This window comes from Citrobacter sp. wls619, assembly GCF_005281345.1.
Taxonomy (GTDB): Bacteria; Pseudomonadota; Gammaproteobacteria; order Enterobacterales; family Enterobacteriaceae; genus Citrobacter.
Genome location: NZ_SZXJ01000035.1, coordinates 173015 through 230685 on the forward strand (window position 1 = coordinate 173015; position 57671 = coordinate 230685).

Genomic DNA, 57671 nt, shown 5'->3' on the forward strand with positions numbered 1-57671 from the left:
ATCAGCATGGAATTCCGCTGGTTATCGATAACGCCTATGGTGTCCCCTTCCCCGGCATCATCTTTAGCGAAGCGCGTCCGCTGTGGAACCCAAACATTGTACTGTGCATGAGCCTTTCCAAGCTGGGGCTGCCGGGCTCTCGCTGCGGCATCATTATTGCTAATGAAAAAATCATCACCGCCATCACCAATATGAACGGCATTATCAGCCTTGCGCCTGGCGGAATGGGTCCGGCAATGATGTGCGAAATGATTAAGCGCAACGACCTTCTGCGCCTGTCCGAAACGATAATCAAACCGTTTTATTATCAGCGTGTTCAGCAGACGATTGCGATTATTCGCCGCTATTTATCTGAAGATCGCTGCCTGATTCATAAACCAGAAGGGGCGATTTTCCTGTGGTTATGGTTCAAGGATTTACCGATTTCCACCGAGCTGTTATATCAGCGCCTGAAAGCGCGCGGTGTCCTGATGGTGCCTGGCGACTATTTCTTCCCAGGGCTGGATAAACCCTGGCCGCATACCCATCAGTGCATGCGGATGAACTATGTGCCGGAGCCGGAGAAAATCGAAGCTGGCGTGAAGATTCTGGCTGAAGAGATAGAACGCGCCTGGCTGGAAGGCTGACGAGAACCCCGACCTCTGTGCAGGTCGGGACTCGCTTTACAGCGGTTGTGACCGCAGACGCTGCCGCTGAATACTCACAGCATCAATACACTGCAACGCGCTGGTCGGGCAGGCTTCTACACACGCCGGTCCCGTCTCGCGATGCCAGCACAAATCGCATTTTATCGCCTGCACCCGCGACGAACGGGCAACGACATTCATTGCCCCAAACGGGCAGGCCAGCATACAGCTTTTGCAGCCAATACAACGAGTCTGTTCAACGAAGATATGCCCATGTTCACGACGAATGGCGTGAGTTGGACACACATTCGCACAGGGAGCGTCTTCGCATTGATGACAAGCGACCGCCGTCGTAAAGGCGTCGTCTTTGATCACCCGAATTCGCGGGACAAACGCAGAAGAAGAGACCGACGCACAATCCTGGTTTTCCTGATGCGCGACGACACAGGCAACTTCGCAGGTACGACACCCAATACACTTCGCCGCATCCGCCATAATAAACGCGTTCATTGCCCCCTCCCTTTGCATGAAAACAACAGATTGCCAGAGAGACTGCCCCCGTCGCTTTGATCGGACAGGGGAAACGGTTAAATAGTGTCAGGTGTCTGAATGACGCCTGGCATGCGCCTAATCGCGAACGGTAAAGCCCAGCTCATTTGAAATCGCCTGCGCGGTTTCCCGCAGCGGTTTGAGTAGATTCTTTTCCCCTACCTGCTTAAGCCGCGAGGTCGAGAGTGAAATTGACACCGCGTACGGTACCCGGCCATGAATATCAAACACCGGCACGGCAATACAGGATACCCCCAGCTCGTTCTCTTCCCGATCCATCGCCATACTGCTTTCGCGGATCTGCGCCAGTTCATCGTACATCGCTGGTAGACCGGTAATGGTATTGCGGGTCAGCGGCTGAATCAGATCCTGATGGCTCTCCCAGTAGGACTCCACGTAATCCGCATGCCCAAACGCCATATATATTTTGCCCATCGCGGAGCAATACAGCGGCATATGCTGACCGATATAGGCGCGGGTACGCAGCATGCCCGTTGTCGGCTCCAGCTTATAAATCAAAATAGCGTGGTCGTCTTCACGACTGGAGAAATTGATCGTTTCGCCGGTGGCAATATTCAACGCTTCGAGGTGCGGTGCGGCAACATGGATAATATTCAGTGACGACAGCGCCTTCTGGCCCACGGCGATAAATTTAGTGGTCAACCGATAACTGCCCGCAGCGGGTGCGGGCGTGACGTATCCGCATGACTGAAGCCCTTGCAGGAGTCGATGCACGGTACTTTTGTTCAACCCGGCCAGTTCAGACAAATGGGCCAGCGGACACCCATTCGGATAGTTGCTCAGGATCTCAATCAACATCAAACCACGGAACAGGCTCTGACTTCCGGCAGGCCTCTCTTTATCTTGCGTCATTTCACTCTCTTTTGTGCCCATCGCTTCCGCTCCCCTTTTCGTCGCGCTCTGATGGTAGCGCAAAGTGTGTTTCAGTTCACGATCTGAACCGAAAAAACACAACCATTTGATTTTGATGATTTTAAAAAATAGACCACCCCGTTGATCTGTCAAAATTTGATCGCTATATTTGAAATCAGATTTCGCATAGTGAAATTTAGAGATAAAAAAGCGATCAAACTTAAACAAGGAAACAGGAATGAAAGTCACTTTTGAGCAGTTGAAAGATGCGTTCAATCGGGTACTGCTGGCACGCGGTATCGCCGTTGAAACCGCCGATGCCTGTGCCGAAATGTTTGCGCGCACCACCGAGTCCGGCGTTTATTCGCACGGCGTGAATCGCTTCCCCCGTTTCATTCAGCAACTGGATAACGGCGACATCATTCCTGACGCTAAACCGCAGCGCATTACCAGCCTGGGGGCGATTGAACAATGGGATGCCCAGCGTTCGATCGGCAACCTGACGGCAAAAAAGATGATGGACAGAGCCATTGAGCTGGCTTCCGATCACGGTATTGGCCTGGTCGCGCTGCGTAACGCCAACCACTGGATGCGCGGCGGCAGCTATGGCTGGCAGGCGGCAGAGAAAGGGTACATTGGTATCTGCTGGACCAACTCGATTGCCGTCATGCCGCCATGGGGTTCGAAAGAGTGCCGCATTGGTACCAACCCGCTGATTGTCGCGATCCCCTCCACGCCAATCACCATGGTTGATATGTCGATGTCGATGTTCTCCTACGGCATGCTGGAAGTGAATCGCCTGGCTGGTCGAGAACTGCCGGTAGATGGTGGCTTTGATGATGAAGGCAATCTCACCAAAGAGCCGGGCGTTATCGAAAAAAACCGCCGCATTTTGCCAATGGGTTACTGGAAAGGTTCAGGTCTGTCGATTGTGCTGGATATGATTGCCACCCTGCTTTCTGATGGCTCATCCGTGGCGGAAGTCACCCAGGATAACAGCGATGAATATGGCGTTTCACAGATTTTTATCGCCATTGAAGTGGATAAGCTGATCGATGGTGCCACCCGCGATGCCAAGCTACAGCGGATTATGGATTTCATCACCACCGCCGAACGCGCTGATGAAAACACGCCTGTTCGCCTGCCGGGCCACGAGTTTACAAAGCTACTGGCAGAAAATCGCCAAAACGGCATCACCATTGATGACAGCGTCTGGGCAAAAATTCAGGCGCTGTAAGGAGCAACACTATGATCTTTGGACATATTGCTCAACCTAATCCGTGTCGTTTGCCCGCAGCGATTGAAAGGGCGCTCGACTTTCTGCGCACCACGGATTTCCGCAAACTGGAGCCGGGCGTGGTGGAGATCGACGGTAAAAATATCTTCGCGCAGATTATCGATTTAACTACCCGTGACCCAGCCGAAAATCGCCCGGAAGTGCATCGCCGCTATCTTGATATTCAGTTTTTAGCCTGGGGTGAAGAAAAAATCGGTATCGCTATTGATACCGGAAATAATGAAATCAGCGAAGCGTTATTAGAACAGCGCGATATTATTTTTTATCACGCCAGTGAACATGAATCTTTTATTGAAATGACTCCGGGAAGTTACGCCATATTTTTCCCGCAGGATGTTCATCGTCCGGGATGTCATAAAACTGTCGCCACACCGATCCGCAAAATAGTCGTGAAGGTTGCTATTTCAGTTTTATAAAAGGAGCACAAAAAATGAAAGCTAATACAACCGGTTATATTATCGGTGCGTACCCCTGTGCACCCTCATTTCACCAAAAGAGTGAAGAGGAAGAGAAGGAATTCTGGCGGCAGCTCTCCGATACCCCGGATATTCGCGGACTGGAACAGCCCTGCCTTGAACATCTGCATCCGTTGGGCGACGAATGGTTATTGCGCCATACGCCGGGCGACTGGCAAATCGTGGTCACGGCCATTATGGAAACCATGCGCCGCCGCGGTACTGAGGGTGGTTTCGGACTGGCCTCCAGCGACGAAGTGCAGCGTCAGGCCTGTGTGGCGTATTACCGCCATCTGCAGCAGAAAATCAACCATATCAATGCAACTAATGGCGGAAAAGTAATCGCGCTGGAGCTACATGCTGCCCCACTGGCAGGCAACCCGAACGTCGCTCAGGCCACCGACGCGTTCGCCCGTTCACTGAAAGAAATTACCCACTGGGACTGGTCCTGCGATCTGGTGCTGGAGCATTGCGATGCCATGACGGGCCCCGCGCCACGCAAAGGCTTTTTGCCGTTAGACAACGTGCTGGATGCAATAGCCGGATATGACATCAGCGTGTGCATTAACTGGGCGCGCTCGGCCATTGAAGGGCGGAACCTCACCCTACCGCTGGCCCACACGCAGCAGGCCAAACGGGCTGGAAAACTGGGCGCACTGATGTTTTCCGGCACCACAATCACGGGAGAGTATGGCGAGTGGCAGGACTTACACGCGCCGTTTGCTCCTTTCTGCCCGCAAAGCTTGATGACCACCGACCATGCCCGCGAATTATTCGCCTGCGCAGGAACCGAGCCATTGCAATTTGCCGGTATTAAATTACTGGAAATAAATGCCAATGCAGATGTGGATCATCGCGTAGCAATATTGCGCGACGGTATCGCTGCATTAAACAAAACAAAATTATAAAAATAACATACTACTCTACGAGAATATTAATATGAACATGACCTCTCGCCCTACACTCAAAGATATACCCCGTCAGCGCTGGCTGCGAATTATCCCACCCATTCTCATCGCCTGTATTATTTCTTATATGGACCGCGTCAATATCGCATTTGCGATGCCGGGCGGCATGGACGCCGAATTAGGTATTTCCGCCACCATGGCGGGACTGGCTGGCGGTATTTTCTTTATCGGTTATCTGTTTTTACAGGTTCCCGGCGGAAAAATTGCCGTACACGGTAGCGGCAAGAAATTTATCGGCTGGTCGTTGGTTGCCTGGGCGGTTATTTCCGTTTTGACGGGATTGATCACTAATCAGTATCAACTGCTGGTTTTGCGCTTTTTACTCGGCGTTGCCGAAGGCGGCATGCTGCCGGTTGTGTTGACGATGATCAGCAACTGGTTCCCCGACGCCGAGCGCGGTCGCGCCAATGCGATTGTGATTATGTTTGTGCCGATTGCCGGGATCATTACCGCCCCGCTCTCGGGTTGGATCATCACCGTGCTCGACTGGCGCTGGCTGTTCATTATTGAAGGTTTACTCTCCATTGTGGTCCTGGTGCTGTGGGCCTATACCGTTTACGACCGACCGCAGGAAGCACGCTGGATCTCTGACGCCGAGAAAAATTACCTCGTTGAAACGCTGGCCGCCGAGCAAAAAGCCATTGCCGGAACCGAAGTCAAAAATGCCTCTCTGGGCGCGGTGCTGTCCGATAAAACCATGTGGCAGTTGATCGCACTGAACTTCTTCTACCAGACCGGGATTTACGGTTACACCCTGTGGCTACCGACCATCCTCAAAGAGTTGACGCACAGCAGCATGGGACAGGTCGGTATGCTCGCCATTCTGCCGTACGTCGGCGCAATTGCCGGGATGTTCCTGTTCTCTTCTCTCTCTGACCGCACCGGTAAACGCAAGCTGTTCGTCTGCCTGCCGCTGATTGGCTTTGCCCTGTGCATGTTCCTCTCCGTGGCGCTCAAAAATAACGTCTGGCTGGCTTATGCCGCGCTGGTCGGCTGCGGCTTCTTCCTGCAATCGGCTGCAGGCGTGTTCTGGACCATTCCGGCGCGGTTGTTCAGCGCGGAAATGGCCGGTGGCGCACGTGGGGTTATCAACGCCCTCGGTAACCTTGGAGGCTTCTGCGGCCCTTACGCGGTCGGCGTACTCATCACCCTGTACAGCAAAGATGCGGGCGTTTACTGCCTGGCAATCTCACTGGCGCTGGCCGCGCTGATGGCACTGCTGCTGCCAGCAAAATGCGATGCCGGTTCTGCGCCGCTAAAGACGCTGAACCCACATAAACGTACAGCTTAAAACAATGCCCGGTGGCGCTTCGCTTACCGGGCAACCGTCGTAGGCCGGATAAGCGCAGCGCCATCTGGCAAAAATGAGATAACAAAATGAGTGAGAAAGCGACCTTCTGGCTGGGTATTGATTGCGGCGGTACATATCTGAAAGCAGGTTTGTATGATGCCAAAGGTCATGAGCAGGGAATTAACCGGCAATCGCTGCAGACAATATCGCCGTTACCCGGTTACGCCGAACGCGATATGCACCAACTGTGGCAACAGTGCGTCGCGACCATTGCCGGTCTGTTAAAACGCACTGGCGTCTGCGGCGATCAAATTAAAGGCGTCGGTATTTCCGCTCAGGGCAAAGGCCTGTTCCTTCTTGATAAGCAGGATAAACCGCTGGGCAATGCCATTCTCTCTTCCGATCGACGCGCAATGGACATCGTTCAGCGCTGGCAGCAGGATGGGATCCCTGAGCAGCTCTACCCGGTCACCCGCCAGACATTGTGGACCGGGCATCCGGCATCGCTCCTGCGTTGGGTAAAGGAGAACACCCCTCAGCGCTACGCGCAAATTGGCAGCGTCATGATGGGCCATGACTACCTGCGCTGGTGCTTAACCGGCGTCAAAGGCTGCGAAGAGAGCAATATCTCCGAGTCGAACCTCTACAACATGACCACGGGTCAGTACGACCCGCGACTGACCCAGTGGTTGGGCATCAGTGAAATCGACACTGCCCTGCCCCCCATCGTTGGCTCAGCAGAAATATGCGGGGAAATCACCGCTCAGACAGCCGCCATCACCGGTCTGGCGGCGGGTACGCCCGTCGTCGGCGGTCTGTTTGATGTGGTTTCCACCGCACTCTGTGCCGGTATTGAAGATGAACACACCCTCAACGCGGTAATGGGAACCTGGGCCGTCACCAGCGGGATCGCTCACGGCCTGCGTGACCACGAGGCCCATCCCTATGTTTATGGCCGCTACGTGAATGACGGGCAGTACATCGTTCACGAAGCCAGTCCGACCTCCTCCGGCAATCTGGAATGGTTTACCGCCCAATGGGGTGAACTCTCTTTTGATGAGATCAATCAGGCCGTCGCCAGCTTGCCGAAAGCCGGTAGCGCGCTGTTCTTTCTGCCCTTTTTGTACGGCAGCAACGCCGGGCTGGAGATGACCAGCGGCTTTTATGGCATGCAGGCTATACACACTCGCGCCCACTTATTACAGGCCATTTACGAAGGCGTGGTTTTCAGCCACATGACCCACCTCAACCACATGCGCGAACGTTTTACGCAGGCGCATACCCTGCGCGTCACCGGAGGTCCGGCGCACTCCGACATCTGGATGCAAATGCTGGCCGACGTCAGCGGCTTACGTATCGAGCTGCCGCAGATTGAAGAGACCGGCTGCTTTGGCGCAGCGCTTGCCGCCCGCGTAGGCACCGGCGTTTATCACAATTTCAGCGACGCCCAGCGCAGCTTACAGCACCCGGTACGCACGCTGCTGCCGGACGCCGCGGCGCATGCGAGCTACCAACGTAAATACCGCCAATACCAGAATTTAATTACCGCACTACAGGGCTATCACGCCCGCATTAAGGAGTACGAATGATGAGTCGACCATTACTGCAACTGGCGCTCGACCACACCAACCTGCAGGCGGCCCAGCGCGATGTCGCACTGCTACAAGAGAGTGTTGATATCGTTGAGGCGGGGACGATTCTCTGCTTAACCGAAGGCCTGGCTGCCGTGAAAGCGCTGCGGGCCCAGTGCCCAAATAAAATTATCGTCGCCGACTGGAAAGTGGCCGATGCGGGCGAAACCCTCGCACAGCAAGCGTTTGACGCTGGCGCTAACTGGATGACCATCATCTGCGCCGCGCCGCTGGCGACGGTAGAGAAAGGTCATGGCGTCGCGCAGTCCTGCGGCGGTGAAATTCAGATGGAACTGTTCGGCAACTGGACGCTGGATGATGCCCGTGACTGGTATCGCGTTGGGGTTCGTCAGGCGATTTACCATCGCGGGCGCGATGCCCAGGCCAGCGGGCAACAGTGGGGAGAAGCGGATCTGACGCGAATGACGGCGCTTTCCGATATTGGTCTGGAACTGTCGATTACCGGCGGGATTACGCCCGCCGACCTGCCGCTGTTTCGCGATATCAACGTCAAAGCCTTTATCGCCGGACGCGCGCTGGCTGGGGCGAAAAACCCAACGCAGGTTGCCGCTGAATTCCATGCGCAAATCGATGCCATCTGGGGAGCACAGTATGCGTAATCATCCGTTAGGTATCTATGAAAAAGCGCTGGCGAAAGACCTCTCCTGGCCGGAGCGTCTGGTGCTGGCGAAAAGCTGCGGTTTTGATTTCGTCGAAATGTCAGTGGATGAAACCGATGAACGCCTGTCGCGTCTCGACTGGAGTCCCGCTCAGCGCGCATCGCTGGTGAGCGCGATGCTGGAAACCGGTGTGGCAATCCCCTCAATGTGCCTGTCCGCCCACCGCCGTTTTCCGTTTGGCAGCCGCGATGAATCTGCACGCGTCCGGGCGCGCGACATCATGACCAAAGCCATTCGTCTGGCGCGCGATCTCGGTATTCGCACCATTCAGCTGGCAGGTTACGACGTCTATTACGAGGAACATGACGAAGGTACGCAGCAGCGCTTTGCCGAAGGGTTGGCATGGGCAGTCGAGCAAGCCGCCGCCGCGCAGGTCATGCTGGCGGTAGAAATCATGGATACCGCATTTATGAACTCGATCAGCAAGTGGAAAAAGTGGGATGAAATGCTGTCATCGCCGTGGTTCACCGTCTATCCGGACGTAGGCAACCTCAGCGCCTGGGGTAATGACGTCACTGCCGAATTGACGCTGGGCATTGACCGAATCGCCGCTATCCACCTGAAAGACACGCTGCCAGTAACCGAAACCCATCCGGGCCAGTTTCGCGATGTGCCCTTTGGCGAAGGGTGTGTGGACTTTGTTGGTATCTTCAAAACGCTGCATGAGCTGAACTATCGCGGGTCGTTTCTGATTGAAATGTGGACTGAAAAAGCGAAAGAGCCGGTACTGGAAATTATCCAGGCACGGCGCTGGATAGAAGCACGTATGCAGGAAGGAGGATTTCCATGTTAGAACAACTGAAGGCCGAGGTGCTGGCAGCCAATCTGGCGCTTCCGGCTCATGGTTTAGTTACCTTTACCTGGGGTAACGTCAGCGCGGTAGATGAAACGCGTAAATTGATGGTGATTAAGCCATCCGGCGTAGAATATGACGTGATGACCGCCGACGATATGGTGGTGGTGGATATCGCCAGCGGCGACGTGGTTGAAGGCAGTAAAAAACCCTCATCTGACACGCCAACCCATCTGGCGCTATACCGCCGCTACCCTGAGATCGGTGGGATCGTCCATACCCACTCACGCCACGCAACAATCTGGTCGCAGGCGGGTCTTGATCTCCCAGCATGGGGCACCACGCATGCCGATTATTTCTATGGCTCTATTCCATGTACCCGTCTGATGACCGTTGAGGAGATCAACGGTGAATATGAATATCAAACCGGTGAGGTGATCATTCAAACCTTTGAGCAACGCTCTCTTAATCCGCTGCAGGTTCCGGCGGTATTAGTACATTCGCACGGTCCGTTCGCCTGGGGTAAAGATGCCGCAGACGCCGTACATAACGCCGTGGTGCTCGAAGAGTGCGCCTACATGGGGCTGTTCTCGCGCCAGTTAGCCCCGCAGTTGCCGGATATGCAGCCTGAGTTGCTGGATAAACATTATCTGCGCAAACATGGCGTGAATGCGTATTACGGGCAGTAACGGGTCAGGCGCTATTAATATGCTCTTTGCAATAGCGCCGTTTCCACGCCGCGGGCGTCAGGCTGGTATGCTTGCGAAAGATTTTGCGAAAATAACCCACCTCATTAAATCCACATTTCATCGCCACTTCGGTAAGCGATAGCGAATCACTGATCAACAGTTTTTCTGCCGCCCTCACCCGCTGGCGATGCAACGCTTCGGTGAGTGTCAGCCGGAAAGCGCTACGGAATACACGCCCCAGATAGTCCGCATTGCAATGCAGCTCTTTCGCCAGCGTTGAGGCACTAATCGGCAGGTGGAATTGAGTGTGAATTATCTGCTGCGCTTTCCACGCCAGCGCATTACCTGGACTGTCTGGTGGTTGCTCGCTGGCAGCCGCGGATATTTGCTGCAAAATCAGCAGCAGGATCAGTTCCAGCGCTATGCTGCGATGAATATTTTCCTGCTCGCGTAAGAACTGACGAAACAACGAGATAATATATTGTGGCTCGCTCACCCGGGTATGTTGAGGGATAGCAAGTAACGGTTCAGTTATTGATGCGTCGCTTTCTGCCGTCACCTCAAAATGCAGCCAGTAAAATTTCAAATCAGCCGGAAATTGCCCAACGCCAATATGCGAGCGCTGCGGCCACAGCAGCAAACTTTCTCCGGCATTCACGCAAAAAACGGTCTGGCCTTCGCGAATCGTTAATGTCCCTTTTTCGACAAAGATAATTTCCCAGGATTGCAATCGTCGCGCAGGATGACTGCCCACACCCCGGGAAATAAATAATCCGCCATTTTGTACTTTAATCGGAAGAGACATGGATAATTCGAGCATATATATTCAAATTCCCGCTTTAAGCATTCTTTAAATCGGTCTTTATTATTGATTATTCACGATAAACCCAGGTTTCACCGGATCGAAATCACATTTTCTAAATGAAGTCGGAATTGTTATCTTTTTATACTTTTCTCTTCCCTTGTTGCTCCAAACATTTCGTGCAGAATAAATAACGTACTTTGCAAATTACCCACAAATAACCCGCAGTGTAGCGGGAATTTTTCTGAACATTCTCTCCGGGAGTTATTTATGACTTCGGCTCCGATTACAACAAGCGATTTAGCGCAACGTGCGCAAGACGAAAAACTCTCTCTGCGTGAAAAAATAGGCTATGGGTTAGGCGATGCGGGTGGAACGGTCATTACCTGTCTGATCATGAACTTCCTGACATTTTTCTACACCGACGTGTTCGGTTTAACGCCCGCACTGGTTGGTACATTGTTTATTGCCCTGCGCGTATTTGACGCCATTTCCGACCCGATAATGGGCGTGCTGGCCGACCGTACCCAAAGCCGCTGGGGGCGCTTTCGTCCGTGGCAACTGTGGGTCGCAGTTCCCATTGGCATCATTGGCGTGCTGACCTTTACCGTCCCGGACACCAGCATGAGCGTAAAAATCGCCTGGGCGTTCGGCACCTATCTGCTGCTTTCCGTCGGCTACACCGCCATCAACGTACCGTACTGTGCGCTGATCAACACCATGACAACCCGTCACAGTGAGGTCATCGGCTGCCAGTCCTGGCGCTTTGTGCTGTGCGGTGTGGCAGGATTCCTTGTCTCCGTCGGTCTGCCGTGGATGGTCGACGCTCTCGGTCAGGGCAATGCCGCGCAGGGTTATCAGTTCGGCGTAGGCATACTGTGCGCTATCGCGGTGGTGATGTTCCTGTGCTGTTTCTTCTGGGTGCGCGAGCGTGTGCCGCTGGCGATGATGGGGAAATTTACCCTGCGTGAGCATATCGGCGGGCTGCGCAAAAATGACCAGCTGTTGCTGATGCTGGTGATGTCATTCCTGCTGATCAACGTTTTAAATATTCGCGGCGGCGGGTACATGTACTTCATTACCTACGTGCTGGAAGGCAGCACCGCTTACACGTCACTGTTTTTCACCATGGTCACCTTCGCGTCCATCATTGGCTCGGTGATTGTCAGTCCGCTAACCCGTCGCATCGATACCGTCAAACTCTATTACTACACCAACCTGGTACTGGCAGCCCTGGCAGTGATGATGTGGTTCCTGCCAACCGGCCCGGCTTATCAGACATTGTGGCTGGCGGTGATCCTCGGTAACGGCATTATTCTGGGCTTCACGCTGCCGTTGCACTTCTCGCTGATGGCCTTTGCCGACGATTACGGCGAGTGGAAAACCGGTGTGCGTTCATCCGGCATGAACTTCGCCTTCAACCTGTTTTTCATCAAGCTGGCCTGGGCTTCCAGCGCGGGAATCATCAGCCTGTTGTTTATTTTTGTCGCCTATCAGCCAGGCGCTGGCAACCAAACTGCCAGTTCATTGCAAGGTATTACTGCCATGGAGACGCTGCTGCCTGCACTGTTCCACCTGCTGCTGGCACTCTCTATTCGCATCTGCAAACTCAATAACCCGATGATGTCGCGCATTGCCACCGATCTGCGTCAGCGTCATGTACAGCCTTAAGGAGCACGAAATGAACGTACTGGAAGTCGACCTGCATAAGCTCACGGTCAGCGATCCGTTCCTCGGACAATATCAGCAGCTGGTGCGTGATGTGGTGATCCCCTACCAGTGGGATGCACTCAATGACCGCATTGCCGAAGCCGATCCCAGCCATGCGATAGAAAACTTCCGTATTGCGGCCGGGCAACAAGAGGGCGAATTTTACGGCATGGTTTTCCAGGATAGCGACGTCGCGAAATGGCTGGAGGCCGTCGCCTGGTCCCTGTGCCAAAAACCCGATGCGGAGCTCGAGAAAACCGCTGATGAGGTCATTGAACTGGTGGCTGCGGCACAGTGTGAAGATGGCTATCTCAATACTTACTTTACGGTAAAAGCCCCGGATGAACGCTGGACCAACCTCGCCGAATGCCATGAACTGTACTGCGCCGGTCATTTAATTGAAGCGGGCGTCGCCTTCTTCCAGGCCACGGGAAAACGTCGCCTGTTAGACGTCGTTTGCCGCCTGGCAGATCATATCGACAGCGTGTTTGGGCCAGGTGAAAACCAGCTTCACGGCTACCCGGGACATCCGGAAATTGAACTGGCGCTCATGCGATTGTACGACGTGACCCAGCAACCACGCTATATGACGTTGGTAAACTACTTTGTTGAGCAGCGCGGCACACAGCCTCATTTCTACGACGAAGAGTACGAAAAACGCGGAAAAACCTCTTACTGGCACACCTACGGCCCGGCGTGGATGGTGAAGGATAAACCCTACAGCCAGGCTCATCAGCCCATTTCAGAACAGCAAACGGCTATCGGTCACGCGGTGCGCTTTGTTTATCTGATGACCGGCGTTGCCCATCTGGCGCGTTTAAGCCAGGACGAGGGCAAGCGTCAGGATTGTCTGCGTCTGTGGAACAATATGGCCCAGCGCCAGCTGTATATTACCGGCGGAATCGGCTCTCAGAGCAGCGGTGAAGCGTTTAGCAGCGATTACGATCTGCCTAACGACTCCGTGTATGCGGAAAGCTGCGCCTCAATCGGACTGATGATGTTCGCCCGCCGGATGCTGGAAATGGAGGCCGACAGCCAGTATGCCGATGTGATGGAGCGCGCATTGTACAACACCGTACTCGGTGGCATGGCGCTGGACGGCAAGCACTTCTTCTACGTCAACCCGCTGGAAGTGCATCCTAAATCGTTAAAATTCAATCATATTTATGATCACGTTAAACCCGTTCGTCAGCGCTGGTTTGGCTGCGCCTGTTGTCCACCGAATATTGCCCGCGTCTTAACTTCAATTGGTCATTACCTCTACACACCACGTCAGGACGCGCTGTATATCAATATGTACGTGGGCAATAGCATGGAGGTTCCCGTTGAGAACGGGACGCTCAAACTGCACATCAGCGGCGATTATCCATGGCATGAGCAGGTAAAAATCACCATCGACTCAGCCGAGCCGGTGTATCACACTCTGGCGTTACGCCTGCCAGACTGGTGTTCCGCGCCACAGGTCACGCTGAATGGCCTGCCGGTTGAACAGGATATTCACAAAGGGTATCTGCACATCAGTCGCACCTGGCAGGATGGCGATACGCTCAGTCTGACCTTGCCAATGCCGGTGCGTCGGGTGTACGGGAACCCACTTGTTCGTCATGTTGCGGGCAAAGTGGCCGTTCAACGTGGACCGCTGGTGTATTGCCTGGAGCAGGCCGACAACGGCGAAGAGTTGCATAACCTGTGGCTACCGAAAGAGAGTGAATTCAGGGTATTTGAGGGTAAGGGATTGTTCAGTCATAAAATGCTGATTCAAGCTGAAGGCGTGAAACACAGCACGAACGATGCGACGCAACAGCCCTTGTGGCACTACGATGTCTCACCTGCTTCCCGTCAGGCGCATACGCTGACGTTCATTCCGTGGTTTAGCTGGGCAAACCGTGGTGAAGGCGAAATGCGTATCTGGGTAAACGAACAGTAGCTGAAAGCGTGCCGGATGCCGATGCTTCGCGTCTTATCCGGCCTGCCACAGCGAAAAAATTGCCCTCCTCCCTGAGGACAAACGGGTGAGAATCAGAAGCGCCAGCTCACCCCTGACAGGAAAGTGAAGCTGTCGTCGCGATCGACCATTGGGCTATTCTTAATATCATCCGGTAGCACGCTATAGTTGGCGCTGGCGAGCAGCGTCAGGTTGCTGGTCAACGCGTATTTAGCGGACAGGCCAACATACGGTGTCCAGCTGTCCCCTGGGGAGTAGCTTGATAACCCGCTGCGGCGGGATTCATTGCCGGAGATGCCGTAATAATATTCGTTAAAGTTTTCGTCATAGTAGAGCACGCCAATCGCAGGCGTCAGCGTCAGCTTGCCCATTGGCATTTGACGGAACAGCGACAACTCCCCGACCCAACCATTGCTGTTGTCCAGAACATCTGCCGCCGCGGAGACTTTCACGCTGCCCCATTTCTCATGGTGATACCACGCGGCGCCCGCCATGGCGGTCGCATCGCGCTTATCCAGCTTTTTCATCGCATGATCGTCGTTATCACCTGGATCAAACTCAAGCGGCATGTATGAGGCAGTAAGGCTAAATTCATTACTTTCGTTTTTTGAAAGAATATAACCTAACGTTGTTTGCCTAAAATAAAATGATTCACTTTCATAACTGACAAGCGGTACTGCGTGAACATTATCATTATATCCACGATAAGGAGATTCATTATATACAGCGCCACCGCCAATAGAAAATTCTGCGGCTGTCGCACTTGCCATAAAAGAAAAGGCAAATAGCGCCACAATATTGCGTTTAATTAACATGCCAACATTCCATTTTAAAATAAGCTACAAAGCGCGTGCATAATAATGCTTACAATTTCATCGGTGCAACATCCATATTTATATAGTAATATATAAAAAATTATATATATCGGGCTTGGCGATGAATAAATTACAACTCAAACACCGGGAACTGAAGATTATTTCGGTCATTGCTGCCAGTGAAAACATCAGCCACGCTGCCACAGTTCTCGGCATTGCACAGGCCAACGTCAGCAAATATCTGGCTGATTTTGAATCAAAAGTAGGGCTAAAGGTGTTTGACCGCACCACCCGGCAGCTGACCCTCACGCCGTTTGGTACTGCGCTGCTCCCTTACATCAATGACATGCTAGACCGAAACGATCAGTTGAATAATTTCATTGCTGATTATAAGCACGAAAAACGCGGCCGGGTAACGGTATATGCCCCAACGGGGATTATCGCGTACTTATCACAACATGTTATTGCTAAAATCCATGATATTGGTGGCATTAGTCTTTCGCTAAAAACATGTAATCTGGAACGGAAAGCATTTTATGAAGGCGTCGAATTTCCTGATGATTGTGATGTTTTAATTACCTATGCGCATCCCAAAGACGAATCATTGGTCGCCAGTTTTATTACTAAATATGCAGTAACGGCCTTTGCCAGCCCGGAATATATTAGCACTCATCCGATAAGTGGCCCTGAAGATCTTGAACAGCACTCTTGTATTCTGATTGATTCCATGATGATCGACGATGCCAATATTTGGCGATTTACCTCCACCGGTGGCAAAGAGATGCACGACTACCGCGTGACGGGAAATTACGTCTGCGACAACACACAGTCTGCACTGGCGCTGGCTCGAAACCATCTGGGCATTGTTTTTGCACCGAATACGAGCGTGCAAAAGGATGTTCAGGCCGGGCTGCTGGTCCCATGTTTTTCTGAACAACATGAATGGTGGCTGGATTTGGTGGCGATTTTCCGCAAGCGTGAATACCAGCCCTGGCGGGTGCAGTATATTCTCGACGCAATGTTAACCGAAATACGTCTGCAGCTTACTCAGGCGCTACGACAGCCTGAGTAGGCAAAATAGCCGGCTTCTAGTGGTCGAGATACAGGTAGTGCACCCAGCTGGTCATCCTCAGCAAGACCTTGCGCATGACCGACACATGTTCGAAGTGGTCAGAGTAAACGGCGACCTGGGCGTAAATCCCATCAGGTAACGCGCTCACATCCGCATTTTCATTCAATTCGATTGTGGCAATCACCCCTTCTGAACCAGGCGTAGAATTCAACGATTGCAGCGCCCCATTCGACTGATACGTCCCTCCCGGAACGGCCGGACTGATAGCGGCCAGTTTTCCGCTAAACACTTTACCCGGCAGTGCATTAAACACCACTTCGGCTTCATCGCCGGGTTCCAGTCGCAGCAGCGAATTTTGGCGGAACTGGGCGATAATTTGCCGTTTTTGATCCGGAATAAACACCATTACCGGGCGCATCGGCAGCGCAGCGGCATAGGTTCCGGGGCGCATCAGCACCTGCGTAACGTAACCATCGCTGGGCGCACGAACCACGGTCTGATCCAGGTTAAACTCCGCTTCGGCCAACTGTGCTTTCAGGCTGGCAATTTGCGAATGCTCACCCTGCACCAGGCTGTCTAACTGACTCTGGATTTGCTGTTGTTCGGCAACGGAGGATTTTACCGCGGCTTCCTGCGCCAGATAGTTTTGTCGCGCCGCATCAATATCACGTTCAGAGAAAGGATTCACCTTCGCCTGACTCCCCTGCGCATAGCGTTGGTAATCTTTCGCCAGCTTGTCACGTGTGGCTTTTGCCCGCTGCGTGTTGGCTTGCATTTCATCCAACTGCGCAGCAAGAGCCTGCTCTTTATGCTGGGCCGTGACAATGTCGGCTTTCAGGCGGTCAACCCGCGCCTGATAACGTCCCGGATTCAGTTTAAACAGAACTTCGCCTTTTTTGATCAGCGTGTTCTTCTTATCCGTGACTTCCGTTACCACTCCCGTCACTTGCGGCACGACGGGAATAGAAATTACCGCCTTTTGTGCTTTAAATGTATACGGGTGGTTATAATTCATCAGTAATATAAGACCGCACACAATAAATATACCGCCCAATGCGGCGGTGGGTACTGTCCATTTATTTACAGGGATTTTAAAAATTTTAAATATTGACCATGCGCACGCGACATAGGTCAGAACAATCAGTAAATCCATCGATATTACTCCGCCGGAGAGGTCTTCGCCTCACCCAGTTTCTTTTCCAGATCGGCAACCCTTGCCTGAAGCTGGATCAGGGAAGAATCCGCGCTCTGCATGCCCCACCCGCGTTCCGGACGATAAAGCGTTGCCCAGATCCATAAAAAGGGCCAAATAACATGTAAGGTAAACAAACTAACCCAGCCCGCGACGTGTATTGCGTCAGCATGTGGATGGTTACGTTTCTTTGCAATTAGATAGGGAATATCATGCAGAATAATAATCCCATAAAAAATGACCAGGAATACAAAAATAAGCACTCCTAATGCAAAATAATCAAGGAACATATTTGCCTCAGGGATTTAAATTAAAAATTCGGCTGCTGTTTGATTTAAACAATAGCGTTGATAATAGTAGTGGAATGACCAGATTGGATGCAATGGTGTTATTTATATAACGATATATGGGTTTCTATATATACCCGTCGTCTTTCGAGCGGCAGGACATAACTTGATGCCCGGTACGCTAAACGCGCCCGGGCAGTAAGTGACGGGATATTAGAACAGTCCTAGCGGTTTATCCGAGTAGCTCACCAACAGGCATTTGGTTTGCTGATAATGCTCGAGCATCATTTTGTGTGTCTCGCGCCCGATGCCCGACTGCTTATAGCCGCCGAACGCGGCGTGGGCCGGGTAAGCGTGGTAACAGTTGGTCCAGACACGGCCTGCCTGAATACCGCGGCCCATCTTGTATGCCAGATTACCGTTGCGACTCCAGACACCGGCGCCAAGCCCATATTGCGTGTCATTGGCGATTTCCAGCGCCTCATCCATGGTTTTAAAGGTGGTGACCGCCAGTACCGGGCCAAAGATCTCCTCCTGGAAAACACGCATGTTGTTCTTACCGAACAGAATGGTCGGTTCGAGGTAGTAGCCTTCTTTTAGCTCCCCCTCCAGCTGCTTACGCCGCCCACCGGTCAGCACATCCGCCCCTTCTTTCTTACCAATATCGATGTAATTCAGAATGGTTTCCAGTTGACCATGGGAAACCTGCGCCCCCATTTGTGTGATGCTGTCCAGCGGGTTGCCGCTGCGGATACTCTCTACGCGACGAATCGCTCTTTCCATAAAACGTTCGTAAATGGATTCCTGAACCAGGGCACGGCTTGGACAGGTACACACTTCGCCCTGGTTAAATGCAAATAACGCGAAGCCTTCCAGCGCTTTGTCAAAGAACGCATCTTCTTCATCCATCACGTCTGCAAAGAAGATATTGGGAGATTTCCCACCCAGCTCCAGCGTGACAGGGATAATATTCTGCGTGGCGTACTGCATGATCTGCTGCCCGACTTCCGTTGAGCCGGTAAACGCCACTTTCGCAATGCGTTTAGATGTCGCCAGATATTCACCGATTTCTCCACCCGCGCCGTTTACCACGTTCACTACGCCTGGTGGGAGAAGATCGCCGATGACTTCCATCAACAGCAGTACGGACAGCGGCGTCAGACGCGCAGGTTTAAGCACCACGCAGTTCCCCGCCGCCAGCGCGGGCGCCATCTTCCAGCTCGCCATCAGCAGCGGGAAGTTCCACGGGATAATTTGCCCTACCACACCAAGAGGTTCATGGAAGTGATACGCCACGGTCTCGCTATCAACCTCACTGATTCCCCCTTCCTGCGCACGAATACAGGAAGCGAAATAGCGGAAATGGTCAATCGCCAGCGGCACGTCAGCGGCGCTGGTTTCGCGAATAGGTTTGCCGTTATCCCAGGTTTCTGCCGTAGCCAACAGCTCCAGGTTTTGCTCCATACGGTCGGCAATTTTGAACAGAATCGCCGCCCGGTCCTGCACCGAGGTATGCGCCCATTGATCTTTTACTTTATGCGCAGCATCCAGTGCCAGGTCGATATCCTTTTTGCCGGAAGAGGCCACTTCGCACAGTAATTGCCCGGTGACTGGCGTCAGGTTCTGGTAATACTCACCGTCCACCGGTGCGACCCAGTCGCCGCCGATAAAGTTATCGTATCGGGCCTTTAACTTCAGAGGGTAACCATACTCGCCGGGATAAATACGCGTTGAAGGGGGATTATTGGTCATGACCGTCTCCTTGCTGTAGGGGTATTACAAAGGTAGACGGGACTGGCGAATTATTCGCCAGCCTTTTACTGCTTTACGACAGATATCACGAATTACATGGCCGCGCGGTAGATCGCCATGATTTCCTCATGGGTCGCCTGGATCGGGTTAGTAAAACCACAGGCATCTTTCAGGGCGTTGGTCGCCAGAACAGCAAAGTCTTCTTCCTTAACGTTCAGCTCACGCAAACCTGCCGGAATATTCACTTTCTGCGCCAGTTCACGGATTGCCGCGATACAGGCTTCGGCGCCTTGCGCTTCGTTCAATTCAGCCACGTCGACGCCCATTGCCGCAGCGCAATCGCGCAGACGAGCCGCGGCCACCTTGCTATTGAACACCTGAACGTGCGGCAGCAGTACCGCGTTGCAGACACCGTGTGGCAGGTCGTAGAAACCACCCAACTGATGCGCCATCGCGTGAACGTAACCAAGAGAAGCGTTGTTGAATGCCATACCCGCGAGGAACTGCGCATAAGCCATCGCTTCACGCGCCTGAGCATTGGCGCCATCTTCCACGGCGATCGTCAGGTTCTCGGCAATCATCGTCACGGCTTTAAGCGCGCATGCATCGGTGATCGGCGTTGCCGCAATGGAGACATACGCTTCAATCGCGTGAGTCAGCGCATCCATACCGGTTGCCGCAGTCAGGGACTTCGGCATACCGACCATCAGCGAAGAATCATTGACGGACAGTAGCGGCGTAACGTGCTTATCCACAATCGCCATTTTGATATGGCGTACTTCGTCGGTAATGATGCAAAAACGGGTCATTTCAGATGCCGTTCCCGCCGTCGTGTTAATGGCGATCATCGGCAACTGCGGTTTTGCAGAACGGTCAACGCCTTCGTAATCACTAATATCGCCGCCGTTAGCCGCCACCAGCGCAATCCCCTTCGCACAATCGTGTGGGGAACCGCCGCCGAGGGAAATGACGCTATCACAGGCATTTTCTTTCAGCATTTGCAGACCTGCGGCAACGTTGCTGGTTGTCGGATTAGGATGCGTACCATCATAAATTACGCTGAAAATATCACGTTCCTGCAGCGCTTTTTGAATTTCACTCGCCATACCTAATTTCGCCAGCATGGCATCCGTGACAATTAACGTACGACGAAATCCATATTCCGCCATTGTATTCATTGCATCTTTTAATGAACCAGCGCCAATTACATTCACGGAAGGAATAAAAAATGTTGAAGCAGCCATTGTACGATCCTTAATTACTCAAAAGAGGCAGGAAGCATACGAGTGATAATCCCAACAAAATATGATCGTGATTGTTATTTTAATAACATCAGAGATTAAAAAGCACATTAGGTTCATAATCTAATGTGCTTATTTAAATCAATATTTATTTTGTATTAATTCATTCTATTCCTGAATTAATTGTTTCATTCCTTTTCAGGAAACAGTAATGCATCGCGTAATAAATGATCATTTCCCCGACGACGAGTAAAGCCGATACGGTCAAAATATTCCAGAATCTGGATAGCCAGTTTACGTCCGACATTGAGCCTGTCGCGGAAATCGGCCGCGCAGGTCGACCCTCTCTCCTGATCCAGTTCGCGGATCAGATTCGCAAAGGCCACAATCCGATCGTTACGGTAATAACGATCTTTGACGATCGCCGTAATAATGCCCTGCTGCGCCGCCTGCCGTAGCGCCAGACGCATCGCCTGCTCGTCCGTAGCCGTGGTTTTCGCCAGATCGCGCACCCACCACGGCTCATCACCAAAAAGCGGTTCTACTTTTTGCCAGATAGCCTGCTGCTCATCGCTGAAACCGGCCTTATGATCCGGCAAATGCAGCCAGCCATGATGGCTATGAATCGCGCCGCTATCGCGCATCTTTTCAATCAGCAGCAGGACCAGCGCTTCATCTTCCATTGGCAGGGCCATACGACGCAGGCGTTCACGTCCAGGTCCTGGCTCATCACGATGTTGCTCATGGTAGGTCGCCAGCGTATCCAGAATCTTACGTTGCCAGCGTGCAGCAACGGGCGCATTCAACAGACTATACCCGGCGCGAATAAATCCATGTTGCTCAATCAACGGACGCATGCCGTCGCCATTAAGCTGGCGTGCCCACGCGAAATCGGGAATGTTCACCGCGCCGCGCGTCAGGTGCAATGCCAGCGCTTCGCCGTCATTCTGCGTACTTTCCAGCGCCGACAGCCACTGTAAATACTCCGGCTTACGCTTCCCACGACGCGGCGGATTCAGCGTCACGACACGTGCGCCTGCCAGCGTCGTACGGGCAGAAATATCACGCAGCACCAGCCTGTCGTTATCGGCCAGCCACAGCGGTGTATCAAACACCAGTTCCGCCAGCGTCCCTTCGAGCAGTGAGATGCGTCCGGTCACATGGCTGGCTGCGTGGTGGATATGCAGCGGCTGCCACTGCATCAGCGGAGCCGAGTGTTCTAAAGAGACAATGACGCGTGAGAAGGCCTCCGGCGGCGCATCAGCCAGCAGCCAGTCACCACGGTTAATCTCTTCTTTTTGCGCATCACCGGCAATGTTCAGCGCAATTCGCTGTCCGGCGTGAGCGTATTCGGTCGGCTGATTTTGCGCATGCAGGCTACGTACGCGCATCGGTGTGTTAACTCCGGTCAGCCACAACGCATCCCCGACGTTCACCTCTCCGCTGAGCGCTGTCCCCGTTACGACCAGACCTGCGCCTTTTACCGTGAAAGCGCGGTCAATTGCCAGGCGGAAGGTGTGATCGCGAGCCAGCTCACGCGGCGTCAACTGCAGCAAGTGGTCACGCAGCGCTTCGATACCACGGCCTTCACTGGCGGCAGTCACGAACAGTATCGCATCGGCAAAACCATAGTTACCCAGCGCGGTTTGCACCTCGGCACGTACTTCGTCAATGCGTGCTTCATCGACGCGATCGGCTTTTGTGAGCGCCACGGTAAGCCGTGGATTGCCCGTCAGTTGCAGGATTTGCAAGTGTTCACGCGTTTGCGCCATCACACCATCATCACAGGCCACCACCAGCAGCGCGTGGTCGATACCACCGATACCCGCCAGCATGTTGGACAGAAACTTTTCGTGGCCAGGGACATCGATAAATCCCAGTACCCGCCCATCCGGCTGCGGCCAGTAGGCATAGCCGAGGTCGATAGTCATGCCGCGCTTTTTTTCTTCCGGCAGTCGGTCGGCATTCACGCCGGTAATCGCCTGTAATAACGTTGTTTTTCCGTGGTCAACGTGTCCGGCGGTTGCAATAATCATTTCAGCATCATCTCCATAAACCGGGTCTCGTCTTCAAGGCAGCGCAGATCCAGCCACAAGCGACCATCATAAATTCGCCCAATGACCGGCACGGGCAGCTGACGCCAGCGGGCGGCCAGCGCTTCGAGGCGGCTTCCACGCCCGTCATGCGGGGTAAAGGTTAGTGCCGCGCTCGGCAGCCTATCTACCGGTAATGAGCCGCTGCCAATCTGCGACAGGCAAGGCATGACATTCAACGCAAACTCGGCACCATAATGTTCTGCCAGTTGTGCCTGTAATCGTAGCGCCTGCTCGTGGATCGCCTCTTTCGTGCGGGTGAGCTGGCGTAGCGTTGGCAATTTCTCCGCCAGCGCTTCTGGGTGCAGATAGAGCCGCAGCGTTGCTTCCAGCGCTGCCAGCGTCATTTTATCAGCCCGTAACGCTCGTTTCAGTGGGTGCCGTTGTAAGCGGGCGATCATCTCTTTTTTGCCCACAATAATGCCAGCCTGCGGCCCGCCCAACAGCTTGTCACCCGAGAAACTCACCAGGCTCACACCTGCGGCAATGAGCTGCTGCGGCATCGGTTCCTGCGGCAAACCATACTGACTGAGATCGACCAACGAGCCGCTACCCAGATCCGCCACGACCGGCACATCCAGCTCCTGACCAATGGCGGCCAGCTCAGCTTCATCCACCGCTTTCGTAAAGCCTTCAATGCTGTAATTGCTGGTATGCACCTTCATCAGCAGGCCCGTATTTTCATTAACCGCCTGACGATAATCACTGGCATGGGTACGGTTGGTGGTGCCAACCTCGCGCAAGATACATCCAGCCTGAGACATCACATCGGGAATACGAAACGCGCCGCCAATTTCTACCAGCTCGCCGCGTGATACCACCACCTCTTTGCCCGCCGCGGTGGCCGCCAGCATCAACAGAACCGCAGCGGCATTATTATTGACGATGCAGGCATCTTCCGCGCCGGTCAGGCGGCAGAGTAAATCCGCCAGCGCCCGGTCGCGATGTCCACGCCCGGCATCATCCAGGCTGTATTCCAGCGTCACCGGCGTACGCATCGCCTGCACCACCGCCTCGATCGCTTCTTCAGCCTGCGACGCGCGACCAAGGTTGGTGTGCAGCACGGTCCCCGTCAGATTAATCACCGGGCGCAGCGCGCTTTGCGACTCTCGTTCCAGCCGGGCGCTGGCTTCTTGCGCCCAGTCTTCCCCCCATGCAGGAAGCGCCTGCGTGTCGCGAATCGCCTCTCTGGCTTCATCGAGCATATGACGCAGCAGGTCCACCACGCGGGTATGACCGTGGGACTCACGTAAAATCTGGAAGGCGCTATCGCGCAGTAAACGATCGATAGCAGGAAGCTGGCTGTAGAGTGAACGCATGTCGGTTGTCATGAAAGGGCCTGGCTGTTGGTGGCCCTCTCCACCGTGGAGAGGGATATCGATATGCAGAGGATTGTACCGTGACTTTACTCAGGCGGACATAATACGCATCAAGCCTTTGGCGGTTCCGTGCGGGCGAAGCTTTCTCGTTGAAAGAGTGTTTCCACCAGTTTGACCAGACGTGGACGGTCAACACACCAGCCAGGTGCAACCCGACGAAAATTGAGATAGCCCACGGCACAGGCAATCGCAATCGTTGCCAGATTAACCATATCCGTTTTCAGCGTACCGTCCGCCAGATAACCTTCCAGCACATCCAGGCTACGGGTAATTTTCTCACGCTGGCGTAGCAATTCAGTTTCTGACTGCTGCGCAGCAGGGCGCGCCTGCTCACGTACCGACACCAACCCCGCATCCATAATACCGTCCGCCAGTGCTTCCAGTTGCCGTACTTTCAGCGCTGCCAGCGGCTCACGCGGGAGCATAGCGGGTGCAATATCCAACAGCTCTATATATTCAGCAATGATCGGGGAATCAAACCAGTACTCTCCCTCATCGGTGACCAGCGCGGGCACTTTGCCTAACGGGTTATACCGCGCCACGCCGTTCTCCGCGTTATAGGGGAGTTCATTAACGAATTCGAAGGTGATGCCCTTTTCCAGCAACAGAATAGAAATTTTACGCACAAAAGGGCTGGTATAGCTGCCAATGAGTTTCATGCCGGGTCCTTTTTGCCAACAAAAAAGCGATGTCCTACGAATATCTGGACACCGCTTAGTATGGCTCAGGCCACGACAAATGGCAGGTGATGCTGGTCTCAATGATCTAAATAAAGATAATGCATCCAACTGGTCATACGCAGCAGCACTTTACGCATCACCGAAACGTGGGCGAAATGGTCGGAATAGACCGCCACCTGCGCGTAGATCCCATCAGGTAAAGCATCCACATCAGCATTCGGTTCCAGTTCAATCGTTGCCAGTACACCATCCGTTCCCGGAACAACGGTTAAGGACTGCAACGCTCCCTGCGCCTGATAAGACCCTCCCGGCACAACCGGCAGGATGCTGGTCAGCTTACCGGTGAATACCTGACCCGGCAGCGCATTAAACACCACCTCCGCTTCATCACCCGGCTCCAGACGGAGCAGAGAGTTCTGGCGGAACTGCGCCACAATTTGCCGTTTCTGTTCAGGTATAAATACCATTACGGGTCGCAGCGGAAGAGCGGCAGCATAGGTCCCCGGTCGGATGAGTAACTGCGTCACGTAACCGTTGCTGGGCGCCCGTACCACGGTCTGATCCAGATTGTATTTCGCCTCTGTCAGTTGCGCGCGCAGGCTAACAACCTGTGATTGCTCACCGTTGACCATGCTGTCTAACTGGCTTTGAATTTGTGATTGTTCAGCGACCGACGCTTTGACCAGCGCATCCTGTGCCAGGTAGTTCTGGCGTGCATTATCGATATCGCTTTCAGAGAATGGATTGACTCGCGCCTGGCTGCCTTTCAGGTAGCGCTGATAATCTTTGTACAGGCGGTCACGTTCGGCTGAAACACGCGTGGTATTGGCCTGCGCCTCAGACAATTGCGCTTTTAAGGTCTCAATATTATGCGTTGCCGTCACCAGATCGGCCTGTAGCCTGTCGACTCGCGCCTGATAACGCACCGGATCGAGCTTAAAAAGCACTTCGCCTTTTTTAATCAGCTGGTTATTTTTATCGGTTACCTCACTCACAATACCCGTGACCTGCGGGGTAATAGGAATTGAAATAACGGCTTTTTGCGCGGTAAACGTATAAGGGTGGTTATAGTTCATTAATAAGATGAGTCCCGCCACAATAAACACCCCGCCTAATGCGGCAGTCGCCAGTGTCCATTGGTTTACCGGAATACGGAATATCTTGAAGATGGCCCAGGCAAACGCCACGTAGGTCAGAACAATCAACAAATCCATGATTAAATCTCCGGGAAAGTGGAGTCATCAGTTTTTTTCTCCCCAGCCAGCCTTTTTTCTAACTGGGTAATGCGCGCGGCCAGCGCGGCAATTTCAGGGTCTTGTTCCCTTCCGGTCGGCGTGACATGCGACTGCATCCCCCAGCCCTTTTCAGGCTGGTAGAGTGTGGCCCAGATCCACAGAAACGGCCAGATAACATGCAGCGTAAACAGGCTTACCCACCCAGCGGTATGAATGGCTTCCGCATGCGGGTGGTTACGCTTTTTAGCCATGTTGTAGGGGATGTCATGGATGGCAATGATTCCGTAAAACAGAACCAGAAAAACGAAGATCAGCACGCCTAATGCGAAATAATTTAGAAACATACCTGCCTCGAATTCACGCTAATTAGAGTTTTTTTGTGCCGGCAGCCGTATGCATCCTGGCTGATATTTTGAACATAACTGGAGATCGGGATTTTCGCCATACCACAAAATAAATATTTTTTCTGGTGAGAAATTGCTCTCTTGTGCGAAAAAAATGCCAGAGTAGAAGCTGCTGAAGATCACATCCAGGGAATCCCCAATGAAAATACTTTGCGATCTACTTCACAAAAATCCAACAAACAGTGAATTGCAAAACGTGAACTAATTCACATTTCATCGCCATTTTTAGCAAATTCCTGGCTGTCGATGTTTTTTTGTACCGGTATTTTGTGATGAAAATCACATTAACTAACGCCGCACACCCTATATTTACGTGATGCAAGTCACATAAAAGGCCATCGACTGGACAGTTGAACGATTCAGTGCCAGATTTCGCAGTATCTACAGGGTCCGGCTACCTCCTGCCGCTACATTAACAAACCTCGGGCTTTCAGCCTGCGCGATAGCAAACATAAGAAGGGGTGTTTTTATGTCATCCGATATTAAGATCAAGGTGCAAAGCTTTGGTCGATTCCTCAGCAACATGGTGATGCCAAATATCGGCGCGTTTATCGCGTGGGGTATTATCACCGCATTATTCATTCCGACAGGGTGGTTGCCGAACGAAACGCTGGCGAAGCTGGTCGGCCCGATGATCACCTATCTGCTGCCGCTGCTGATCGGTTATACCGGTGGTAAGCTGGTAGGCGGCGAACGCGGCGGCGTCGTGGGTGCGATTACCACCATGGGCGTGATCGTCGGTGCTGATATGCCGATGTTCCTTGGTGCGATGATTGCAGGCCCGCTGGGCGGTTGGGCAATCAAACATTTCGACGGCTGGGTAGACGGTAAGATCAAATCCGGTTTTGAGATGCTGGTGAATAACTTCTCCGCTGGCATCATCGGTATGATCCTCGCCATTCTGGCCTTCCTCGGCATTGGCCCATTGGTTGAAGCCCTGTCCAAAATTCTGGCGGCCGGCGTTAACTTCATGGTTGTCCATGACATGCTGCCGCTGGCGTCTATCTTCGTTGAACCGGCGAAAATCCTGTTCCTCAACAACGCCATCAACCACGGTATTTTCTCACCGCTGGGCATTCAGCAGTCCCATGAGATGGGTAAATCCATCTTCTTCCTGATTGAAGCAAACCCAGGCCCGGGTATGGGTGTTCTGCTGGCGTACATGTTCTTCGGTCGCGGTAGCGCTAAACAGTCTGCGGGCGGCGCGGCTATCATCCACTTCCTGGGGGGTATTCACGAAATTTACTTCCCATACGTGCTGATGAACCCACGTCTGATCCTGGCCGTTATCCTCGGCGGTATGACTGGCGTATTTACCCTGACTATCCTGAACGGTGGTCTGGTGTCTCCGGCTTCTCCGGGTTCTATCCTGGCCGTGCTGGCAATGACGCCGAAAGGGGCTTACTTCGCTAACATCGCGGCAATCTGTGCGGCAATGGCGGTCTCTTTTGTGGTCTCGGCGATTCTGCTGAAAACCAGCAAAGTGAAAGAAGAAGATGATATTGATGCGGCAACCCGTCGTATGCAGGACATGAAAGCAGAATCTAAAGGCGCTTCTCCGCTGTCTGCTGGCGATGTCACCAACGACCTGAGCCACGTGCGTAAAATCATCGTCGCCTGTGATGCTGGTATGGGTTCCAGTGCCATGGGTGCAGGCGTACTGCGTAAGAAAGTACAGGATGCTGGTCTGTCGCAGATCTCCGTTACCAACAGCGCAATTAACAATCTGCCGCCGGATGTGGATCTGGTCATTACTCACCGTGATCTGACCGAACGTGCGATGCGCCAGGTTCCACAGGCTCAGCACATTTCGCTGACCAACTTCCTCGACAGCGGCCTTTACACCAGCCTGACTGAGCGTCTGGTCGCGGCGCAACGCCACAACGTCAACGAAGAAAAAGTACGCGATCACCTGAAAGACAGCTTTGATGAAGGTGATAACAACCTGTTCAAACTGGGTGCGGAGAATATCTTCCTTGGCCGTAAAGCCACCAACAAAGAAGAAGCCATTCTGTTTGCCGGTGAGCAACTGGTGAAAGGCGGCTACGTTGAGCCGGAATACGTCCAGGCAATGCTGGACCGCGAAAAACTGACCTCTACCTACCTGGGTGAGTCCATTGCGGTACCGCACGGCACCATCGAAGCGAAAGATCGCGTGCTGAAAACCGGCATCGTGTTCTGCCAGTACCCGGAAGGTGTGCGCTTCGGTGAAGAAGAAGATGATATTGCCCGCCTGGTCATTGGTATCGCTGCGCGTAACAATGAGCATATCCAGGTGATCACCAGCCTGACCAACGCTCTGGATGATGAATCTGTCATCGAACGCCTGGCGCATACCACCAGCGTGGATGAAGTCCTGGCGCTGCTGGCAGGTCATAAGTAAGCGTTATTGCCCGGTGGCGCTCACGCTTACCGGGCCTACAAAATCCTCTCCCACCGGGAGAGGGTTAGGTTGAGGGGAAATCTATGCAGTCCCTCACCCCAGCCCTCTTGGGTAAAAACATTAATGAAGGTTAATACTATGAAAGCATTACATTTTGGCGCAGGTAATATCGGTCGTGGCTTTATCGGCAAATTGCTGGCGGACGCGGGGATACAGCTGACGTTCGCGGATGTAAACCAGGTCGTGCTCGATGCCCTGAATGCCCGTCATAGCTATCAGGTTCATGTTGTCGGTGAAAATGAGCAGGTTGATACCGTTTCCGGCGTTAACGCCGTCAGCAGCATCGGCGATGATGTCGTCGACCTGATTGCCCACGTTGATTTAATCACCACGGCTGTGGGGCCGGTTGTACTTGAGCGTATCGCACCGGCCATCGCCAAAGGGCTGGTCAAACGCAAAGCTCAGGGCATCACCACTCCGCTGAATATCATCGCCTGTGAAAACATGGTGCGCGGAACCACACAGTTGAAAGGCCACGTGATGAACGCGCTGGCAGATGAAGACAAAGCCTGGGTTGAAGAACATGTTGGCTTTGTCGATTCCGCCGTGGATCGCATCGTGCCACCATCGGCTTCTGCGACCCACGATCCACTGGAAGTCACCGTCGAAACCTTCAGTGAGTGGATTGTCGACAAAACGCAGTTCAAAGGCGTGCTGCCGAACATCCCAGGAATGGAATTAACTGATAACCTGATGGCATTTGTCGAACGTAAACTCTTCACGCTGAACACCGGGCATGCTATAACCGCGTACCTCGGAAAATTGACCGGTCATCAGACCATCCGTGACGCGATTCTCGACGAGAAAATCCGCGCAGTGGTAAAAGGTGCAATGGAAGAGAGCGGCGCGGTACTGATCAAACGCTATGGCTTTGATGCAGCAAAACATGCGGCATACATTCAGAAAATCCTCGGTCGTTTTGAAAACCCGTACCTGAAAGATGACGTTGAGCGCGTGGGTCGTCAGCCGCTGCGTAAACTGAGCGCAGGCGACCGTCTGATTAAACCGCTGCTGGGCACGCTGGAATATGGTCTGCCGCACGTTAATCTGGTGCAGGGTATTGCTGCAGCGATGCATTACCGCAGTGCAGAAGACCCGCAGGCGCAGGAACTGGCTGCACTGATTGACGAAAAAGGCCCACAGGCCGCGCTGGCGCAAGTGTCCGGACTGGATGCCAACAGTGATGTGGTGGCGGAGGCGGTTAACGCATATAACGCAACCAAATGATACAGAATACGGCGCAGGCCATCCTGCGCCGACATGACAGATTGTCAGATATGCAGGCAATAATGGAACAAACACAGGCCTTTGAAAATCGTGTGCTTGAGCGTCTGAATGCTGGCAAAACCGTACGCAGCTTCCTCATCACCGCCGTAGAATTACTCACCGAGGCGGTGAATATCCTGGTGCTTCAGGTATTTCGCAAAGATGACTATGCGGTGAAATATGCCGTAGAACCGTTACTCGACGGCGATGGCCCGCTGGGCGATCTTTCAGTGCGTCTGAAGCTCATCTACGGCCTGGGCGTACTCAGTCGTCCGGAGTATGAAGATGCGGAACTGTTGATGGCACTGCGTGAAGAGTTAAATCACGACGGCAATGAATATGCGTTCACCGATGACGAAATTCTTGGGCCATTTGGTGAGCTGCACTGCGTGACGGCGCTCCCGCCCCCCCCACAGTTTGATACCTCAGACTCGGGTCTGCACGCCATGCAAATCCAGCGCTACCAGCAAATGGTACGCTCCACGATGGTGCTTTCCCTGACCGAGCTGATTTCTAAAATCAGCTTAAAAAAAGCCTTTCAAAAATAAAGCGGTGCGCTTTACTTCTCTTCCTGCTGTGGCCGGTACAGCTGTCGATAGTACGCCAGGCGTTGCAGATACAGCTCGGCATTCTCTTGCGGCACTTCAGAAGGGACAACGTTGCGCGGCGGCGTTTTATTCAAATACTCGCGGAAAGCCTGGCTTGAAGCCATAAAATCGATAGTTTTATCAATAAGAATAGAAACGTTCTCACCTATTTTCGCCATGATGACCAATCCTCCATGTATTCTCCGCGTACGGCCTACGCGGTCGATGATTTAAGTTTAGGATCGGTTGGGCAATTACATTGAGGAAAACGTGCTTCACTATGAACCTGCAAATAAAAAGCACCATCGCCGATCTTATCGCTTAAAATTCCATATTAATCAAAATACTAGCATTATCATTAGCGGAGTAATACTTGCGGTATTTGATTATTTATCTTCGATTAGTTGTGAATAATCCCGCTCTGCGCGCATACTATAGAATATTCATCCTATTTTTATCAGAAGCTATCCTATGAAAGAAGTCGAAAAAAACGAAATTAAACGTCTCAGCGATCGTCTGGACGCTATCCGCCACCAGCAGGCTGACCTCTCGCTGGTTGAAGCCGCCGACAAATATGCCGAGCTGGAGCAAGAGAAAGAAACGCTGGAAACCGAGATTGCGCGTCTGCGTGAAGTCCATGGCCAGAAGCTGAGCAAAGAAGCGCAAAAGCTGACGAAACTTCCGTTCCGCCGCGCCATCACCAAAAAAGAACAAGCAGACATGGGTAAGCTGAAGAAAAGCGTGCGCGGTCTGATTGTTGTCCACCCGATGACCGAACTGGGCCGTGAAATGGGCCTGAAAGAGATGACGGGCTTTTCAAAGACTGAGTTTTGATTACCCTCCGGGCAACGTCCGTTTGCCCGGCCTCCTGCTTCCCCGTCAATTGGCCCTACCAATTATCACCAGATCCGAATACCCCCTCACATTTCGTTAAAATTAGCCTACAATACCGTTGCCAATAAATAACATCTGGTTAACCATTCGTTGTCATTATCCCTACACAACAATATTGGCAGGGCCACTTTTACACATAATGTGACGAAGAGATGAGCAAAGACTCATTCCATTATGTTGAAGGCCCTCAGGAGACCTGCAATGAATCTCTGGCAACAAAACTACGACCCGGCGGGTAACATTTGGCTTTCCAGCCTGATAGCATCGCTACCGATCCTGTTCTTTTTCTTCGCGCTGATTAAGCTCAAGCTGAAAGGTTATGTTGCGGCGTCATGGACGGTCGTAATTGCCCTGTCGGTTGCCCTGTTGTTCTATAAGATGCCGGTCGATCACGCCCTGGCCTCCGTGGTATACGGATTCTTCTATGGTCTGTGGCCGATAGCCTGGATCATCATTGCAGCGGTGTTTGTCTATAAAATCTCGGTGAAAACCGGGCAGTTTGACATCATCCGCTCATCCATTCTCTCAATTACCCCTGACCAGCGCCTGCAAATGCTGATTGTCGGTTTCTCCTTTGGGGCATTCCTCGAAGGGGCCGCGGGCTTCGGCGCACCGGTGGCGATAACCGCCGCACTGCTGGTTGGTCTTGGTTTTAACCCACTGTATGCAGCAGGCTTGTGCCTGATCGTCAACACCGCGCCGGTGGCGTTTGGCGCGATGGGAATCCCTATTCTGGTTGCCGGTCAGGTTACCGGGCTGGACAGCTTTGAGATTGGTCAGATGGTTGGCCGCCAACTGCCGTTCCTGACGATTATCGTACTGTTCTGGATCATGGCGATTATGGATGGCTGGCGTGGCGTGAAAGAGACCTGGCCTGCGGTGATGGTCGCTGGCGGTTCGTTCGCTATCGCGCAGTACCTCAGCTCTAACTTTATCGGGCCAGAACTGCCGGACATCATCTCTTCTCTGGTTTCGCTTGTCTGTCTGACGCTGTTCCTGAAGCGCTGGCAGCCGGTACGCATCTTCCGTTTTGGCGATATGGGCGCTTCTCAGGTCGATATGGACCTGTCGCGCACCCGCTACACCGCCGGGCAAATTATCCGCGCCTGGTCTCCGTTCCTGTTCCTGACCGCCACCGTCACACTGTGGAGCGTACCGCCGTTTAAAGCGCTGTTTGCACCTGGCGGGGCGATGTACCACTGGGTCGTCAACATTCCGGTTCCGTTCCTCGATAAGCTGGTTGCCCGTATGCCACCGGTGGTACACGAAGCCACAGCGTATGCCGCAGTGTACAAATTTGACTGGTTCTCAGCGACCGGCACCGCCATCCTGTTTGCCGCCCTGCTGTCTATCGTTTGGCTGAAGATGAAACCCTCTGCCGCTCTGCAGACCTTTGGCAGCACGCTGAAAGATCTGGCGCTGCCTATTTACTCCATCGGGATGGTACTGGCATTCGCATTTATCTCTAACTACTCCGGGCTGTCTTCAACCCTGGCATTGGCCCTGGCGCACACTGGCAGCGCGTTTACCTTCTTCTCGCCGTTCCTCGGCTGGCTGGGGGTATTCCTGACGGGCTCTGATACCTCATCAAACGCACTGTTTGCCGCCCTGCAGGCCACGGCCGCTCAGCAAATCGGCGTATCAGACGTACTGATGGTGGCGGCAAATACCACCGGCGGCGTGACCGGCAAGATGATCTCTCCGCAGTCTATCGCCATCGCCTGTGCGGCAGTGGGACTGGTTGGCAAAGAGTCTGATCTGTTCCGCTTCACCGTCAAACACAGCCTGATTTTCACCTGCATGGTGGGTGTGATCACCACACTGCAGGCCTATGTCTTAACCTGGATGATTCCATGATTGTGATGCCCAGACGCCTGTCAGACGACGTTGCATCTCGTGTGCGGGCGCTGATTGAAGAACAACAGCTGGAGGCGGGCATGAAGTTGCCCGCTGAGCGTCAGCTGGCCGTACAACTGGGCGTATCACGCAACTCGCTGCGTGAGGCGTTAGCCAAGCTGGTGAGCGAAGGCGTGTTGCTCAGCCGCCGCGGCGGTGGGACGTTTGTCCGCTGGCAGCATGAGGCCTGGTCTGAACAAAACATCGTTCAGCCCCTGAAAACGCTGATGGCAGACGATCCCGATTACAGTTTCGATATTCTGGAAGCCCGTCACGCCATCGAAGCCAGCACCGCCTGGCATGCCGCCATGCGTGCCACTGCCGCCGACAAAGAGAAAATCCGGCTCTGTTTCGACGCCACGCAAAGCGAAGACCCCGATCTCGCCTCACAGGCTGACGTGCGCTTTCACCTCGCCATTGCTGAAGCGTCGCACAACGTGGTGCTGTTGCAGACCATGCGCGGTTTCTTCGACGTCCTGCAGTCTTCGGTAAAACAGAGCCGCCAACGTATGTATCTGGTACCGCCCGTCTTTTCACAGTTGACGGAGCAACATCAGGCCGTACTGGATGCCATCGTTGCCGGGGATGCCGACGGCGCACGGAAGGCCATGATGGCGCACCTTAGTTTCGTCCACACCACAATTAAACGATTTGATGAAGATCAGGCCCGCCAGGCGCGTATCACCCGCCTGCCCGGTGACCCTGGTGAGAATAGCAGGGAGAACAACACATGATTATTTCAGCAGCCAGCGACTATCGCGCCGCAGCCCAGCGCATCCTACCCCCTTTCTTGTTCCACTATATTGACGGTGGAGCGTACGCAGAACACACCTTGCGCCGTAACGTGGCAGACCTGTCGGAAGTGGCGCTGCGCCAGCGCGTGCTGAAGAACATGTCCGACCTGAGTCTGGAAACCACCCTGTTCAACGAAAAATTGTCGATGCCGGTGGCATTAGCCCCGGTCGGTTTGTGTGGCATGTATGCGCGTAGGGGTGAAGTTCAGGCCGCCGCCGCCGCTGACGCCAAAGGTATTCCGTTTACGCTTTCTACGGTTTCCGTCTGCCCGATTGAAGAAGTCGCCCCGACCATCAAACGCCCAATGTGGTTCCAGCTGTACGTCCTGCGCGATCGCGGCTTTATGCGTAATGCCCTGGAGCGTGCCAAAGCGGCAGGCTGCTCCACGCTGGTCTTTACTGTCGATATGCCCACGCCTGGCGCCCGCTACCGTGATGCCCATTCCGGTATGAGCGGCCCGAATGCGGCGCTGCGCCGTTACTGGCAGGCGGTCACCCATCCCCAGTGGGCATGGGACGTTGGTCTGAATGGTCGTCCGCATGATTTAGGCAATATTTCGACGTATCTTGGCAAACCTACCGGCCTTGAGGATTACATCGGCTGGCTGGCAAATAACTTCGATCCGTCTATTTCCTGGAAAGACCTCGAGTGGATCCGCGAATTCTGGGACGGCCCGATGGTGATCAAAGGGATCCTCGATCCGGAGGATGCCCGCGACGCCGTGCGGTTTGGCGCAGATGGCATTGTTGTTTCTAACCACGGTGGTCGCCAGTTGGATGGTGTACTGTCTTCTGCTCGTGCGCTGCCTGCCATTGCCGATGCGGTCAAAGGGGATATCGCTATCCTGGCCGACAGTGGGATACGTAACGGTCTGGACGTCGTGCGTATGATTGCACTGGGCGCGGATAGCGTGCTGTTGGGGCGGGCCTATCTGTACGCGCTGGCGACCCACGGCCAGGCCGGGGTGGCGAATCTGCTGAATCTGATCGAAAAAGAGATGAAAGTGGCCATGACCCTGACTGGCGCGAAATCCATTAGCGAAATCAGCCGCGACTCGCTGGTTCAGGAACTGGGCAAAATGCTGCCCGCCGCACTGCCTCCGCTCGCTCGGGGTGATGCTGCATAATCACACCCTCATACAGCCTCTTCTCTTAATGGTCGGCCTGTTTTTCAGTCCGACCATTTTTTATGCAAAAGTAACGACCGCTTAACATTTATAACCAATATATTTGACAACTTTTTATCCGCCTGCCAAATGTATATACAAGCTAATACAACAGCAATTTATACATGTACCCTAAATAATTCGAGCTGCAGGAAGGCGGCAACGTAGCGAATCTCAGGAGCGTACATAAGTACGTGACTGGGGTGAGCCAGTAAAGCCAACGCACATGCAGCTTGAAGTATGACGGGTAGATAACAACCATCATAACGGGTGAGGGTAACATGGTTTATTCCGGAAAAGTGAATATCCAGCAGGCGATAGATGACAGTCGTTTTTCACGGTTTCACTGGGTCATTATTGTCCTGGGCTTTCTGGTTTTAGCCATTGACGGCTTCGATACGGCGGCGATGGGTTATATTGCTCCCACGCTCTCAGCCGACTGGGGCATCAAGAAGCAAGATCTCGGACCGGTGTTAAGCGCCGCGCTATTGGGACTCTCATTTGGCGCACTGCTGGCCGGGCCAATTTCCGATCGTATGGGACGTAAGCGCGTACTGGTCTTTTCCTGCCTGTTCTTTGGACTCGCCAGTCTGGGTACAGCGTATGCCGAGACGCTAAATATGTTAACGTTCTGGCGGTTCCTCACCGGCCTTGGACTCGGTGCCGCAATGCCCAATGCCATCACGCTGGTCTCAGAATTTGCCCCTAAACGCTGCCGTTCAATGGCCATTAACACCATGTACTGCGGCTTCCCTCTTGGTGCTGCGGGTGGCGGAGTTATCTCCTCCTGGCTCATTCCCAGTTACGGCTGGCACAGCGTACTGCTGGCTGGCGCAATCGCCCCGCTGGCGCTCACCGTGTTATTGGTACTGTTCCTGCCAGAATCGGTGAAGTATTTGGTTCACCGTGGCAAAGAGATCGCACAAATCAAACGCATTGCCCAACGCTTTATGTCGGGGAGCCTGGAGCAAGTCACCCAGTTTTACCTGGAAGAAGATCGGGTAGCGGTCAAAAAAGGCAGCGTAGCGCAGCTATTCAGTATGCCCTGGTTACCGGGCACGCTGATGCTGTGGATGACCTACTTTATGGGGCTGGTTATCTATTACGTACTGCTCAGTTGGATGCCAACGTTAATGCTGGGAATGGGCTACCCGCTGGCAGAGTCCGCCTGGCTGACATCGCTATTCACCTTCGGTGGCACGGCAGGGATCCTGCTGGCCGGCTGGTTGATGGATCGCTGGGAAGCACACAAAGTGGTTTCACTTGGCTTTATGCTGACGATGCTGTTTGCCCTCGCACTCGGCTTTGAGCATAACCACATCGTTCTGTTCGGCGCACTGATCTTCCTGATGGGGATTACCATGAACGGCGCACAGTCCGGGCTGCAGACGCTGGCTGCAACGTTTTATCCCACTCATTGCCGCGCAACCGGCATTGCCTGGATGCAAGGTGTGGGCCGCTTTGGTGGCGTAGCCGGCACCATGATGAGCGCCCAACTGCTCTCCCTGCAATGGCAGGCCGACAGCATCCTGATGTTCCTCAGCCTTCCCGCGCTGGTCGCCGCTGCCGCGACGATTTATAAGCTGCAACGCTATAAACCGCAGTCTCTGACCGTCGCATAGTCCCCCTCATTTCTGCTATTCTGCCCCCCGCTATTAAGGGGGCAGTATGCTTAACATCGTATTATTTGAACCAGAAATCCCGCCAAACACCGGTAATATCATTCGCCTTTGCGCCAATACCGGTTTTCGTCTGCATATCATTGAGCCAATGGGCTTTGCCTGGGACGACAAGCGCCTGCGTCGCGCGGGGCTGGACTACCATGAATTTACCGCCGTGCTACGCCACCCTGATTACGCCGCCTTCGTCGCCGCAGAAAATCCGCAACGTCTGTTCGCCCTGACGACCAAAGGTACGCCTGCACACAGTGCGGTAAGCTATCAGGATGGTGATTACCTGATGTTTGGCCCGGAAACGCGCGGTCTTCCAGCCAGCATTCTTGATGCCTTGCCTGCCGAACAAAAAATTCGTATTCCGATGATGCCGGACAGCCGCAGCATGAATCTGTCAAATGCAGTGTCGGTGGTAGTGTATGAGGCCTGGCGCCAGTTAGGTTATCCCGGCGCGGTATTACGTAGTTGATTTTAGTCGGATGCGGCTAGCGCCTTATCCGACCTACATTAATTTGATGTTATTCGTTTCGAGCGTTATCGGCGCAGACAGATTGAACACGGACTGCGCTTGCCGACCTGCGCGTACACGCAGTACGTGAGGATGACGAGCACAGCCCAGGTTCAATATGGCAAGTAAGATAGCTCGAAATCAGATGCCATCACCGTATTCGAACGTATGATGTATCCCATTGAAATGCTGATCCATATCCATGGACGGTTTATCGCTGTCAGGCTTGCCGACGATGCGGGCCGGAACGCCTGCGGCGGTAGTGTGCGGCGGCACAGGCTGGAGAACGACAGAGCCTGCGCCAATCTTCGCGCCGCGTCCAACCTCGATATTACCAAGGATTTTCGCGCCAGCGCCAATCATCACGCCTTCACGAATTTTCGGATGACGGTCGCCGCCTGCTTTACCGGTCCCGCCAAGCGTGACGGATTGCAGAATAGATACGTCGTTTTCAATGACCGCCGTTTCACCCACCACAATGCCTGTAGCGTGGTCGAGCATAATTCCGCGACCAATTTTTGCCGCCGGGTGAATATCCACCTGGAAGGTAACAGAGACCTGATTTTGCAGGAAGATCGCCAATGCCTGACGCCCCTGATGCCATAGCCAGTGGCCGATGCGGTAGGCCTGCAGCGCATGGAAGCCTTTCAGGTACAGAAGTGGGGTGGAATATTTATCGACTGCCGGGTCACGCGTGCGCACAGCCTGGATATCGCAGGCCGCCGAGGCAATCATTTCAGGATCGGCCGCATAAGCCTCTTCCACAACTTCGCGAATCGCAATGGCGGGCATGATCGGAGAAGCAAGTTTGTTCGCCAGCATATAGCTCAGCGCACTGCCGAGATTCTCATGCTTGAGCAGCGTTGCGTGGTAAAAACTGGCCAGCATTGGCTCACATTCCGCCAGTGCCCGGGCTTCCGCTTTAATATTTTTCCAGACAATATCCAGTTCTTCACACGGCATTGCGTACTCCAGAAGGTAGCAAAACGACCGACCCGTTCTTCGCGGGTCGGGTCGTTATATTCAACAGTTTCCTTGCAGCTAGTGGCGACTCAGCTCGTCCTTGCGTGCACGACCTAGTAACGTCAATGCTGCCTCGCGCGCGTTTTTTCCGCAATACAATACTTGATAAATTTCCTCGGTTATTGGCATTTCGACACCAAAACGGTGTGCCAACTCACGAACTTCTTTCGTATTGCGATAGCCTTCAACCACTTGACCAATCTTGTCCTGCGCGCCCTGCACATCCATACCCTGTCCGAGCATCATGCCAAAGCGGCGGTTACGCGACTGGTTGTCGGTACAGGTCAGCACCAGATCGCCTAAACCAGCCATCCCCATGAAGGTGGCAGGATCAGCGCCCAGTGCCGCACCAAGCCGCGACATTTCGGTAAGCCCACGGGTGATCAATGCCGTTCGTGCGTTTGCACCAAAGCCGATGCCGTCAGACATCCCCGCGCCAATCGCAATCACGTTTTTCACCGCGCCACCAAGCTGCACGCCAATGAAATCCGGGTTGCTGTAGACGCGGAAGCTTTTGCCACAGTGCAGTAACTGCTGAAGATCATCAGCAAACGTCTCGTCCGTTGAGGCCAGAGAAATCGCCGTCGGCATGCCCGCCGCCAGTTCTTTGGCAAATGTAGGACCGGAGATAACGGCCAGCGGAATTTCATCCCCCAGCGCTTCACGCGCGACATCCTGCAACAGGCGTCCCGTTTCTGCTTCCAGTCCTTTTGTCGCCCAAACCAGTCGCGCGTCAGCACGCATCAACGGTTTAATTTTGCGCAGCACCTCACCAAAGACATGGCTCGGCACCACCACCAGAATGTTACGGCTGGCGGCCAGCGCAGTAGCTAAATCACTTTCCAGGCGCAGCGTTTCAGGAAAAGGCACATCAGGGAGGAACGCGACATTGCAGCGATCGTGCTCAAGGGTCGCGATATGTTTGGGATCATGGCCCCACAGGACAACCTGGTGGCCGTTTCTTGCCAGGGTGATGGCAAGAGCGGTGCCGTACGAGCCGGCACCAATCACAGTCATTGAAGCATTACTTTGGTTCATCAGGCATCCTGATGTTCTTCAGTACCTTCGCCAGCCTGCTGCTGTAAATAGTTCATGAACAGCGCATCAAAGTTGACCGGCGCAAGGTTCAGTTGCGGGAACGTACCGCGTGAAACCAGGCTGGTGATGCATTCGCGGGCATACGGGAACAGGATGTTCGGGCAGTATGCACCCAGGCAATGCGCCATCTGAGTCCCTTCAATACCACTGATGGAGAAAATACCGCCCTGCTGAACTTCGCACAGGAACGCAGTTTCTTCGCCCAGAGAAGCCGTAACGGTGACACGCAGCACTACTTCATACACATCATCTGCCAGTTGGGTAGATGCGGTATCAAGATCCAGTTTAACCTCTGGCTGCCAATCTTTCTGGAAAACATGCGGTGCATTTGGCGCTTCGAAAGACACATCCTTGGTATAAATACGTTGGATCTGGAAAGCCATTTCAGTGTTATTTTGTTCTGACATGTTTAGAAAACCCTTAGTGTTGTCCTTTAAATACTTCGGTACGCCTTAACGCAGCAGGGGATCCAGTCCACCACGCGCATCCAACGCATACAAGTCGTCACAACCGCCAATGTGCTGTGCATCAATAAAAATCTGCGGAACCGTCGTACGGCCACTGCGCTTGATCATCTCTTCACGCTTCACGGCATCACCGTCAATCGGAAGTTCCTGGAAACTCACACCCTTACTGTTCAACAGCGCCTTTGCGCGATGGCAAAACGGGCAGGTTGCTTTGGTATAGATCTCAATATTGGCCATGACTTATCTCCAGTGTTCTTTTTACCCTGCGGTACGAAAGAAGACGGGTAAATTACTTGCCGCGAACCAGTGGCAGATTCTCGCCACTCCAGCCCGCTACGCCGTCTTTCAGTACAGATACCTGCTCAAAACCGGCTTTAATCAGCGCAGTTGCGGAATCCTGGCACTGCATGCCTGAGCCATCAACCACAATAACAGGTTTGTTTTTGTGTTTTTCCAGCTCGCCAAAATTATTGGCTTTGATTTCGCTCGGCAGCAGGTTCGTGGAGCCTGCGATATGACCTTTGCGGAAGTCGTCACGCTGACGTAAATCCACAATCACCGCATCTTCTTTATTGATTAGACGTGTCGCTTCGCCGCGTGTAATTACCTTCACTTTTGAGGTCAGGCTCTTAAACGTGGTAAACAATACCGCCGCCAGTAACGCAATCCAGGCGATACTCAAGACAGGGTGGCGGCTAACAAATTGCATAATTTCTTGCATGGGGGGTAACAACTCCCGACTCAGTGATTAAAAAAACCAGGAAAGGAGTATACCTGCGCGTTGGCGCAAATACAGCCAGAGCATGCATTGGATTGCATTTTTGCGGGGCGCTACGGAAAAAAAAACACAAATCGCCCCCCTACCCGAACCGCTCTGGTCGATTATTTGATCTTCTGGGGCTACTTTATCGATTCAGCTGTAGTAAAATTACGCAATTATTTTTTATCTATTAAGTGTGAGGTTGTCGCAATGTCGGTTTCTAAAAAGCCTATGGTACTGGTGATTCTGGATGGCTACGGCTATCGTGAAGACAGCCAGGATAACGCTATTTTTAATGCCAAAACCCCGGTAATGGATGCCCTGTGGGCAAAACGTCCGCATACCCTGATTGATGCGTCTGGCCTGGAAGTCGGCCTGCCCGATCGCCAGATGGGTAACTCTGAAGTGGGTCACGTTAACCTGGGCGCGGGCCGCATCGTGTATCAGGATCTGACCCGTCTGGATGTGGAAATTAAAGAACGTACTTTCTTCGCTAACCCGGTGCTGACCAACGCGGTCGACCAGGCAAAAAATAGCGGCAAAGCGGTACACATCATGGGCCTGCTGTCTGCCGGTGGCGTACACAGCCACGAAGATCACATCATGGCGATGGTTGAACTGGCGGCTGAACGCGGCGCGGAAAAAATCTATCTGCACGCTTTCCTTGATGGCCGTGATACCCCGCCGCGCAGCGCTGAACATTCACTGCAAAAATTCGAAGAGAAATTTGCCGCGCTGGGCAAAGGTCGCGTAGCGTCCATCATCGGTCGTTACTACGCGATGGACCGCGACAACCGCTGGGATCGCGTTGAGCAGGCTTATGACCTGATGACGCTGGCACAAGGTGAATTCCAGGCCGATACCGCGGTAGCGGGTCTGCAGGCTGCCTATGCTCGCGACGAGAACGACGAATTCGTAAAAGCGACCGTGATCCGCGCTGAAGGCCAGGCTGATGCCGCAATGGAAGATGGCGATACGCTGATTTTCATGAACTTCCGTGCTGACCGTGCGCGTGAAATTACCCGTGCGTTTGTAAACGCTGATTTTGATGGCTTCGCACGTAAAAAAGTCGTTAACCTCAACTTTGTGATGCTGACTGAATACGCTGCCGACATCAAAACCGCGGTGGCTTACCCACCAGCGTCTCTGGCCAACACCCTTGGTGAGTGGATGGCGAAGAATGACAAAACCCAGCTGCGTATTTCTGAAACAGAAAAATACGCGCACGTGACCTTCTTCTTTAACGGCGGTGTAGAAGAACCGTTCAAAGGCGAAGACCGCATCCTGATCAACTCGCCAAAAGTCGCTACCTACGACCTGCAGCCAGAAATGAGCTCTGCAGAACTGACTGAGAAGCTGGTTGCTGCGATTGAGAGCGGTAAATACGATACCATCATCTGTAACTACCCGAACGGCGACATGGTTGGCCATACTGGGGTGATGGAAGCGGCGGTTAAAGCGGTTGAAGCGCTGGATCACTGCGTGGAGCAAGTGACTAAAGCCGTTGAATCCGTTGGCGGCCAACTGCTGATCACCGCAGACCACGGGAACGCAGAGCAGATGCGCGATCCGTCTACCGGTCAGGCACATACCGCGCATACCAACCTGCCGGTTCCGCTGATTTATGTTGGTGGCAAAAACGTCAAAGCAGTTGAAGGCGGTAAACTTTCTGATATCGCCCCGACAATGCTGACGCTGATGGGTATGGAAATCCCGCAAGAGATGACTGGTAAGCCGCTGTTCATCGTGGAATAATCCCTCCCCATGAGGGGAAAGGCGATTAATACCATCACATGGGCCGTGAAACCGCGTAAGTTTTCAGTCAGGCCCTTGTTCTACGCCAGCGCGCTTAGCGCTGGCGTATTGCTGTGCGCCTTTTCCGCCCACGCGGACGAGCGCGATCAGCTCAAATCCATTCAGGCCGATATCGCGGCAAAAGAACGCGCGGTACGCCAGCAGCAGCAACAACGCGCCACCCTCCTTGCTCAGCTTAAAGCTCAGGAACAAGCCATCGCCGCAGCGGCACGACAGCTACGCGAAACGCAAAACTCCCTGGCACAGCTGAATGCACAAATCGCCGAGATGAACGCGTCTATCGCGAAGCTGGAAAAGCAGCGGGCAGCGCAAGAGCGCAGTCTGGCAGCCCAGTTAGATGCGGCGTTTCGCCAGGGTGAACATACTGGTATTCAGTTGATCCTCAGTGGTGAAGAGACTCAGCGCGGACAACGCCTGCAGGCCTATTTCGGCTATCTGAACCAGGCGCGCCAGGAGACTATCGCACAGCTGAAGCAAACCCGCGAAGAGGTCGATTCGCAGAAAGCCGAGCTGGAAGATAAGCAAAGCGAACAGCAGACGCTGCTGTACGAACAGCGTGCTCAGCAGGCAAAACTCGAGCAGGCGCGTAATGAACGCCAAAAAACGCTCGCGGGCCTGGAATCATCCATTCAGCAGGGCCAGCAGCAGTTAGGCGAGATGCGAGCCAACGAATCCCGTCTGCGCAACAGTATTGCGCGAGCCGAAGCCGCCGCGAAAGCCCGTGCAGAACGTGAAGCGCGTGAGGCGCAGGCTGTACGTGATAAGCAGCAGGAAGCATCACGCAAAGGCTCAACCTATAAGCCAACCGAAAGCGAGAAATCACTGATGTCTCGTACCGGCGGGTTGGGCTCACCACGCGGTCAGGCGTACTGGCCCGTTCGTGGTCCAACGCTGCATCGCTATGGCGAACAGCTGCAAGGTGAGCTACGTTGGAAAGGGATGGTTATTGGCGCCTCCGAAGGTACCGAAGTCAAAGCCATCGCCGATGGTCGCGTCATTCTGGCAGACTGGTTGCAGGGCTATGGACTGGTCGTCGTGGTTGAACACGGTAAAGGCGATATGAGCCTGTACGGTTACAACCAAAGCGCATTGGTCAGCGTGGGTACGCAGGTTCGCGCCGGGCAGCCTATTGCACTTGTGGGTAGCAGCGGTGGTCAGGGCAGGCCAGCACTCTATTTCGAAATTCGTCGCCAGGGTCAGGCGGTCAATCCACAGCCGTGGTTGGGAAGATAAGTTTTGCCTCAGTTTCGTCGTACTTTGCTCTCACTCGCCAGCCTGCTGGCATTCGCAACACCTGTTTTCGCCGGCAAACTTGCTATCGTCATTGATGATTTCGGTTATCGTCCGCAAACGGAAAACCAGGTGCTGGCAATGCCTTCCACTGTCTCCGTTGCCGTTCTGCCAAACGCGCCACATGCACGTGAAATGGCGACTAAAGCGCATAACAGTGGACATGAGGTGTTGATCCATCTGCCGATGGCTCCACTGAGCAAGCAACCGCTGGAGAAAGACACGTTACGCCCGGAGATGAGCAGCGAAGAAATTGAACGGATTATTCGCGACGCGGTAAGCAAAGTGCCGTATGCAGTGGGACTGAACAACCACATGGGGAGTGCGATGACGTCCAGCCTGTTCGGCATGCAGAAAGTGATGCAAGCTCTGGAACGCTACGACCTCTACTTCCTCGACAGTATGACCATCGGCAACAGCCAGGCCATGCGCGCGGCGGCAGGAACCGGGGTGAAGGTCATCAAACGCAAAGTCTTCCTCGACGATACACAAAACGAAGCGGATATTCGCCGTCAGTTTAATCGTGCAGTCGATCTTGCTCGCCGTAACGGATCAGCGATTGCCATCGGGCACCCTCACCCTTCGACGGTACGCGTACTGCAGCAGATGCTGTATAGCCTGCCAGCCGACATTACGCTGGTTCGTCCGAGCAGTCTGCTCAATGAGCCGCAGGTCGATACCTCCAGGCCTAATCTCACTCCACCGAAAAACGGTACGCCAGATGCGCCCCGTAATCCTTTCCGTGGGGTGAAACTGTGCAAACCGAAACAACCTTTGGAGCCGGTTTACGCCAACCGATTCTTTAGCGTGCTAGGGGAAAGCATCACACAAAGCACGCTGGTGCAGTATATGAGACTGCAGTGGCAGGGCTGGGGGAACACATCTTCACCCAGCACCATGAACGCTAACGTAGATTAAGCGCTTTTCGGGCAATACGCGAAGGCGTTGATGTTTTATCGCGCCATTTCCATAAACGGAATGACCATAGCAGTGCCTGATACAATACTTTGGCACTGCGTACGTTAGTTATCATGCGCTTATACATACCCGAGACAAAAATCTCTGCGATCATACGCTGACGAATATGCACATCCTGTTCTTTACGGACCGCATGGCATACGCGTAATGCTTCATAGGTGACTTGCTGATGAAATTCAGGATAAATAGTAATCCGATCGGCATATTCACGATTCAACCTATCCAATAACCGCGTAATTTTAATATAGTGCCGCTGGTAGTTGAGATTTTTTAAACCTTGTCGTTTAAGACGGCTGATTGATTGATCATGTAAGTAGTATTTATATAAAGATTGCTCGGTATATCGCACACGTACAGCGTTAAACATAAACTCCGTCGTCCAGACAATATCCTGGTGATGTAACCCCGGAATAAATGTTATTTTATTTTTCTCAATAACATCCCGGCGATAAATTCCCATCCAGACCACATGTGTCCAGCGGCGTGAAGCCAACGCCATACGTAACCAGTCAGGGCCGGTTAACACCCCCGTAGACCGAAGACGATCCGTCGGTATTGATTGCCAGGTGTGTCCCGTTTCGAGAATGCACCAGTCGGAATTACACTGGGCTAAATCCAGGTCATCCTGAATTGCCATGGTCATCAGGGTTTCGTACATATTGGGATAAACCAGGTCATCGGCATCGACAAATGCAACATAATCCCCTTTGGCCGCTTCCAGGCCACGGTTACGCGCTACGGATGCCCCTGCGTTAGCCTGATGCAACAACCGCACGTGGGAATAGTTATCCGCATAATGTTGTGCAATATCAACAGAGTTATCCGTTGAACCATCATTCACAATGATGATCTCTAGCGCAGTCCATGTCTGTGCGATCAACGATTCCATGCAATCCCGAAAACTATCACCCACGTTATACAACGGAATAATAACACTCAACATATTTGTGCAGTTTCTCATCAGCTAACCCAGGTTTGTCATTACGCTGATGACTTTTACTACAGTTTCATTAAGGAATTATTAAGGTTAGAACGTATTTATGGGCAGATACGCTGCAGCGAAAGCGTCCGGTTTGAGAAAGATGCCCTGCCACGCCTGCGTTCAGCAGGTTGATGATAGCTCAGATCGTCTACATATCGGGGTGCACAACCTGTATACTCTATCCCTATGAATTAACGTACTCTATAGGCTGATATTGAGGGAAAAGATGGCCATCAGTAAGACACATGAAAAAGGTTATACGGTCTATTGCAAAGAGACCAGAAAAGACCTTAAGTCACTGATGAATAAATACATCAAAAAAGAAATCAGTGGCAAACCGCTGAGCAGTGGTAACGCATTGCGCAGCGTGGAGTTGGTCGAGTACAACTCACAAAAATTTATCATCAAAAATGACCGTGAAGTTGATCCTCGATTTGAGAAAAAATTACAGAGCTTTATCTCCGGCCCTTTCTATTCCCGACTGATCAGGAAGCTGGACAAGCTCCCGCCGGAAATGCGCATCTGTACTGCCGATCTCTATTATGCTGCTGAGAAAACACGTTTTCGCCAGTGCTATGATGTTTATACTATTCATGAATATATTGAAGGGGTTCCTTTAAGGGAAATTAACCAGCAGAATGCTGACGAGGTAAAACAATGCGTGCTGCGTCTTCACAAAGCAGGACTGGCATCAAATGATATTCACCCGGGGAATTTCATTCGCACACCAACGGGTGAGTTAAGGATTATTGACCTGTCCTGTAAGGGAAATATGAAGGTTTGTCAGGCTAATGACATTCTGGCATTACAACGAAAATATAATATTAACGTTAAAGGCAGAGGGTTAATTTATAAACTCATCCTGCTTAAAGAAAATATAAGATCGTTATCCAGAAAGATCCGCGGAAAATAAAATCTATGGTTTATACGGCCAGATAGCGATATCTGGCCGTAATTAACATTGAATGCACGCTGCGCACTCAATCCCAGCTCAGGATCACTTTCCCGGACTGGCCTGAACGCATGGCATCAAAGCCCTGCTGGAACTCATCAATCGAGAATCGATGGGTGATGATCGGCGACAGATCAAGACCGGACTGGATCAGTGCAGCCATCTTGTACCAGGTTTCAAACATTTCACGACCATAGATACCTTTAATAAACAGACCTTTAAAGATAACTTTCGTCCAGTCTATCGACATGTCTGATGGCGGGATCCCCAACATGGCAATACGGCCACCGTGGTTCATGGTGTCCAGCATGGTGCGAAACGCTGGCGGCGCCCCAGACATTTCCAGACCCACATCGAACCCTTCGGTCATCCCCAGTTCGGCCATCACGTCGGTCAGATTCTCTTTCGAGACGTTGACTGCGCGGGTAATACCCATTTTACGCGCCAGCTCCAGACGGTACTCATTAACATCGGTAATCACTACGTGGCGTGCACCAACGTGCTTCGCTACCGCGGCAGCCATAATGCCAATCGGACCCGCACCGGAAACCAGCACATCTTCGCCAACCAAATCAAACGACAGCGCCGTGTGTACCGCGTTACCGAATGGATCGAAGATGGAAGCTAAATCATCGGAGATATTGTCCGGGATTTTAAAGGCGTTAAACGCCGGGATCACCAGATATTGTGCAAAACAGCCTGGACGGTTTACGCCGACACCGGTCGTATTGCGGCACAGGTGAGTACGGCCACCGCGGCAGTTACGGCAATGTCCGCAGGTAATGTGGCCTTCACCAGAAACGCGATCGCCGATTTTGAAGCCTTTAACTTCCTGGCCGATGCCAACAACTTCACCGACATATTCATGCCCTACAACCATTGGAACCGGGATGGTTTTTTGCGACCACTCATCCCAGTTATAAATGTGAACGTCAGTCCCGCAGATGGCTGTTTTACGGATTTTAATCAGCAAATCGTTATGGCCGACTTCCGGTTCAGGAACGTCGGTCATCCAAATGCCTTCTTCCGCTTTCAGTTTGGATAACGCTTTCATTTCACATCCTCAGGCAATTACGCCCAGTTGTTTACCAATGCGTGTGAACGCGTCGACTGCACGCGTAATCTGCTCAGGGGTATGTGCCGCAGACATCTGGGTACGAATACGCGCCTGGCCTTTTGGAACCACTGGATAAAAGAATCCAGTTACGTAAATCCCCTCTTTTTGCAGTTCGCGGGCAAACGCCTGCGCAACAACCGCATCACCGAGCATTACCGGAATAATCGCGTGATCGGCCCCTGCCAGCGTAAAGCCTGCTGCGGACATTTGTTCACGGAATTGACGCGCATTCGCCCACAGACGATCGCGCAGGTCGCTACCCGCCTCAACCATCTCCAGCACCTTAATGGAAGCGGCAACAATTGCCGGAGCCAGTGAGTTAGAGAACAGATACGGACGAGAACGTTGACGCAGCCACTCAACAACTTCTTTACGTGCCGCAGTGTAACCACCCGATGCGCCACCGAGTGCTTTGCCCAGCGTGCCGGTGATGATGTCCACACGACCCATCACGTCGCAATACTCATGAGAGCCACGGCCGTTCTCACCCACAAAGCCTACCGCGTGAGAATCATCTACCATCACCAGCGCATCATATTTGTCTGCCAGATCGCATACGCCTTTCAGGTTAGCGATAACGCCATCCATAGAGAACACACCATCGGTGGCGATCAATACGTGGCGGGCACCTGCTTCACGCGCTTCTTTCAGACGCGCTTCCAGTTCCTGCATATCGTTGTTGGCGTAGCGGAAACGCTTCGCTTTGCACAGGCGCACACCATCGATAATAGAGGCGTGGTTCAGGGCGTCAGAGATAATGGCATCTTCTGCTCCCAGCAGCGTTTCGAACAGGCCGCCGTTGGCGTCAAAGCAAGAAGAGTAAAGAATGGCATCTTCCATACCCAGGAACGCAGCCAGTTTTTGCTCCAGTTGCTTATGGGTGTCCTGAGTGCCACAAATAAAGCGCACCGAGGCCATACCAAATCCGTGAGAATCCATACCCGCTTTTGCCGCTGCAATCAGTTCCGGGTGGTTAGCCAGCCCTAAGTAATTGTTCGCACAAAAGTTAATAACATGGCTTCCGTCAGCCACGGTGATATCAGCCTGCTGAGCAGACGTAATAATGCGCTCTTCTTTAAACAACCCTTCCGCGCGTGCGGTTTCCAGATCGTTCGTTAACTGCTTATAAAAATTCCCACGCATTGCAATTCTCCAGACTGGGCAAATTTCAGCACATATTACCCAATGCTATTGGTTTGTACGAGATGACTCATCATGACTTGTCTAAAATGCAGCATAAATCACGTGTACCCACATAACCTTTCAGGAATGACAGGCCTGGCATCACAACCTGACTTACGTTGTCGCGTCATCAATGACCTGAGACGCTGATGACGGTGCCAGAGTAAATCCTGCCATAGCAAAGGCCTTATTAACCTTAATGATATAGTTGTCTTCGTAGAATTCCTCAATCGCCTGCTGAATCTGCTCGCCGGCTGGTAACGCTTTGCCATCAACGATTTCCTGCAGCAAGGAAACTAATTTTTCTGGTTCATCAGTCGGGTATAAATTACCGTTTATCCCTTCTCTGATAATGTCTGCTGGCCCCGTTTCACAATCAGAGCTAATGGCATAAACACCGTGAGCGCTGGCTTCAGCCAAAACCATACCAAAACCTTCAAAATGAGAAGTTAATAATAAACAGGTAATATTTTTTAGCGTATTTTGAATATATTCCCACGGTGATTTCTGCCAACCATGCCAGTGAATGTTTTCGCTAATCCCCAGTGTTTTTGCCAGTGCAACTAGTGTCTCAACATCCTGGCCGGTGCCGATAACGTCCAGAGACCATGCTCCTTGCAGCTCCGCCAATCCATTGAAAAGTCCTCGGACATTCTTTTGACCATCGGCAACAACCCTACCTACATAGACAAAGCGGGCATGATTCTTGGGAGCAGGAATGCTGACATCATGCCGAGTAACCGGATTGAATATCGTCGCGATACGCTGTCTGTCTATGCCCACTTCAACAAGTTGTCGGGTTATTCCAGAGCTGATGGAAAGATAATAATCAGCTTTATTTATATATTTTATTTTCTTTTTATAATTATTTTTATAAAAATCAAATATAGAAAAATGAAACCATGAGAATATCTTAACCTGCTTGTGAGTATATTTTCTTGCAACGTGGCTGATATAGCATGAGAGTGTATCCAGAGATATAATTACATCAGGAGATTCTCGATTGATGATTTTCCGCAAGGAATAAGCAAAACTCAATCGTCTTAATTTCGTTATTTTTATATTCGAAGAAAGACGACAATAGCGCTGCCCTGCAAGCCACTCATCATTGACATGACCGCCATTATTTTTCTTAAGAAATACAAAAGAGATATCGATATCGGGGCTTTGCATTCGCAGCAGCTTCACCAAATTAAGGCAAACGGTCTCTGTCCCTCCAAGTCCACTGATTTCGTAACCTGTAATAATAATTTTTTTAAGTTGCATATACAATTTTCATTCCAGCGACTATTGTCAGCCCCAACACAGTGCTCTACCTTGCTTATTCATTCGTTGATGGCTCCGAAAAAGCCGGCACCGCGCGCCTGAACACTCATTCACGGAACGAATCATACACTACCAAACCATAACTATTTCAATTAAGAATGACTGAAGCAATAATCAGTACACAGGTCACACGCCACATGGCGCGACGTACTGCTGAAGCCGACGCCATGTAGTGATATGATTAGAGACATTCGTGTCTGAGATTGTCTCTGACTCCATAATTCGAAGGTTACATTTATGATCATCGTTACCGGCGGCGCGGGCTTTATCGGCAGCAACATCGTTAAGTCCCTGAATGACAAAGGCATCACCGATATTCTGGTGGTGGACAACCTAAAAGACGGCACCAAGTTTGTGAATCTGGTGGATCTGAATATTGCTGACTATATGGATAAGGAAGACTTCCTGATCCAGATTATGGCTGGAGAAGATTTCGGCGATATTGAGGCAATTTTCCACGAAGGCGCGTGTTCTTCCACGACCGAGTGGGATGGCAAGTATATGATGGACAACAACTATCAATACTCCAAAGAGCTGCTGCACTACTGTCTGGAGCGTGAAATTCCTTTCCTGTATGCCTCTTCTGCAGCAACGTACGGCGGTCGTACCTCTGACTTCATCGAATCTCGTGAATATGAGAAGCCGCTGAACGTCTATGGCTACTCAAAATTCCTGTTCGACGAATATGTACGCCAGATCCTGCCAGAAGCAAATTCTCAGATCGTCGGCTTCCGTTATTTCAACGTCTACGGGCCACGCGAAGGTCACAAAGGCAGCATGGCGAGCGTAGCTTTCCATCTCAATACTCAGCTCAACAACGGCGAAACACCCAAGCTGTTCGAAGGCAGTGAAAACTTCAAACGTGATTTCGTCTATGTCGGCGATGTTGCAGCAGTAAACCTGTGGTTCCTGGAAAACGGCGTTTCCGGCATCTTTAACCTCGGTACTGGTCGCGCAGAGTCTTTCCAGGCCGTCGCGGATGCCACGCTGGCATACCACAAAAAAGGCAGCATTGAGTACATTCCGTTCCCGGAAAAACTGAAGGGCCGCTATCAGGCATTTACTCAGGCGGATCTGACTAACCTGCGCGCTGCGGGCTATGACAAACCGTTCAAGACCGTTGCCGAAGGCGTGACGGAATATATGGCCTGGCTAAACCGCGACAACGCTACAAATTCACAAAATCATTCGAGCGGTATCAAGGCGGCAACTAAGTGAATCTCCGGGAGCTTACAAGAGTAAGTGACCGGAGTGAACGCAGGCAGCCAACGCAGAGACAGCTTGAAGGATGAAGTGAATGAAGATTTTGGTGGTAGGCCCGTCATGGGTGGGCGACATGATGATGTCGCAAAGTCTCTATCGCACGCTCAAGGCGCGCTATCCCCAGGCAATAATCGACGTGATGGCACCTGCATGGTGCCGTCCGTTATTATCGCGCATGCCTGAAGTCAACGATGCTATCGCCATGCCGCTTGGACACGGCGCACTGGAGATTGGCGAGCGCCGCAAACTGGGCCACAGTTTGCGTGATAAACGCTACGATCGCGCGTATGTCCTGCCGAACTCATTTAAATCCGCACTGGTACCCTTCTTCGCGGGTATTCCTCATCGTACCGGCTGGCGTGGCGAGATGCGCTATGGTCTGCTGAACGATGCACGTGTACTGGATAAGGAAGCCTGGCCGCTGATGGTCGAGCGCTATGTCGCGTTAGCGTACGATAAAGGCGTGATGCTCACAGCCAAAGATTTACCACAGCCGCTGCTGTGGCCACAATTGCAGGTCAGTGAAGGCGAAAAGTCACTTACCTGTAGTCAATTTTCCCTCTCGGCTGAACGTCCAATCATCGGCTTCTGCCCTGGTGCAGAATTTGGTCCAGCGAAACGTTGGCCACATTACCACTATGCTGAACTGGCAAAGCAGTTGATCGACGAAGGTCATCAGATTGTCCTGTTTGGCTCGGCTAAGGATCATGAAGCTGGCAATGAGATTCTGGCTGCACTGAGCGTTGAACAGCAAGCATGGTGTCGGAACCTGGCTGGTGAAACGCAGCTGGAGCAGGCGGTTATTCTTCTCGCCGCCTGCAAAGCCGTGGTCACCAATGACTCCGGTTTGATGCACGTGGCTGCCGCACTAAATCGTCCGCTGGTCGCTCTGTATGGCCCCAGCAGCCCGGATTTCACTCCACCGCTCTCCCACAAAGCTCGCGTGATTCGCCTGATTACGGGGTATCACAAGGTGCGTAAGGGGGATGCTGCACAAGGGTATCACCAGAGCCTGATTGACATCACGCCTCAGCGCGTACTGGAAGAACTGAATGAGCTGTTGTTACAAGAGGAAGTCTGACGGATGCGGGTTCTGATCGTTAAAACATCGTCAATGGGCGATGTGCTGCATACATTGCCCGCATTAACAGATGCGCAGCAGGCCATTGCGGATATTCAGTTTGATTGGGTAGTGGAAGAAGGGTTTGCTCAAATCCCCTCCTGGCATCCGGCCGTTGACCGTGTGATCCCGGTGGCGATTCGCCGCTGGCGTAAAGCCTGGTTTTCCGCCCCCATTAAAGCGGAGCGCAAAGCTTTTCGCGATGCGGTGCGTTTACAAAACTATGACGTGGTTATCGATGCGCAGGGGCTGGTAAAAAGCGCCGCACTGGTAACACGTCTGGCGCACGGCATTAAACATGGTATGGACTGGAGTACCGCGCGCGAACCGCTGGCGAGTCTGTTTTACAATCGTAAGCATCATATCGCCAAACAACAGCATGCTGTTGAACGTACTCGTGAGCTGTTCGCGAAAAGTCTGGGATATGCCAAACCCCAGTCGCAGGGTGATTACGCGATTGCACAGCATTTTCTGAATGAACGCAATGCCGATGCAGGGCAGTATGCCGTCTTCCTGCACGCCACCACTCGTGATGACAAGCACTGGCCGGAAGCAAAGTGGCGGGAGCTCATTGGATTATTCAATCACGCAGGAATACGTATTAAGCTCCCCTGGGGTGCTCCGCATGAAGAAACGCGAGCCAGACGACTGGCAGAAGGATTTGATTACGTAGATGTTTTACCGCGCATGAGTCTTGGGGATGTCGCCCGGATATTAGCCGGCGCTAAGTTTGTGGTATCCGTTGATACCGGATTAAGCCACTTGACCGCCGCACTGGATCGGCCGAATGTTACGCTATATGGCCCTACGGACCCGGGGTTGATTGGGGGATACGGGAAGAATCAGGTCACATGTCGTGCCCCGGAAGGAAAGCTTGCTTTGCTTGAACCCACTCAGGTTTATTCTCACATAGCGCGGCTGTAATTATTCAGGTTTCGCAGATATGTTAAATTCGTTCTTATACAATCGCTTTGCTATTTAACATATCTGCAGCTGACTAAAACTATGCACTATATCGTATTTCATCCACGATTAAGCATTGTTGCATTCATCTACTTCCACCAACATAAACCAAGAATAATTCGTCGGGCATGCCAGTATGAGGAGGAAATTTTACGTCTGAAAAGTGATTTTTTCTTTTTCTTGTGACTCTTTATCTCTTTACGTTCTTTCTCTAACCAGCTCCCGGACAACTCTTCAGGGTGATGGACAAAGTTTGCCAGGTATATATCAGAAAAATACCCCTGGCGCATCAGATATGCCCATTCGTCTATGATGAAAAAGTTATTTTCAAAACGGGAAACAAGTTTTTGAGCTGTTACAGAATTCATTAAATAACCGCAGGCTCGCAAAACATATCCATGACCAAATATGACTTTGCCGAATGTCTGGCCACCAATTTTCTTGAGTTTAAGCAAATTTAAGACAACTTTATTCTTATACCTTAAACCATCCTGCCCACCAAGTAGGTATAACGCGTCTTTATTGAGAACACTTTCATCGACAGTCGATATAAATTCCTTAAAATTCTGATCGATAATTGCGTCATCTTCAAGAATACAAACCCAATCTTGCCCACTCTGCCCAAACTGTTTAAATGCTTTCATATGGCTTAGTGAGCAACCCAGTTCACCATCAGTAGGCGTATGGTTTTCCCTGTGCTGAAAGTCAGTTAACGGTATCTTGCGCTTTTCTTCGGCAGACAAATTCTTCCCATAGATAGCATCAACAAACGAATACTCGATATTTAATTCATTCATTATATCTGATACGCGTTTTCGTCGGGCATCGTCAAAAGGAAGCGAAATGACCAGCACGTGCATGAGTTCAAACCCTCTAATATAATTAAGCCAGAACAGTCATCGTGAAATAAAGATTAACAATTACTGGCCTGCTGAATAAGCTTAATTAACTATTCTATGTAGCTATACAAAGCCTATTTTTTCATATTTATAGTTTATTCTTTGACGTATGATTAATAATCTTATCGGTTTTTCTTGCATAGGTTGCAAAGAGTTCAGACTCATCACGAATAATTTGATTAATGTCTTTTTTAAAGTATATCTTCAGAAATCTGAAGTAGTCTCTTTGCGTTAACCCGATGTTTAACGAGGAGAAGTACAAACCAATCAGATCTTTATTGCGCCAACGAATAGGAACCGCATTTCTTATCTGAGCCCGGTGCAGATCAATAACCGACAGTTTGAACGCATTATCCTCAAAATTGGCCGGTTGATGCAATAAGAAGTGACAGAGATAGCAATCACGGTGATTAACGCCTCCCTGATGCATCCTTCTGACCATAATGGCAAGACGCTCAATTAATGCCATCTTAATTTTTCGCGCAGGTGGATTCACCAACCAATTTGCGCAATAGTCTTCCAGGCTAACCGCCGGACTCAGATCTTCAGTTATAATAAATGAGATACGGTTGAGCGGATTTATACCTTGTTGCCCGAAACCAACACCGTGCATTGTATCAACGTCCAGTTCCTGCAAACGGTGTATCGCATTCCATTCTCTATCAGCTCCGAGTACCGGCAAACGTAAAGAGAATAAGTTTTTGATAACTTCCTTCAGTTTAGTTCCCTGGTGCCATTTCAGGAAATAGCTTCTACCTGCAATCTCAAACCTTATCGTTCTGCGCGTTTCGAGCTGCCTAAATGTTTCTCCCTGCAGCTTCTGCACTTCAGAAAAAGCATCTTTCCCTTTCCACAAGGATAAAAATGGTTCTTTTAACTCAACCATGGGCACCACCTATAATAATATCAGCTGCTTTCTCAGGTAGACTATAAAGGTCTTGAGTATCAGCAAAGTGTTGTGCATTCTCTTTCCATGCTTTTCTCTGCCCTGAGTCAGTTAAAGATAAATAAACAGCTTCATTTAATAATTTTTGTTCAAACGGTTCATCAATAACAATCCCGCACTCAGCATCTCTAACATAATGAGCATATCCGCATACTGCCGTTGTTATGACAGGTAAACCTGCTGCAATTGCTTCAACCAGCACGATCCCTGCGGCTTCCTGGTATGCCGGATGAATCAATAGATCGGCTGCTGCCATTAACTCTGAGACATCATTACGGCCAGGGAAGAACTTGATATTGTCAGCAACAGCATACTCTGTTGCCAGCTTTATATAGCGATCAGGCTTATCCTGACCCACAACAAACAGAATCGTTTGTTTACGGACAGCTTCCGGTAAGGAAGCGATCGCCTTGATAGTTCTGTCGACACCCTTACGGGTAAAATCAGAACCGATTTGTATAATTAAATACTGGGAATCACTGATATCATTTTCTTTCCTGAAGCTAGCTCTACAATTTGTTGGCTGAGAGCTGTATTTTCTGTCAGGATAAATCCCCGGCGGAAGGATATGAAAACGCGCTGGCTCAGTATGATAGTGCTTCTGAAAATCCGCAATTTGCTTATCTGTTAGCATTAACAGCTGTGTTGATTTTCCCTCAGCAAATGTAGCTTTTTCAAAGGCGGCATAATGCCGGTATCGCGGTGTCAGACGATAGAGCAAACCTTTTTCTTGCGCGACTTTTTCTGCGTAGCAGACATCAGCAGCATAATAAACATCTAACCCAGGCATTTTATTGAACCCAACGATCCGGTCTGCTGGATTACTCTCAAGATGTTTACTTACCCACCGATGATACTCAGCATTTTTCCCGTTGTTGGAGCATGACCTCACAGGAACAATGATGATCTCCAGGCTGTCTGGAATATTTCCTTGCCATGATTGTGTGTAAACCCGAACATGATGTCCACGTGATGCGACTGTCGACGCTATACGCAAAAAATCACGCTGTAACCCACCAAAAGGGAAATATTTATACAAACAGAAAGCAATAACCATTTTATATATCCGGATGCTTTATTAATCGAGTTTAGGTAACCGTAACGCTATGGCTGCAATCACGTCTTCCGCAGGTATAGCTGATAAATATTTCTTACTTCGATCAAGTTTTTCACGCACAGGCATTGGTTGGTAATCACCAGCCCAAAATTGAACCACATCATCAGACCATGGTCGCCAGGCGATATGATCGGTGGCGCCGAAAAGACAAATAATGGGGGTTTTAACAGCTGCGGCAATATGCATCGGGGCAGAGTCGACACCAATAAAAAGCACAGCATGATCAATTAATGCAGCAAGCTCAGGGAATGTTGTCTTCCCGGCAATTTCAGTTAACGGTTTGGTTTCACATGCCCTGGCAATCTCATCGACGCAGGCAATATCGCTGGCACCGGGTCCAGAAGTCAGTACAACCTGATACCCCAAATGATGTATCGCATCAATCACCAGGGAGAATCTCTCATTCTCCCACGACTTGAATTCTTGTCTCGCCGTAGGCTGTATAACAACATACTTCTGGGTATCAACCTGAGGAAGTTTTTTCCGAACAGATTGCCAGACTTGCTCACCATAAACCATTTTCAGTACCGGGACTGATTCTTTTAGATTTAATGGCGTCAGCACAGACAAATTACGTTCGACCCAATGATCGCCACTTAGAGGAACGTGATGAGTAAAACTGTCGCGCCAGAACTTCTTATTTCTGTGCGAGAAATCATGTGTCAACTTTATGGGGCAATCCAAACA

55 protein-coding genes (2 of these 55 running past the window's edge) are annotated in these 57671 nt (G+C 52.0%); 28 read left to right on the plus strand and 27 right to left on the minus strand.

Annotated features, from left to right (window positions below; genetic code table 11):
- Window positions 1-626: the 3' portion of a valine--pyruvate transaminase gene (gene avtA, locus FDX19_RS06380; RefSeq protein WP_137382062.1), read on the plus strand. Its footprint begins 625 nt before the window's first position; 626 of the gene's 1251 nt are visible here — the last part of the coding sequence; the start codon falls outside the window, past its left edge; its stop codon occupies window positions 624-626.
- 36 nt (window positions 627-662) lie between these two features.
- On the opposite strand, the gene FDX19_RS06385 is transcribed toward avtA, so the two are convergent.
- Both FDX19_RS06385 and yiaJ read right to left on the minus strand, forming a co-directional pair.
- Complete coding sequence (locus FDX19_RS06385; RefSeq protein WP_137382063.1) at window positions 663-1136, minus strand: 4Fe-4S dicluster domain-containing protein; 474 nt, start codon at window positions 1134-1136, stop codon at window positions 663-665.
- Window positions 1137-1253: 117 nt separating this feature from the next.
- Window positions 1254-2069 carry an IclR family transcriptional regulator YiaJ gene (gene yiaJ / locus FDX19_RS06390; protein WP_043018696.1) on the minus strand — a complete coding sequence of 272 codons (816 nt, stop codon included), beginning with the start codon at window positions 2067-2069 and terminating at the stop codon, window positions 1254-1256.
- A 217-nt stretch (window positions 2070-2286) separates the two neighbouring features.
- Between yiaJ and yiaK the strand changes: the two genes are divergently transcribed.
- The 8 genes from yiaK to araD all read left to right on the plus strand — a co-directional run bounded on the left by yiaK (window position 2287) and on the right by araD (window position 9852).
- Entirely contained in the window at window positions 2287-3285 is a 999-nt protein-coding gene (yiaK, locus tag FDX19_RS06395; RefSeq protein WP_133087124.1) for a 3-dehydro-L-gulonate 2-dehydrogenase, read from the plus strand.
- Between the two features lie 11 nt (window positions 3286-3296).
- Complete coding sequence (locus tag FDX19_RS06400) at window positions 3297-3761, plus strand: YhcH/YjgK/YiaL family protein (protein WP_043018698.1); 465 nt, start codon at window positions 3297-3299, stop codon at window positions 3759-3761.
- Between the two features lie 14 nt (window positions 3762-3775).
- On the plus strand, window positions 3776-4708 hold the full coding sequence (locus FDX19_RS06405; RefSeq protein WP_137382064.1) for a DUF4862 family protein: 933 nt from the start codon (window positions 3776-3778) through the stop codon (window positions 4706-4708).
- Window positions 4709-4739: 31 nt separating this feature from the next.
- Window positions 4740-6059 (plus strand): MFS transporter, encoded by a 1320-nt coding sequence (locus tag FDX19_RS06410; RefSeq protein ID WP_137382065.1) that lies wholly within the window; start codon window positions 4740-4742, stop codon window positions 6057-6059.
- Window positions 6060-6145: 86 nt separating this feature from the next.
- Window positions 6146-7648 (plus strand): FGGY-family carbohydrate kinase, encoded by a 1503-nt coding sequence (locus FDX19_RS06415; protein ID WP_137382066.1) that lies wholly within the window; start codon window positions 6146-6148, stop codon window positions 7646-7648.
- Window positions 7648-8310 carry a 3-keto-L-gulonate-6-phosphate decarboxylase UlaD gene (ulaD, locus tag FDX19_RS06420; RefSeq protein WP_137382200.1) on the plus strand — a complete coding sequence of 221 codons (663 nt, stop codon included), beginning with the start codon at window positions 7648-7650 and terminating at the stop codon, window positions 8308-8310. The genes FDX19_RS06415 and ulaD overlap by 1 nt, the downstream gene beginning before the upstream one ends.
- Window positions 8303-9163 carry an L-ribulose-5-phosphate 3-epimerase gene (locus tag FDX19_RS06425; protein ID WP_137382067.1) on the plus strand — a complete coding sequence of 287 codons (861 nt, stop codon included), beginning with the start codon at window positions 8303-8305 and terminating at the stop codon, window positions 9161-9163. Before ulaD ends, FDX19_RS06425 begins: the two co-directional genes overlap by 8 nt.
- The gene (gene araD / locus FDX19_RS06430) at window positions 9157-9852 is read left to right on the plus strand and encodes an L-ribulose-5-phosphate 4-epimerase (protein ID WP_137382068.1); all 696 of its coding nucleotides are present in this window, start codon (window positions 9157-9159) and stop codon (window positions 9850-9852) included. Before FDX19_RS06425 ends, araD begins: the two co-directional genes overlap by 7 nt.
- 4 nt (window positions 9853-9856) lie before the next feature.
- On the opposite strand, the gene FDX19_RS06435 is transcribed toward araD, so the two are convergent.
- Window positions 9857-10672 carry a helix-turn-helix domain-containing protein gene (locus tag FDX19_RS06435; protein ID WP_043018704.1) on the minus strand — a complete coding sequence of 272 codons (816 nt, stop codon included), beginning with the start codon at window positions 10670-10672 and terminating at the stop codon, window positions 9857-9859.
- Between the two features lie 252 nt (window positions 10673-10924).
- Here FDX19_RS06435 and FDX19_RS06440 point away from each other — a divergent pair, with 252 nt between their 5' ends.
- Window positions 10925-12325 (plus strand): MFS transporter, encoded by a 1401-nt coding sequence (locus FDX19_RS06440; RefSeq protein ID WP_137382069.1) that lies wholly within the window; start codon window positions 10925-10927, stop codon window positions 12323-12325.
- Window positions 12326-12335: 10 nt separating this feature from the next.
- Window positions 12336-14291: a glycoside hydrolase family 127 protein gene (locus FDX19_RS06445; RefSeq protein ID WP_137382070.1), complete on the plus strand. Its 1956-nt coding sequence runs from the start codon at window positions 12336-12338 to the stop codon at window positions 14289-14291.
- Between the two features lie 92 nt (window positions 14292-14383).
- Here the strand turns inward: FDX19_RS06445 and FDX19_RS06450 are convergent, their stop codons facing one another.
- Window positions 14384-15124, minus strand: coding sequence for a MipA/OmpV family protein (locus FDX19_RS06450; RefSeq protein ID WP_137382071.1), 741 nt, complete (start codon window positions 15122-15124; stop codon window positions 14384-14386).
- Between the two features lie 121 nt (window positions 15125-15245).
- Between FDX19_RS06450 and FDX19_RS06455 the strand changes: the two genes are divergently transcribed.
- Window positions 15246-16196, plus strand: coding sequence for a LysR family transcriptional regulator (locus tag FDX19_RS06455; protein WP_137382072.1), 951 nt, complete (start codon window positions 15246-15248; stop codon window positions 16194-16196).
- Between the two features lie 16 nt (window positions 16197-16212).
- Here FDX19_RS06455 and FDX19_RS06460 read toward each other — a convergent pair whose 3' ends face one another.
- The 9 genes from FDX19_RS06460 to FDX19_RS06500 form a co-directional block, all read right to left on the minus strand.
- A complete protein-coding gene (locus tag FDX19_RS06460; protein ID WP_137382073.1) occupies window positions 16213-17349 on the minus strand; it encodes an HlyD family secretion protein in 1137 nt (378 codons plus the stop codon).
- 5 nt (window positions 17350-17354) lie between these two features.
- Window positions 17355-17678 carry a DUF3302 domain-containing protein gene (locus FDX19_RS06465; RefSeq protein ID WP_103769449.1) on the minus strand — a complete coding sequence of 108 codons (324 nt, stop codon included), beginning with the start codon at window positions 17676-17678 and terminating at the stop codon, window positions 17355-17357.
- Between the two features lie 210 nt (window positions 17679-17888).
- Window positions 17889-19427 carry an aldehyde dehydrogenase AldB gene (gene aldB, locus FDX19_RS06470; RefSeq protein WP_137382074.1) on the minus strand — a complete coding sequence of 513 codons (1539 nt, stop codon included), beginning with the start codon at window positions 19425-19427 and terminating at the stop codon, window positions 17889-17891.
- Between the two features lie 92 nt (window positions 19428-19519).
- A complete protein-coding gene (gene yiaY / locus FDX19_RS06475; protein ID WP_137382075.1) occupies window positions 19520-20671 on the minus strand; it encodes an L-threonine dehydrogenase in 1152 nt (383 codons plus the stop codon).
- Window positions 20672-20856: 185 nt separating this feature from the next.
- Complete coding sequence (selB, locus tag FDX19_RS06480) at window positions 20857-22704, minus strand: selenocysteine-specific translation elongation factor (protein ID WP_137382076.1); 1848 nt, start codon at window positions 22702-22704, stop codon at window positions 20857-20859.
- Window positions 22701-24092: an L-seryl-tRNA(Sec) selenium transferase gene (gene selA, locus FDX19_RS06485; protein ID WP_137382077.1), complete on the minus strand. Its 1392-nt coding sequence runs from the start codon at window positions 24090-24092 to the stop codon at window positions 22701-22703. The genes selB and selA overlap by 4 nt, the downstream gene beginning before the upstream one ends.
- 98 nt (window positions 24093-24190) lie before the next feature.
- Entirely contained in the window at window positions 24191-24799 is a 609-nt protein-coding gene (locus tag FDX19_RS06490) for a glutathione S-transferase (RefSeq protein WP_137382078.1), read from the minus strand.
- A 98-nt stretch (window positions 24800-24897) separates the two neighbouring features.
- A complete protein-coding gene (locus tag FDX19_RS06495; protein WP_137382079.1) occupies window positions 24898-26034 on the minus strand; it encodes an HlyD family secretion protein in 1137 nt (378 codons plus the stop codon).
- A gap of 2 nt (window positions 26035-26036) precedes the next feature.
- Window positions 26037-26399: a DUF3302 domain-containing protein gene (locus FDX19_RS06500; RefSeq protein ID WP_137382080.1), complete on the minus strand. Its 363-nt coding sequence runs from the start codon at window positions 26397-26399 to the stop codon at window positions 26037-26039.
- Between the two features lie 529 nt (window positions 26400-26928).
- On the opposite strand from FDX19_RS06500, the gene mtlA reads away from it, so the two are divergent.
- The 3 genes from mtlA to mtlR all read left to right on the plus strand — a co-directional run bounded on the left by mtlA (window position 26929) and on the right by mtlR (window position 30716).
- Complete coding sequence (gene mtlA / locus FDX19_RS06510) at window positions 26929-28842, plus strand: PTS mannitol transporter subunit IICBA (protein ID WP_137382081.1); 1914 nt, start codon at window positions 26929-26931, stop codon at window positions 28840-28842.
- Between the two features lie 138 nt (window positions 28843-28980).
- Window positions 28981-30129 carry a mannitol-1-phosphate 5-dehydrogenase gene (gene mtlD / locus FDX19_RS06515; RefSeq protein WP_137382082.1) on the plus strand — a complete coding sequence of 383 codons (1149 nt, stop codon included), beginning with the start codon at window positions 28981-28983 and terminating at the stop codon, window positions 30127-30129.
- The gene (gene mtlR / locus FDX19_RS06520; protein WP_137382083.1) at window positions 30126-30716 is read left to right on the plus strand and encodes a mannitol operon repressor MtlR; all 591 of its coding nucleotides are present in this window, start codon (window positions 30126-30128) and stop codon (window positions 30714-30716) included. Before mtlD ends, mtlR begins: the two co-directional genes overlap by 4 nt.
- An 11-nt stretch (window positions 30717-30727) precedes the next feature.
- On the opposite strand, the gene FDX19_RS06525 is transcribed toward mtlR, so the two are convergent.
- Window positions 30728-30934, minus strand: a complete 207-nt coding sequence (locus FDX19_RS06525) for a hypothetical protein (protein WP_137382084.1) — start codon at window positions 30932-30934, stop codon at window positions 30728-30730.
- Window positions 30935-31226: 292 nt separating this feature from the next.
- Here FDX19_RS06525 and FDX19_RS06530 point away from each other — a divergent pair, with 292 nt between their 5' ends.
- The 6 genes from FDX19_RS06530 to trmL all read left to right on the plus strand — a co-directional run bounded on the left by FDX19_RS06530 (window position 31227) and on the right by trmL (window position 37647).
- The gene (locus FDX19_RS06530; protein WP_137382085.1) at window positions 31227-31589 is read left to right on the plus strand and encodes a YibL family ribosome-associated protein; all 363 of its coding nucleotides are present in this window, start codon (window positions 31227-31229) and stop codon (window positions 31587-31589) included.
- Window positions 31590-31850: 261 nt separating this feature from the next.
- Window positions 31851-33506: an L-lactate permease gene (gene lldP, locus FDX19_RS06535; RefSeq protein WP_137382086.1), complete on the plus strand. Its 1656-nt coding sequence runs from the start codon at window positions 31851-31853 to the stop codon at window positions 33504-33506.
- Window positions 33503-34279, plus strand: a complete 777-nt coding sequence (gene lldR / locus FDX19_RS06540; RefSeq protein WP_137382087.1) for a transcriptional regulator LldR — start codon at window positions 33503-33505, stop codon at window positions 34277-34279. The genes lldP and lldR overlap by 4 nt, the downstream gene beginning before the upstream one ends.
- Window positions 34276-35466, plus strand: a complete 1191-nt coding sequence (gene lldD / locus FDX19_RS06545; protein WP_137382088.1) for an FMN-dependent L-lactate dehydrogenase LldD — start codon at window positions 34276-34278, stop codon at window positions 35464-35466. The genes lldR and lldD overlap by 4 nt, the downstream gene beginning before the upstream one ends.
- A gap of 320 nt (window positions 35467-35786) precedes the next feature.
- A complete protein-coding gene (locus tag FDX19_RS06555) occupies window positions 35787-37127 on the plus strand; it encodes an aromatic acid/H+ symport family MFS transporter (RefSeq protein WP_137382090.1) in 1341 nt (446 codons plus the stop codon).
- 46 nt (window positions 37128-37173) lie between these two features.
- Window positions 37174-37647, plus strand: coding sequence for a tRNA (uridine(34)/cytosine(34)/5-carboxymethylaminomethyluridine(34)-2'-O)-methyltransferase TrmL (gene trmL, locus FDX19_RS06560; protein ID WP_137382091.1), 474 nt, complete (start codon window positions 37174-37176; stop codon window positions 37645-37647).
- 180 nt (window positions 37648-37827) lie between these two features.
- On the opposite strand, the gene cysE is transcribed toward trmL, so the two are convergent.
- The 5 genes from cysE to FDX19_RS06585 form a co-directional block, all read right to left on the minus strand.
- Window positions 37828-38649 (minus strand): serine O-acetyltransferase, encoded by an 822-nt coding sequence (gene cysE, locus FDX19_RS06565; protein ID WP_003024160.1) that lies wholly within the window; start codon window positions 38647-38649, stop codon window positions 37828-37830.
- Between the two features lie 78 nt (window positions 38650-38727).
- Window positions 38728-39747: an NAD(P)H-dependent glycerol-3-phosphate dehydrogenase gene (gene gpsA / locus FDX19_RS06570; protein ID WP_137382092.1), complete on the minus strand. Its 1020-nt coding sequence runs from the start codon at window positions 39745-39747 to the stop codon at window positions 38728-38730.
- Window positions 39747-40214, minus strand: a complete 468-nt coding sequence (gene secB, locus FDX19_RS06575; protein ID WP_003024155.1) for a protein-export chaperone SecB — start codon at window positions 40212-40214, stop codon at window positions 39747-39749. The genes gpsA and secB overlap by 1 nt, the downstream gene beginning before the upstream one ends.
- Window positions 40215-40259: 45 nt before the next feature.
- Window positions 40260-40511 (minus strand): glutaredoxin 3, encoded by a 252-nt coding sequence (grxC, locus tag FDX19_RS06580; RefSeq protein ID WP_003024152.1) that lies wholly within the window; start codon window positions 40509-40511, stop codon window positions 40260-40262.
- A 52-nt stretch (window positions 40512-40563) separates the two neighbouring features.
- The gene (locus tag FDX19_RS06585; protein ID WP_005120473.1) at window positions 40564-40995 is read right to left on the minus strand and encodes a rhodanese-like domain-containing protein; all 432 of its coding nucleotides are present in this window, start codon (window positions 40993-40995) and stop codon (window positions 40564-40566) included.
- Window positions 40996-41244: 249 nt separating this feature from the next.
- Between FDX19_RS06585 and gpmM the strand changes: the two genes are divergently transcribed.
- Genes gpmM through FDX19_RS06600 form a run of 3 tightly spaced genes read left to right on the plus strand, consistent with a single transcriptional unit; the run spans window position 41245 to window position 45057 of the window.
- A complete protein-coding gene (gene gpmM / locus FDX19_RS06590; protein WP_137382093.1) occupies window positions 41245-42789 on the plus strand; it encodes a 2,3-bisphosphoglycerate-independent phosphoglycerate mutase in 1545 nt (514 codons plus the stop codon).
- 33 nt (window positions 42790-42822) lie between these two features.
- A complete protein-coding gene (envC, locus tag FDX19_RS06595) occupies window positions 42823-44082 on the plus strand; it encodes a murein hydrolase activator EnvC (protein WP_249357532.1) in 1260 nt (419 codons plus the stop codon).
- 3 nt (window positions 44083-44085) lie between these two features.
- A complete protein-coding gene (locus tag FDX19_RS06600) occupies window positions 44086-45057 on the plus strand; it encodes a divergent polysaccharide deacetylase family protein (RefSeq protein ID WP_137382095.1) in 972 nt (323 codons plus the stop codon).
- Here FDX19_RS06600 and FDX19_RS06605 read toward each other — a convergent pair.
- A complete protein-coding gene (locus FDX19_RS06605) occupies window positions 45044-46078 on the minus strand; it encodes a glycosyltransferase (RefSeq protein ID WP_137382096.1) in 1035 nt (344 codons plus the stop codon). The two genes, FDX19_RS06600 and FDX19_RS06605, sit on opposite strands and share 14 nt — an antisense overlap.
- 247 nt (window positions 46079-46325) lie before the next feature.
- Between FDX19_RS06605 and rfaY the strand changes: the two genes are divergently transcribed.
- Window positions 46326-47012 (plus strand): lipopolysaccharide core heptose(II) kinase RfaY, encoded by a 687-nt coding sequence (gene rfaY, locus FDX19_RS06610; RefSeq protein ID WP_137382097.1) that lies wholly within the window; start codon window positions 46326-46328, stop codon window positions 47010-47012.
- A 67-nt stretch (window positions 47013-47079) separates the two neighbouring features.
- On the opposite strand, the gene tdh is transcribed toward rfaY, so the two are convergent.
- The 3 genes from tdh to FDX19_RS06625 all read right to left on the minus strand — a co-directional run bounded on the left by tdh (window position 47080) and on the right by FDX19_RS06625 (window position 50616).
- Window positions 47080-48105 carry an L-threonine 3-dehydrogenase gene (gene tdh / locus FDX19_RS06615; protein WP_005120462.1) on the minus strand — a complete coding sequence of 342 codons (1026 nt, stop codon included), beginning with the start codon at window positions 48103-48105 and terminating at the stop codon, window positions 47080-47082.
- A gap of 9 nt (window positions 48106-48114) precedes the next feature.
- Window positions 48115-49311 (minus strand): glycine C-acetyltransferase, encoded by a 1197-nt coding sequence (kbl, locus tag FDX19_RS06620; RefSeq protein WP_061066827.1) that lies wholly within the window; start codon window positions 49309-49311, stop codon window positions 48115-48117.
- A 153-nt stretch (window positions 49312-49464) separates the two neighbouring features.
- The gene (locus FDX19_RS06625) at window positions 49465-50616 is read right to left on the minus strand and encodes a glycosyltransferase (protein WP_137382098.1); all 1152 of its coding nucleotides are present in this window, start codon (window positions 50614-50616) and stop codon (window positions 49465-49467) included.
- A gap of 297 nt (window positions 50617-50913) precedes the next feature.
- Here FDX19_RS06625 and rfaD point away from each other — a divergent pair, with 297 nt between their 5' ends.
- From rfaD to rfaC, 3 genes are all read left to right on the plus strand, one after another.
- A complete protein-coding gene (gene rfaD / locus FDX19_RS06630; RefSeq protein ID WP_048227317.1) occupies window positions 50914-51894 on the plus strand; it encodes an ADP-glyceromanno-heptose 6-epimerase in 981 nt (326 codons plus the stop codon).
- 79 nt (window positions 51895-51973) lie between these two features.
- Window positions 51974-53020 (plus strand): ADP-heptose--LPS heptosyltransferase RfaF, encoded by a 1047-nt coding sequence (gene rfaF, locus FDX19_RS06635; protein ID WP_137382099.1) that lies wholly within the window; start codon window positions 51974-51976, stop codon window positions 53018-53020.
- Between the two features lie 3 nt (window positions 53021-53023).
- Entirely contained in the window at window positions 53024-53983 is a 960-nt protein-coding gene (gene rfaC / locus FDX19_RS06640) for a lipopolysaccharide heptosyltransferase RfaC (protein WP_137382100.1), read from the plus strand.
- Between the two features lie 128 nt (window positions 53984-54111).
- Here the strand turns inward: rfaC and FDX19_RS06645 are convergent, their stop codons facing one another.
- The 4 genes from FDX19_RS06645 to rfaQ all read right to left on the minus strand — a co-directional run.
- Window positions 54112-54882 (minus strand): glycosyltransferase family 25 protein, encoded by a 771-nt coding sequence (locus tag FDX19_RS06645; RefSeq protein WP_137382101.1) that lies wholly within the window; start codon window positions 54880-54882, stop codon window positions 54112-54114.
- Window positions 54883-55009: 127 nt separating this feature from the next.
- On the minus strand, window positions 55010-55807 hold the full coding sequence (gene rfaP, locus FDX19_RS06650; protein WP_137382102.1) for a lipopolysaccharide core heptose(I) kinase RfaP: 798 nt from the start codon (window positions 55805-55807) through the stop codon (window positions 55010-55012).
- Window positions 55800-56924 carry a glycosyltransferase family 4 protein gene (locus FDX19_RS06655; RefSeq protein WP_137382103.1) on the minus strand — a complete coding sequence of 375 codons (1125 nt, stop codon included), beginning with the start codon at window positions 56922-56924 and terminating at the stop codon, window positions 55800-55802. The genes rfaP and FDX19_RS06655 overlap by 8 nt, the downstream gene beginning before the upstream one ends.
- A gap of 21 nt (window positions 56925-56945) precedes the next feature.
- Window positions 56946-57671, minus strand: the 3' portion of a protein-coding gene (gene rfaQ / locus FDX19_RS06660) for a lipopolysaccharide core heptosyltransferase RfaQ (protein ID WP_137382104.1). The gene runs 303 nt beyond the window's last position; only the last 726 of its 1029 coding nucleotides appear in the window; the start codon falls outside the window, past its right edge; it ends in the stop codon at window positions 56946-56948.

What these genes read in the sequence shown, in the direction of transcription:
- lldP (WP_137382086.1), top strand. Translation starts at nt 31,851, where the DNA reads ATGAATCTCTGGCAACAAAACTACGACCCGGCGGGTAACATTTGGCTT.
- yiaJ (WP_043018696.1), bottom strand. Translation starts at nt 2,069, where the DNA reads ATGGGCACAAAAGAGAGTGAAATGACGCAAGATAAAGAGAGGCCTGCC.
- lldR (WP_137382087.1), top strand. Translation starts at nt 33,503, where the DNA reads ATGATTGTGATGCCCAGACGCCTGTCAGACGACGTTGCATCTCGTGTG.
- trmL (WP_137382091.1), top strand. Translation starts at nt 37,174, where the DNA reads ATGCTTAACATCGTATTATTTGAACCAGAAATCCCGCCAAACACCGGT.
- FDX19_RS06405 (WP_137382064.1), top strand. Translation starts at nt 3,776, where the DNA reads ATGAAAGCTAATACAACCGGTTATATTATCGGTGCGTACCCCTGTGCA.
- yiaY (WP_137382075.1), bottom strand. Translation starts at nt 20,671, where the DNA reads ATGGCTGCTTCAACATTTTTTATTCCTTCCGTGAATGTAATTGGCGCT.
- FDX19_RS06440 (WP_137382069.1), top strand. Translation starts at nt 10,925, where the DNA reads ATGACTTCGGCTCCGATTACAACAAGCGATTTAGCGCAACGTGCGCAA.
- yiaK (WP_133087124.1), top strand. Translation starts at nt 2,287, where the DNA reads ATGAAAGTCACTTTTGAGCAGTTGAAAGATGCGTTCAATCGGGTACTG.
- selB (WP_137382076.1), bottom strand. Translation starts at nt 22,704, where the DNA reads ATGATTATTGCAACCGCCGGACACGTTGACCACGGAAAAACAACGTTA.
- araD (WP_137382068.1), top strand. Translation starts at nt 9,157, where the DNA reads ATGTTAGAACAACTGAAGGCCGAGGTGCTGGCAGCCAATCTGGCGCTT.
- FDX19_RS06495 (WP_137382079.1), bottom strand. Translation starts at nt 26,034, where the DNA reads ATGGATTTGTTGATTGTTCTGACCTACGTGGCGTTTGCCTGGGCCATC.
- FDX19_RS06425 (WP_137382067.1), top strand. Translation starts at nt 8,303, where the DNA reads ATGCGTAATCATCCGTTAGGTATCTATGAAAAAGCGCTGGCGAAAGAC.
- FDX19_RS06530 (WP_137382085.1), top strand. Translation starts at nt 31,227, where the DNA reads ATGAAAGAAGTCGAAAAAAACGAAATTAAACGTCTCAGCGATCGTCTG.
- FDX19_RS06605 (WP_137382096.1), bottom strand. Translation starts at nt 46,078, where the DNA reads ATGAGAAACTGCACAAATATGTTGAGTGTTATTATTCCGTTGTATAAC.
- gpsA (WP_137382092.1), bottom strand. Translation starts at nt 39,747, where the DNA reads ATGAACCAAAGTAATGCTTCAATGACTGTGATTGGTGCCGGCTCGTAC.
- rfaP (WP_137382102.1), bottom strand. Translation starts at nt 55,807, where the DNA reads ATGGTTGAGTTAAAAGAACCATTTTTATCCTTGTGGAAAGGGAAAGAT.
- FDX19_RS06450 (WP_137382071.1), bottom strand. Translation starts at nt 15,124, where the DNA reads ATGTTAATTAAACGCAATATTGTGGCGCTATTTGCCTTTTCTTTTATG.
- gpmM (WP_137382093.1), top strand. Translation starts at nt 41,245, where the DNA reads ATGTCGGTTTCTAAAAAGCCTATGGTACTGGTGATTCTGGATGGCTAC.
- rfaC (WP_137382100.1), top strand. Translation starts at nt 53,024, where the DNA reads ATGCGGGTTCTGATCGTTAAAACATCGTCAATGGGCGATGTGCTGCAT.
- grxC (WP_003024152.1), bottom strand. Translation starts at nt 40,511, where the DNA reads ATGGCCAATATTGAGATCTATACCAAAGCAACCTGCCCGTTTTGCCAT.
- FDX19_RS06455 (WP_137382072.1), top strand. Translation starts at nt 15,246, where the DNA reads ATGAATAAATTACAACTCAAACACCGGGAACTGAAGATTATTTCGGTC.
- rfaD (WP_048227317.1), top strand. Translation starts at nt 50,914, where the DNA reads ATGATCATCGTTACCGGCGGCGCGGGCTTTATCGGCAGCAACATCGTT.
- lldD (WP_137382088.1), top strand. Translation starts at nt 34,276, where the DNA reads ATGATTATTTCAGCAGCCAGCGACTATCGCGCCGCAGCCCAGCGCATC.
- FDX19_RS06555 (WP_137382090.1), top strand. Translation starts at nt 35,787, where the DNA reads ATGGTTTATTCCGGAAAAGTGAATATCCAGCAGGCGATAGATGACAGT.
- FDX19_RS06525 (WP_137382084.1), bottom strand. Translation starts at nt 30,934, where the DNA reads ATGGCGAAAATAGGTGAGAACGTTTCTATTCTTATTGATAAAACTATC.
- FDX19_RS06435 (WP_043018704.1), bottom strand. Translation starts at nt 10,672, where the DNA reads ATGCTCGAATTATCCATGTCTCTTCCGATTAAAGTACAAAATGGCGGA.
- FDX19_RS06490 (WP_137382078.1), bottom strand. Translation starts at nt 24,799, where the DNA reads ATGAAACTCATTGGCAGCTATACCAGCCCTTTTGTGCGTAAAATTTCT.
- secB (WP_003024155.1), bottom strand. Translation starts at nt 40,214, where the DNA reads ATGTCAGAACAAAATAACACTGAAATGGCTTTCCAGATCCAACGTATT.
- cysE (WP_003024160.1), bottom strand. Translation starts at nt 38,649, where the DNA reads ATGCCGTGTGAAGAACTGGATATTGTCTGGAAAAATATTAAAGCGGAA.
- FDX19_RS06465 (WP_103769449.1), bottom strand. Translation starts at nt 17,678, where the DNA reads ATGTTCCTTGATTATTTTGCATTAGGAGTGCTTATTTTTGTATTCCTG.
- mtlR (WP_137382083.1), top strand. Translation starts at nt 30,126, where the DNA reads ATGATACAGAATACGGCGCAGGCCATCCTGCGCCGACATGACAGATTG.
- mtlD (WP_137382082.1), top strand. Translation starts at nt 28,981, where the DNA reads ATGAAAGCATTACATTTTGGCGCAGGTAATATCGGTCGTGGCTTTATC.
- FDX19_RS06645 (WP_137382101.1), bottom strand. Translation starts at nt 54,882, where the DNA reads ATGCACGTGCTGGTCATTTCGCTTCCTTTTGACGATGCCCGACGAAAA.
- selA (WP_137382077.1), bottom strand. Translation starts at nt 24,092, where the DNA reads ATGACAACCGACATGCGTTCACTCTACAGCCAGCTTCCTGCTATCGAT.
- rfaY (WP_137382097.1), top strand. Translation starts at nt 46,326, where the DNA reads ATGGCCATCAGTAAGACACATGAAAAAGGTTATACGGTCTATTGCAAA.
- kbl (WP_061066827.1), bottom strand. Translation starts at nt 49,311, where the DNA reads ATGCGTGGGAATTTTTATAAGCAGTTAACGAACGATCTGGAAACCGCA.
- mtlA (WP_137382081.1), top strand. Translation starts at nt 26,929, where the DNA reads ATGTCATCCGATATTAAGATCAAGGTGCAAAGCTTTGGTCGATTCCTC.
- ulaD (WP_137382200.1), top strand. Translation starts at nt 7,648, where the DNA reads ATGAGTCGACCATTACTGCAACTGGCGCTCGACCACACCAACCTGCAG.
- FDX19_RS06500 (WP_137382080.1), bottom strand. Translation starts at nt 26,399, where the DNA reads ATGTTTCTAAATTATTTCGCATTAGGCGTGCTGATCTTCGTTTTTCTG.
- FDX19_RS06460 (WP_137382073.1), bottom strand. Translation starts at nt 17,349, where the DNA reads ATGGATTTACTGATTGTTCTGACCTATGTCGCGTGCGCATGGTCAATA.
- rfaF (WP_137382099.1), top strand. Translation starts at nt 51,974, where the DNA reads ATGAAGATTTTGGTGGTAGGCCCGTCATGGGTGGGCGACATGATGATG.
- FDX19_RS06415 (WP_137382066.1), top strand. Translation starts at nt 6,146, where the DNA reads ATGAGTGAGAAAGCGACCTTCTGGCTGGGTATTGATTGCGGCGGTACA.
- FDX19_RS06655 (WP_137382103.1), bottom strand. Translation starts at nt 56,924, where the DNA reads ATGGTTATTGCTTTCTGTTTGTATAAATATTTCCCTTTTGGTGGGTTA.
- FDX19_RS06410 (WP_137382065.1), top strand. Translation starts at nt 4,740, where the DNA reads ATGAACATGACCTCTCGCCCTACACTCAAAGATATACCCCGTCAGCGC.
- FDX19_RS06445 (WP_137382070.1), top strand. Translation starts at nt 12,336, where the DNA reads ATGAACGTACTGGAAGTCGACCTGCATAAGCTCACGGTCAGCGATCCG.
- FDX19_RS06585 (WP_005120473.1), bottom strand. Translation starts at nt 40,995, where the DNA reads ATGCAAGAAATTATGCAATTTGTTAGCCGCCACCCTGTCTTGAGTATC.
- FDX19_RS06625 (WP_137382098.1), bottom strand. Translation starts at nt 50,616, where the DNA reads ATGCAACTTAAAAAAATTATTATTACAGGTTACGAAATCAGTGGACTT.
- FDX19_RS06385 (WP_137382063.1), bottom strand. Translation starts at nt 1,136, where the DNA reads ATGAACGCGTTTATTATGGCGGATGCGGCGAAGTGTATTGGGTGTCGT.
- aldB (WP_137382074.1), bottom strand. Translation starts at nt 19,427, where the DNA reads ATGACCAATAATCCCCCTTCAACGCGTATTTATCCCGGCGAGTATGGT.
- tdh (WP_005120462.1), bottom strand. Translation starts at nt 48,105, where the DNA reads ATGAAAGCGTTATCCAAACTGAAAGCGGAAGAAGGCATTTGGATGACC.
- FDX19_RS06400 (WP_043018698.1), top strand. Translation starts at nt 3,297, where the DNA reads ATGATCTTTGGACATATTGCTCAACCTAATCCGTGTCGTTTGCCCGCA.